This window comes from Rhodococcus sp. NPDC019050, from assembly GCF_055664235.1.
The window spans coordinates 56433-112794 of the sequence record NZ_JBVOON010000008.1 but is presented as its reverse complement, the minus strand read 5'-3'; the positions used below and the strand labels follow the sequence as shown (position 1 = coordinate 112794).

The 56362-nt window shown below is 67.7% G+C and carries 56 protein-coding genes and 3 pseudogenes (2 of these 59 only partly in view); 26 read left to right on the top strand and 33 right to left on the bottom strand.

Going from position 1 to position 56362, the window contains the following annotated elements; genetic code table 11:
* From glf to AC0B44_RS11245, 3 genes are all read right to left on the bottom strand, one after another.
* Positions 1 to 1203, bottom strand: partial view of a UDP-galactopyranose mutase gene (gene glf / locus AC0B44_RS11255; RefSeq protein ID WP_471902961.1) — the 5' portion only. It extends 21 nt beyond the left edge of the window; the window shows 1203 of its 1224 coding nt (coding positions 1-1203); the start codon lies at positions 1201 to 1203; the stop codon falls past the left edge of the window.
* A 73-nt stretch (positions 1204 to 1276) separates the two neighbouring features.
* Positions 1277 to 2032, bottom strand: coding sequence for a MerR family transcriptional regulator (locus tag AC0B44_RS11250; RefSeq protein ID WP_471902960.1), 756 nt, complete (start codon positions 2030 to 2032; stop codon positions 1277 to 1279).
* 134 nt (positions 2033 to 2166) lie between these two features.
* The gene (locus AC0B44_RS11245) at positions 2167 to 3729 is read right to left on the bottom strand and encodes a SpoIID/LytB domain-containing protein (protein ID WP_471902959.1); all 1563 of its coding nucleotides are present in this window, start codon (positions 3727 to 3729) and stop codon (positions 2167 to 2169) included.
* Positions 3730 to 4021: 292 nt separating this feature from the next.
* Here AC0B44_RS11245 and AC0B44_RS11240 point away from each other — a divergent pair, with 292 nt between their 5' ends.
* Complete coding sequence (locus AC0B44_RS11240) at positions 4022 to 6058, top strand: N-acetylmuramoyl-L-alanine amidase (protein WP_471902958.1); 2037 nt, start codon at positions 4022 to 4024, stop codon at positions 6056 to 6058.
* Between the two features lie 27 nt (positions 6059 to 6085).
* Here AC0B44_RS11240 and AC0B44_RS11235 read toward each other — a convergent pair whose 3' ends face one another.
* Complete coding sequence (locus AC0B44_RS11235) at positions 6086 to 6907, bottom strand: HAD family hydrolase (protein ID WP_471902957.1); 822 nt, start codon at positions 6905 to 6907, stop codon at positions 6086 to 6088.
* Between the two features lie 4 nt (positions 6908 to 6911).
* Positions 6912 to 7706: a lysophospholipid acyltransferase family protein gene (locus AC0B44_RS11230; protein WP_471902956.1), complete on the bottom strand. Its 795-nt coding sequence runs from the start codon at positions 7704 to 7706 to the stop codon at positions 6912 to 6914.
* A 125-nt stretch (positions 7707 to 7831) separates the two neighbouring features.
* Between AC0B44_RS11230 and AC0B44_RS11225 the strand changes: the two genes are divergently transcribed.
* Positions 7832 to 9415, top strand: coding sequence for a Rieske 2Fe-2S domain-containing protein (locus AC0B44_RS11225; protein WP_471902955.1), 1584 nt, complete (start codon positions 7832 to 7834; stop codon positions 9413 to 9415).
* A gap of 19 nt (positions 9416 to 9434) precedes the next feature.
* On the opposite strand, the gene AC0B44_RS11220 is transcribed toward AC0B44_RS11225, so the two are convergent.
* Positions 9435 to 10427, bottom strand: coding sequence for a hypothetical protein (locus AC0B44_RS11220; protein ID WP_471902954.1), 993 nt, complete (start codon positions 10425 to 10427; stop codon positions 9435 to 9437).
* Positions 10428 to 10451: 24 nt separating this feature from the next.
* Positions 10452 to 11648 carry an MFS transporter gene (locus AC0B44_RS11215; protein ID WP_471903010.1) on the bottom strand — a complete coding sequence of 399 codons (1197 nt, stop codon included), beginning with the start codon at positions 11646 to 11648 and terminating at the stop codon, positions 10452 to 10454.
* Positions 11649 to 11889: 241 nt separating this feature from the next.
* Between AC0B44_RS11215 and AC0B44_RS11210 the strand changes: the two genes are divergently transcribed.
* Positions 11890 to 12309 (top strand): PaaI family thioesterase, encoded by a 420-nt coding sequence (locus tag AC0B44_RS11210; protein WP_471903009.1) that lies wholly within the window; start codon positions 11890 to 11892, stop codon positions 12307 to 12309.
* 25 nt (positions 12310 to 12334) lie between these two features.
* Here the strand turns inward: AC0B44_RS11210 and AC0B44_RS11205 are convergent, their stop codons facing one another.
* The 3 genes and pseudogenes from AC0B44_RS11205 to AC0B44_RS11195 form a co-directional block, all read right to left on the bottom strand.
* Positions 12335 to 13708, bottom strand: a complete 1374-nt coding sequence (locus AC0B44_RS11205; RefSeq protein WP_471902953.1) for a glutamate-1-semialdehyde 2,1-aminomutase — start codon at positions 13706 to 13708, stop codon at positions 12335 to 12337.
* 766 nt (positions 13709 to 14474) lie between these two features.
* Positions 14475 to 15026, bottom strand: a pseudogene (locus AC0B44_RS11200) (GNAT family N-acetyltransferase); the annotation flags it as partial.
* Positions 15027 to 15028: 2 nt separating this feature from the next.
* Entirely contained in the window at positions 15029 to 16279 is a 1251-nt protein-coding gene (locus tag AC0B44_RS11195) for an oligosaccharide flippase family protein (protein WP_471902952.1), read from the bottom strand.
* A gap of 20 nt (positions 16280 to 16299) precedes the next feature.
* On the opposite strand from AC0B44_RS11195, the pseudogene AC0B44_RS11190 reads away from it, so the two are divergent.
* Together AC0B44_RS11190 and wecC are read left to right on the top strand one after the other, a co-directional pair.
* Positions 16300 to 16689, top strand: a pseudogene (locus AC0B44_RS11190) (WecB/TagA/CpsF family glycosyltransferase); the annotation flags it as partial.
* Positions 16682 to 17938: a UDP-N-acetyl-D-mannosamine dehydrogenase gene (wecC, locus tag AC0B44_RS11185; protein ID WP_471902951.1), complete on the top strand. Its 1257-nt coding sequence runs from the start codon at positions 16682 to 16684 to the stop codon at positions 17936 to 17938. The pseudogene AC0B44_RS11190 and the gene wecC, both read left to right, overlap by 8 nt.
* 43 nt (positions 17939 to 17981) lie before the next feature.
* Here wecC and wecB read toward each other — a convergent pair whose 3' ends face one another.
* From wecB to AC0B44_RS11170, 3 genes are all read right to left on the bottom strand, one after another.
* Complete coding sequence (gene wecB, locus AC0B44_RS11180) at positions 17982 to 19139, bottom strand: non-hydrolyzing UDP-N-acetylglucosamine 2-epimerase (RefSeq protein WP_471902950.1); 1158 nt, start codon at positions 19137 to 19139, stop codon at positions 17982 to 17984.
* A 90-nt stretch (positions 19140 to 19229) separates the two neighbouring features.
* Positions 19230 to 20489: a serine--tRNA ligase gene (serS, locus tag AC0B44_RS11175; protein WP_471902949.1), complete on the bottom strand. Its 1260-nt coding sequence runs from the start codon at positions 20487 to 20489 to the stop codon at positions 19230 to 19232.
* Positions 20490 to 20499: 10 nt separating this feature from the next.
* Positions 20500 to 20892 carry an ankyrin repeat domain-containing protein gene (locus tag AC0B44_RS11170; protein WP_471902948.1) on the bottom strand — a complete coding sequence of 131 codons (393 nt, stop codon included), beginning with the start codon at positions 20890 to 20892 and terminating at the stop codon, positions 20500 to 20502.
* Between the two features lie 46 nt (positions 20893 to 20938).
* Here AC0B44_RS11170 and AC0B44_RS11165 point away from each other — a divergent pair, with 46 nt between their 5' ends.
* Together AC0B44_RS11165 and AC0B44_RS11160 are read left to right on the top strand one after the other, a co-directional pair.
* Positions 20939 to 21988, top strand: coding sequence for a septum formation family protein (locus tag AC0B44_RS11165; protein WP_471902947.1), 1050 nt, complete (start codon positions 20939 to 20941; stop codon positions 21986 to 21988).
* Positions 21989 to 21999: 11 nt separating this feature from the next.
* Positions 22000 to 22338 (top strand): metallopeptidase family protein, encoded by a 339-nt coding sequence (locus AC0B44_RS11160; RefSeq protein ID WP_471902946.1) that lies wholly within the window; start codon positions 22000 to 22002, stop codon positions 22336 to 22338.
* Positions 22339 to 22366: 28 nt separating this feature from the next.
* On the opposite strand, the gene AC0B44_RS11155 is transcribed toward AC0B44_RS11160, so the two are convergent.
* Positions 22367 to 22528 carry a hypothetical protein gene (locus tag AC0B44_RS11155; RefSeq protein WP_471902945.1) on the bottom strand — a complete coding sequence of 54 codons (162 nt, stop codon included), beginning with the start codon at positions 22526 to 22528 and terminating at the stop codon, positions 22367 to 22369.
* Positions 22529 to 22748: 220 nt separating this feature from the next.
* Between AC0B44_RS11155 and AC0B44_RS11150 the strand changes: the two genes are divergently transcribed.
* Both AC0B44_RS11150 and AC0B44_RS11145 read left to right on the top strand, forming a co-directional pair.
* Positions 22749 to 23150, top strand: a complete 402-nt coding sequence (locus AC0B44_RS11150) for a nuclear transport factor 2 family protein (protein WP_471902944.1) — start codon at positions 22749 to 22751, stop codon at positions 23148 to 23150.
* 28 nt (positions 23151 to 23178) lie between these two features.
* Positions 23179 to 24150: an NAD(P)H-dependent flavin oxidoreductase gene (locus tag AC0B44_RS11145; protein WP_471902943.1), complete on the top strand. Its 972-nt coding sequence runs from the start codon at positions 23179 to 23181 to the stop codon at positions 24148 to 24150.
* A 90-nt stretch (positions 24151 to 24240) separates the two neighbouring features.
* Here AC0B44_RS11145 and AC0B44_RS11140 read toward each other — a convergent pair whose 3' ends face one another.
* From AC0B44_RS11140 to AC0B44_RS11105, 8 genes and pseudogenes are all read right to left on the bottom strand, one after another.
* A complete protein-coding gene (locus AC0B44_RS11140; protein WP_471902942.1) occupies positions 24241 to 24528 on the bottom strand; it encodes a putative quinol monooxygenase in 288 nt (95 codons plus the stop codon).
* A 114-nt stretch (positions 24529 to 24642) separates the two neighbouring features.
* Positions 24643 to 25053 (bottom strand): NUDIX hydrolase, encoded by a 411-nt coding sequence (locus tag AC0B44_RS11135; RefSeq protein ID WP_471902941.1) that lies wholly within the window; start codon positions 25051 to 25053, stop codon positions 24643 to 24645.
* Positions 25054 to 25117: 64 nt separating this feature from the next.
* Positions 25118 to 25528: a TIGR03668 family PPOX class F420-dependent oxidoreductase gene (locus AC0B44_RS11130; protein ID WP_471902940.1), complete on the bottom strand. Its 411-nt coding sequence runs from the start codon at positions 25526 to 25528 to the stop codon at positions 25118 to 25120.
* Positions 25529 to 25572: 44 nt separating this feature from the next.
* On the bottom strand, positions 25573 to 26331 hold the full coding sequence (locus AC0B44_RS11125; RefSeq protein WP_471902939.1) for an SDR family NAD(P)-dependent oxidoreductase: 759 nt from the start codon (positions 26329 to 26331) through the stop codon (positions 25573 to 25575).
* A gap of 40 nt (positions 26332 to 26371) precedes the next feature.
* Positions 26372 to 27481: pseudogene (locus AC0B44_RS11120) on the bottom strand (acyl-CoA dehydrogenase family protein).
* Positions 27482 to 27525: 44 nt separating this feature from the next.
* Positions 27526 to 28194 (bottom strand): TetR/AcrR family transcriptional regulator, encoded by a 669-nt coding sequence (locus AC0B44_RS11115; RefSeq protein WP_471902938.1) that lies wholly within the window; start codon positions 28192 to 28194, stop codon positions 27526 to 27528.
* A 61-nt stretch (positions 28195 to 28255) separates the two neighbouring features.
* Positions 28256 to 29017, bottom strand: coding sequence for a 3-hydroxyacyl-CoA dehydrogenase (locus tag AC0B44_RS11110; RefSeq protein ID WP_471902937.1), 762 nt, complete (start codon positions 29015 to 29017; stop codon positions 28256 to 28258).
* A 52-nt stretch (positions 29018 to 29069) separates the two neighbouring features.
* Entirely contained in the window at positions 29070 to 30263 is a 1194-nt protein-coding gene (locus AC0B44_RS11105) for a thiolase family protein (protein ID WP_471902936.1), read from the bottom strand.
* Between the two features lie 242 nt (positions 30264 to 30505).
* Between AC0B44_RS11105 and AC0B44_RS11100 the strand changes: the two genes are divergently transcribed.
* A complete protein-coding gene (locus AC0B44_RS11100; protein WP_471902935.1) occupies positions 30506 to 31285 on the top strand; it encodes an enoyl-CoA hydratase in 780 nt (259 codons plus the stop codon).
* A gap of 63 nt (positions 31286 to 31348) precedes the next feature.
* Here AC0B44_RS11100 and AC0B44_RS11095 read toward each other — a convergent pair whose 3' ends face one another.
* From AC0B44_RS11095 to AC0B44_RS11080, 4 genes are all read right to left on the bottom strand, one after another.
* On the bottom strand, positions 31349 to 32023 hold the full coding sequence (locus tag AC0B44_RS11095; RefSeq protein ID WP_471902934.1) for a TetR/AcrR family transcriptional regulator: 675 nt from the start codon (positions 32021 to 32023) through the stop codon (positions 31349 to 31351).
* A gap of 160 nt (positions 32024 to 32183) precedes the next feature.
* The gene (locus tag AC0B44_RS11090; protein ID WP_471902933.1) at positions 32184 to 32846 is read right to left on the bottom strand and encodes a histidine phosphatase family protein; all 663 of its coding nucleotides are present in this window, start codon (positions 32844 to 32846) and stop codon (positions 32184 to 32186) included.
* A gap of 2 nt (positions 32847 to 32848) precedes the next feature.
* The gene (pheA, locus tag AC0B44_RS11085) at positions 32849 to 33757 is read right to left on the bottom strand and encodes a prephenate dehydratase (protein WP_471902932.1); all 909 of its coding nucleotides are present in this window, start codon (positions 33755 to 33757) and stop codon (positions 32849 to 32851) included.
* A 50-nt stretch (positions 33758 to 33807) separates the two neighbouring features.
* Positions 33808 to 34494, bottom strand: coding sequence for a hypothetical protein (locus AC0B44_RS11080; protein ID WP_471902931.1), 687 nt, complete (start codon positions 34492 to 34494; stop codon positions 33808 to 33810).
* A gap of 85 nt (positions 34495 to 34579) precedes the next feature.
* On the opposite strand from AC0B44_RS11080, the gene AC0B44_RS11075 reads away from it, so the two are divergent.
* From AC0B44_RS11075 to AC0B44_RS11040, 8 genes are all read left to right on the top strand, one after another.
* Entirely contained in the window at positions 34580 to 35350 is a 771-nt protein-coding gene (locus AC0B44_RS11075) for a DUF2470 domain-containing protein (RefSeq protein ID WP_471902930.1), read from the top strand.
* 138 nt (positions 35351 to 35488) lie between these two features.
* Positions 35489 to 36541: an ABC transporter substrate-binding protein gene (locus AC0B44_RS11070; RefSeq protein WP_471902929.1), complete on the top strand. Its 1053-nt coding sequence runs from the start codon at positions 35489 to 35491 to the stop codon at positions 36539 to 36541.
* A 19-nt stretch (positions 36542 to 36560) separates the two neighbouring features.
* Positions 36561 to 37913, top strand: coding sequence for an LLM class flavin-dependent oxidoreductase (locus AC0B44_RS11065; protein WP_471902928.1), 1353 nt, complete (start codon positions 36561 to 36563; stop codon positions 37911 to 37913).
* A 24-nt stretch (positions 37914 to 37937) separates the two neighbouring features.
* The gene (locus AC0B44_RS11060; RefSeq protein ID WP_471902927.1) at positions 37938 to 38828 is read left to right on the top strand and encodes an ABC transporter permease; all 891 of its coding nucleotides are present in this window, start codon (positions 37938 to 37940) and stop codon (positions 38826 to 38828) included.
* On the top strand, positions 38804 to 39526 hold the full coding sequence (locus AC0B44_RS11055) for an ABC transporter ATP-binding protein (protein WP_471902926.1): 723 nt from the start codon (positions 38804 to 38806) through the stop codon (positions 39524 to 39526). Before AC0B44_RS11060 ends, AC0B44_RS11055 begins: the two co-directional genes overlap by 25 nt.
* Before the next feature lie 75 nt (positions 39527 to 39601).
* Complete coding sequence (locus AC0B44_RS11050; RefSeq protein WP_471903008.1) at positions 39602 to 40402, top strand: CPBP family intramembrane glutamic endopeptidase; 801 nt, start codon at positions 39602 to 39604, stop codon at positions 40400 to 40402.
* A 145-nt stretch (positions 40403 to 40547) separates the two neighbouring features.
* A complete protein-coding gene (locus AC0B44_RS11045) occupies positions 40548 to 41783 on the top strand; it encodes an LCP family protein (protein ID WP_471902925.1) in 1236 nt (411 codons plus the stop codon).
* Positions 41784 to 41960: 177 nt separating this feature from the next.
* Positions 41961 to 42506 (top strand): ferritin, encoded by a 546-nt coding sequence (locus AC0B44_RS11040; RefSeq protein ID WP_471903007.1) that lies wholly within the window; start codon positions 41961 to 41963, stop codon positions 42504 to 42506.
* Positions 42507 to 42585: 79 nt separating this feature from the next.
* On the opposite strand, the gene AC0B44_RS11035 is transcribed toward AC0B44_RS11040, so the two are convergent.
* From AC0B44_RS11035 to AC0B44_RS11020, 4 genes are read right to left on the bottom strand one after another with little or no spacing between them, the layout of a single operon-like run.
* Positions 42586 to 43503, bottom strand: coding sequence for a DUF5926 family protein (locus AC0B44_RS11035; protein WP_471902924.1), 918 nt, complete (start codon positions 43501 to 43503; stop codon positions 42586 to 42588).
* 35 nt (positions 43504 to 43538) lie between these two features.
* Positions 43539 to 44312 (bottom strand): glycerophosphodiester phosphodiesterase family protein, encoded by a 774-nt coding sequence (locus tag AC0B44_RS11030; RefSeq protein WP_471902923.1) that lies wholly within the window; start codon positions 44310 to 44312, stop codon positions 43539 to 43541.
* Positions 44309 to 45373 (bottom strand): DUF4328 domain-containing protein, encoded by a 1065-nt coding sequence (locus tag AC0B44_RS11025; protein ID WP_471902922.1) that lies wholly within the window; start codon positions 45371 to 45373, stop codon positions 44309 to 44311. Before AC0B44_RS11025 ends, AC0B44_RS11030 begins: the two co-directional genes overlap by 4 nt.
* On the bottom strand, positions 45373 to 45714 hold the full coding sequence (locus tag AC0B44_RS11020) for a rhodanese-like domain-containing protein (protein WP_471902921.1): 342 nt from the start codon (positions 45712 to 45714) through the stop codon (positions 45373 to 45375). Before AC0B44_RS11020 ends, AC0B44_RS11025 begins: the two co-directional genes overlap by 1 nt.
* A 217-nt stretch (positions 45715 to 45931) precedes the next feature.
* Between AC0B44_RS11020 and AC0B44_RS11015 the strand changes: the two genes are divergently transcribed.
* The gene (locus AC0B44_RS11015; protein WP_471902920.1) at positions 45932 to 46867 is read left to right on the top strand and encodes an LLM class F420-dependent oxidoreductase; all 936 of its coding nucleotides are present in this window, start codon (positions 45932 to 45934) and stop codon (positions 46865 to 46867) included.
* A gap of 76 nt (positions 46868 to 46943) precedes the next feature.
* Here the strand turns inward: AC0B44_RS11015 and msrA are convergent, their stop codons facing one another.
* Together msrA and AC0B44_RS11005 are read right to left on the bottom strand one after the other, a co-directional pair.
* Positions 46944 to 47612, bottom strand: coding sequence for a peptide-methionine (S)-S-oxide reductase MsrA (gene msrA / locus AC0B44_RS11010; RefSeq protein WP_471902919.1), 669 nt, complete (start codon positions 47610 to 47612; stop codon positions 46944 to 46946).
* Positions 47613 to 47621: 9 nt separating this feature from the next.
* Positions 47622 to 48716 carry an acyltransferase family protein gene (locus tag AC0B44_RS11005; RefSeq protein WP_471903006.1) on the bottom strand — a complete coding sequence of 365 codons (1095 nt, stop codon included), beginning with the start codon at positions 48714 to 48716 and terminating at the stop codon, positions 47622 to 47624.
* Positions 48717 to 49052: 336 nt separating this feature from the next.
* Between AC0B44_RS11005 and AC0B44_RS11000 the strand changes: the two genes are divergently transcribed.
* From AC0B44_RS11000 to AC0B44_RS10975, 6 genes are all read left to right on the top strand, one after another.
* A complete protein-coding gene (locus tag AC0B44_RS11000) occupies positions 49053 to 49676 on the top strand; it encodes a superoxide dismutase (RefSeq protein WP_471902918.1) in 624 nt (207 codons plus the stop codon).
* Positions 49677 to 49899: 223 nt separating this feature from the next.
* Positions 49900 to 50433: a peptidase gene (locus AC0B44_RS10995; RefSeq protein ID WP_471902917.1), complete on the top strand. Its 534-nt coding sequence runs from the start codon at positions 49900 to 49902 to the stop codon at positions 50431 to 50433.
* 260 nt (positions 50434 to 50693) lie between these two features.
* Positions 50694 to 51392 carry a TMEM165/GDT1 family protein gene (locus tag AC0B44_RS10990; RefSeq protein ID WP_471903005.1) on the top strand — a complete coding sequence of 233 codons (699 nt, stop codon included), beginning with the start codon at positions 50694 to 50696 and terminating at the stop codon, positions 51390 to 51392.
* A gap of 95 nt (positions 51393 to 51487) precedes the next feature.
* Positions 51488 to 51958 carry a MarR family winged helix-turn-helix transcriptional regulator gene (locus AC0B44_RS10985; RefSeq protein ID WP_471902916.1) on the top strand — a complete coding sequence of 157 codons (471 nt, stop codon included), beginning with the start codon at positions 51488 to 51490 and terminating at the stop codon, positions 51956 to 51958.
* Positions 51955 to 53193, top strand: a complete 1239-nt coding sequence (locus tag AC0B44_RS10980) for an MFS transporter (protein ID WP_471902915.1) — start codon at positions 51955 to 51957, stop codon at positions 53191 to 53193. The genes AC0B44_RS10985 and AC0B44_RS10980 overlap by 4 nt, the downstream gene beginning before the upstream one ends.
* A 56-nt stretch (positions 53194 to 53249) precedes the next feature.
* Positions 53250 to 54017: an SDR family NAD(P)-dependent oxidoreductase gene (locus AC0B44_RS10975; protein WP_471902914.1), complete on the top strand. Its 768-nt coding sequence runs from the start codon at positions 53250 to 53252 to the stop codon at positions 54015 to 54017.
* 78 nt (positions 54018 to 54095) lie between these two features.
* On the opposite strand, the gene AC0B44_RS10970 is transcribed toward AC0B44_RS10975, so the two are convergent.
* Positions 54096 to 55688, bottom strand: a complete 1593-nt coding sequence (locus AC0B44_RS10970; RefSeq protein WP_471902913.1) for a TM0106 family RecB-like putative nuclease — start codon at positions 55686 to 55688, stop codon at positions 54096 to 54098.
* A gap of 110 nt (positions 55689 to 55798) precedes the next feature.
* On the opposite strand from AC0B44_RS10970, the gene AC0B44_RS10965 reads away from it, so the two are divergent.
* On the top strand, positions 55799 to 56362 hold the 5' portion of the coding sequence (locus tag AC0B44_RS10965) for a DUF6474 family protein (RefSeq protein ID WP_471902912.1). It continues 120 nt past the right edge of the window; 564 of the gene's 684 nt are visible here — the first part of the coding sequence; the start codon lies at positions 55799 to 55801; the stop codon falls past the right edge of the window.

Sequence of the window (56362 nt, the reverse complement as noted above, 5' to 3'; positions counted from 1 at the left end):
CGGGGCACCCGACTCGAAGTGCGGGGCGAGAACGTTGTCGAACATCGACAAGGCGCTGGCGATCGCCATGTGCATGTCGAGGTACTGGTAGGTGCCCAGCCGGCCACCGAACAGCACGTTGTTCTCGGCGGCTTCCTTCTTGGCGAGTTCGCGGTAGGCGGTGAGCTTCGCGCGATCCTCCGCGGTGTTGATCGGGTAGTACGGCTCGTCGTCGTCACCCGCGAACCGCGAGAACTCGCGCATGATGACCGTCTTGTCGGCCGGGTACGTGTCGCGTTCGGGGTGGAAGTGCCGGAACTCGTGGATGCGCGTGTAGGGCACGTCGGCGTCGTTGTAGTTCATCACCGGGGTGCCCTGGAAGTCACCGCAGTCGCGCAGTACCTCGGTCTCGAAGTCGAGGGTGCGCCAGCCGAGCTTGCCCTCGGTGTCGTCGAAGTACCGGTCGAGCGGGCCGGTGTAGACCACGGGTGCGTCGGGGCTCGCGGCGCGGATCTCGTCGCGGACGTCGAACCAGTCGGTGTCGAGCCGGACCTCGATGCGGTCGTCCTTCGCCATGTTCTCGAGCCACGCGGTGTAGCCGTCGACCGGCAGACCCTCGTAGGTGTCGTTGAAGTAGCGGTTGTCGAACGTGTACCGGACCGGGAGCCGGGTGATGTTGCCCGCCGGCAGTTCCTTCGGGTCGGTCTGCCACTGCTTGGCGGTGTAGTCGCGCACGAACGCCTCGTACAGGGGCCGGCCGATCAGGGAGATCGCCTTCTCCTCGAGGTTCTTCGCGTCGGCCGAGTCGATCTCCGCGGCCTGCTCCTTGATGAGCGCCCGCGCCTCCTCCGGCGAGAAGTAGCGGCCGAAGAACTGGGAGACGAGTCCGAGACCCATCGGGAACTGGTAGGCCTGGCCCTTGTGCATCGCGTACACGCGGTGCTGGTAGCCCGTGAAGTCGGTGAACTGGTTGACGTAGTCCCACACGCGCTTGTTCGACGTGTGGAAGAGGTGGGCACCGTACTTGTGGATTTCGATGCCCGTCTCGGGCTCGGGTTCCGAGTACGCATTGCCGCCGAGATGGTAGCGGCGCTCGACGACGAGGACTCGTTTGCCGAGCTGCGTGGCGGCCCGCTCGGCGATCGTCAGTCCGAAGAATCCGGAGCCGACGACGATCAGGTCGTACTCACCGGTGGAGGGCTGGGGCGCTGATGCAGCAGTCACGGAGAACCAGGGTAAGCGACCGGCCCGCGAACGTGCCGGTTCGGTCCGTCACCGGACCGACCGGACGCTCCGTTCACACGTATCGGTGCAGCGTGTCGCGGACGAACGCGGCACCTTCGGGGCCGCCGTAGTTCGCGGCGAACCGTTCGTCGGCCACATACATATCGGCGAGACCGAGCACGTACTCGCGGCTGATGCCCTCCGGCGTGCCGTATCCCGGAGTGCCGGGCACCGAGGACAGCCACTCGACATGACGGCGGGCGAGTTCCCGCGCTTCCGGGCTTGCCGGGTCGACTCCTGCCTCGGCCGCTGCGGTCCAGTCGGCGGACAGTTCCGCGGCACGGGTCTTCCAGTCGCCGCGCTCGCCCTCACCCATTCCGCGCCACCAGCGGTCACTGTCGTCGTACGCGTCCTTGCCCCATCGGTCGATCACCTCGTCGCGGTACTGCGTGTGATCGAAACCGTCGAACACCTCGTCTGCCATGAGTTCTTCTCCTTTTTCCGTCTTCGCGAGGGTGCTGCGCACCGCTTCGATGCGCCGCTCGAGTTGCCGCCGCTCGTGTTCGAGCAGATCCAGGTGGGTCCGAAGCGCTGCCGTCGTGTCGTCGTGCCCGTCCAGGACTTCCCGGATGGCCGGAAGTCCCAGACCGAGGTCACGCAGCAGGAGGATGCGCTGCAACCGGACGAGTGCGTCGGCGTCGTAGAACCGCATCCCGTTGCTGCCGGTGCGGCACGGCGTGAGCACTCCTACGTCGTCGTAGTGCCGCAGCGTGCGACTGGTGACGCCGGCGCTTCGCGCCAGTTCCTGGATCGACCATTCGCGTGGCATCGTCCACCTCCTTCGGCTTTCTCCAGCGTGCATCTTGACGTTGCGTCAATGTCAACCGTCCGTCGAACGAAGAATCGACACGAAGAAGGGGACGGACCTCGGCAGGTCCGTCCCCTTCTCGAATTCGCGTACGGCTACTCGGTGCTACCCGTGCTCGGCAGCCAGTCCTTCAGGAAACTCGCGTCGATCACCTGCGCGCCGAGTTCCGGTGTCCAGACGACCGCACCCCCGGTGAAGATCCGGAACTTGCCCAGTTCGTCGGGCAGCATCAACTCCGGACCGACGGGAGTGCCGAGGACGCCCTCCACGCCGCCGAGTTCGAAGAACTTCGCTTCGATGGGCGACGCGCCGTTCCCGCTGCCGAACGGATCGATCGCCACTTCGGGTCCCGGTTCGGCGGCCGGGGTGGTCGGCGGGGCGGGCAGATCCGCACCTTCGGCGATCGTGAACCAATCCGAACGCAGACCCAGCTTGGCGCGGGCCTCGGCACCGGTCGTCTCGATGGTGCGGTCGCTACCGACCACGCGAACGCGGGTCACCCGCCCACCGTCTGCGCCGAGGTTGTTGCGGGCGAGCACCTCGAACGCCTGGAGTTCACCCACACCGAACGCGGAGCCGATCTCACCCGCGGTGAGGGTCTTCGCCCACGCCCGGTTGGGTGCGACCTTGTCGCCGGCATCCTCGACGGGCGGGAACGTGCCACCGGCGCTGTAACCGCCGGTCGACGCGGAGAACTCGCTACGGACGACCGCGCCGTCCTTCATCAGCACCGTGCCGCGCGTGGTGCGGACGCCGTCGTCGGTGCGGGGGTCTTCGGCGGCCGACCCGGTGTACACCTGGCAATCGGTGGTGTCGCAGGTCTGCCAGAGTTCGTTCCGCTTCTCTGCGAGGGCGTAGGAGCGTGCCGCGATCGCCTGCGCGCGGAGCGCCTCCGCGCCGCCGCTGTCGGCCCAGCCGGGAAGCGCCTCCGCGGGGACGACGCTCCGCAGGTAGTCCTCGACGTGCAGGCGGTTCACCGTGCGCGCCGCCGCTCCGTCGAGCACCACGCCGAGGGCTCCGCGGTACGGGGTGTCGCTCCCGCACAACTTGAGGTGTTCGCCGGCGGGACGGTCTTCACCGAGGTCGACCGGATCGGCCCACGGAACGTCGGTCGAGCTCTGCCACAGCACTTCTCCGCTGCACCCCGCCGTGACGACGACGTTCGCACCGCCCCCCGGAATGGGAGTGAGGTGAGCAGCCTCGCCGGGCGCCAGTTGCTGCCCCGCGACACGCAGACCGGTGTCGGAGTACACGTCGAGCGAGCGGTCGTCCTGCCCGGTGATGCGCACCGCGATCATCGAGTCGTCGATCGTGCCGAGCGTCGTTCCGCCGTAGTAGTGGGCGATGATGCGTTCGGCCGTCCAGCCTTCCTGGGCGTATCCGTAGGCCCCCCACTGGCCCATGCCGCGACCGTGGCCGTGACCGAATCCCGAGAACGTGTACGGAGTGTCGGCCGAGACCGCCTCCACCACCCCGGGCGAATCGGTGCGGTTCTGCTGCACAACGGCACCGACTGCCGTGCCGACGACCAGGGCCGGAGCGAGCCCGACCACCGCGAGACGTGCCACGGAGGGCCGCCATCCGTTGCGCAGAGGCCGCCCGATGACGATGCGCCTCCGGCGAAACTTTCCTCTGCGACCGATGGATTGTGGTGCCATGGCGTTCCGCTCCCTCGTTTTCGCGCTTCGGACGACGCCCAACTCGTAGATCGCCGCTGATCGGACATTTCAGACCGATCCTCAAGCTCAGGTTGAGGCTTAAGGTTGCCTGGGTCTAGTGTGACAAGAGTGACGATCCAAAGCAACACATGTCACAACAGCCACAAGCACATCACCAGTTGCACCGATTCGCGGCCATTTCGCTCTCTGAAAGCGGTCCGCGATAGAGGATTCCGACCTACGGGATGCCGTCCGAAGTCCGCAGATCTACACGAACAGGGAGTTGCAAACAGTGCCGCATCGCCGCCCTAAGCCGTCGATCGTCCTGGGTGCCGTCGCCGCCCTGGCCGTCGCCACGCCCTTTGCCGTGTCCGGACTCGCCACGGGACCGACGGAGATTCGCGCCACCAGCGACTCCGTCGAATCCGTCAGTCCCAACATCGCGGAAGTCGTGCTCGCGTCCGTCCCCGACCTGATCATCCCGCTCGAGGAACTGACCGGGCTCAACCTGCCCGACGTCGGGCTCGCGGAGATCATCGACGGGCTTCCACAGATCACCACCGCTCCCGATCCCGACGGCGGTCCCATCGCTCGTGTCGGCGCCACGGTCAAGGAACTCACCCGTGAGACGCCGTTCAGCCTCGTCGCACTGGCCGCCGACGACATCGCCGCCACCGACGCGCTGATCCGGGCGCAGAACAACGACGGTTCGTGGGGACCGTGGTCGGCGACCGAACCGCTCGAGTCGAGCCGCAACGACACCGCCGGCGACGCGCGTCGTGGCACCGAACCGATCTTCGTGGGGGCCACCCGCGCGGTGCAGGTCCTGCTCACCCCGCGCCCCGGTCCCGAACCCGCCCTCGCCGGTGCGGAAGCACCGCCGGCCGAGGCACCCGTGCCGCCGGCACCCGAAGCACCTGCGCCCGAAGCACCCGCGCCCGTGGGCGAGGCACCGGTGCCGGTCGCCGAGAATACCGGGACCGCACCGGAACTCGGCTACGTGCCTGCTTCCTCGTCGAAGCCGTTGCGCAGCCAGGATCCCGTCGCCGCAGCCATCGAGAGCGTCAGCGCAGTGCTGATCGACCCGGGCACCGGCGAGGCCGACGGCCGGCTCGACGACATCGCCGCACCGCTCGGCACCTCGGGACTGAAGGTCGTCAGCAGGTCGCAGTGGGGTGCCGACGAATCGCTGCGCTGCCAGAGCACGACGTACGACGACTCCCTCGGCGGTGCCACTGTGCACCACACCGCGGGGAGCAACAACTACTCGAAGGCGGAGTCTGCGGGGATCGTCCGGGCCATCTACGCGTACCACGCGCAGACACTCGGCTGGTGCGACATCGGATACAACGTGCTCGTCGACAAGTACGGGCAGGTCTTCGAAGGTCGTGCGGGCGGTCTCGACCGCAACGTGCAGGGCGCCCACGCCGGCGGTTTCAACGAGAACACCGTGGGCATCGCGATGATGGGCGACTACTCCACGGCAGCACCGCCGGACGTCACCGTGCAGAACGTGGGCAACTACCTCGGGTGGCGCCTCGCCGCGGCCGGTCTCGATCCGAAGGGCCGCACCACGATGTACTCAGAGGGCACGTCGTTCACGCCGTACCCGCGTGGCGCAGCCGTGGATCTGCCGATCATCTTCGCGCACCGCGACGTCGGCAACACCACCTGTCCCGGCGACGGCGGTTATGCCCAGATGAACAAGATTCGCGACATCGCCGCAGCCGCCGCCAAGGGCAGCCCGTCCGCACCGGCACCTATCGTCGTGAACAATCCTCCGGTCGACGCGGCCCCCGGCACCGGCGCGCTGCCGGCCGGTTCCACCGAGGGAACGGTCGAGAACGTGCAGGCGCTGGTCGCCGAGCTGACGCGGCTCGCGGAGAACAATCCGCTCGCCCGCAAGTGGGTCGCGGAGGGCGGCGAGGCCGGTCGCCTCGGCACGGCCGTGTCGTCGATCGCGCCCGCGAAGAACGGATTCGAGCACGCCCGGTTCGTCAACGGCGCCATCTACTCCTCCCCCAACGGTGGGGTGTGGACGGTGCTCGGCGAGATCTACAAGGCGTGGCAGGAAAGCGGACTCGACACTGGTGAGCTGGGGTTGCCCACCAGTGACGAGTACCGGGTGCCGGACGGGTGGCGTTCGGACTTCGAGTTCGGTTCGCTGATCTTCAACGAGGCCACCGGGGTCGTCACCAAGGTGCTGCGCGCCTACAACGACGCCTACGAGCAGTCGATGCAGGGTCAGCCGGCCGACATCGCAGTGCCCGCACCCGAGGGTGCGGCGCCCGCGCCGGAACCGGCACCCGAACCGGTGCCCGTGGGCTGAGTCCCGCGGTCTACCGGTAGCAACGAATCACTGCCACCAGCGTTCGAGGATCCGAGCAACACCGTCCTCGTCGTTGGTGGCAGTGATTTCGTCTGCCACCGACTTGGCATCCGGATGCGCGTTCTCCATCGCGACACCGTGGCGGACCATCGACAGCATCGGAATGTCGTTGGGCATGTCTCCGAAGGCCACGATGCGGTCGTCGGGCACCTCGAGATGACGGGCGAGTTCACGCAGTCCCGACGCCTTCGTCACGCCGGCGGCGGAGATCTCGATCAGACCGTTCGTCGTCGAATAGGTGACGTCGACGAGCCCGTGGAGCTTGGGCGCAATCGCCTCGGCCATCTCGCGACTGCTCGCGTCGGCGAGCCGGATGAGCAGCTTGACGGCGGGCTCGGCGATCACCTCGTGCTCGGCGAGTTCGGTGTTGTCGGGGTTGAGCCAGGCATGTTCGTAACCCGGGGCACTGACGAATTGTGGCGTCGCGGCGTCGTGGGCGCTCTCCCCCACACGCTCGGCGGCGAGGCCGCAACCCGGGAGCACCGCGGCGGCCACCTCGGCGACCCAGGCGAGTTCGTCGGACCGGAGCACCGCAGCACTGAGCACACGATCGGTCGCACTGTCGTAGAGCACGGCGCCGTTCGCACACACGGCCAGCGGTGCGAACCCGAGTTGATCGACGACGGGTGCGATCCACCGCGGCGGACGCCCCGTCGCCAGCACGAAGGGCGTTCCGGAATCGACGACGGCCTGCACCGCGGCCCGCGTGCGACCGGATACCTGCTCGGACTTGTCGATCAGGGTCCCGTCGACATCGGTGGCGACAAGGCTGGGGCGCGGTGAACTCACTCCGTCATTGTGCCGAAACGCCGCGGTCGTCGCTGCCCGGCCCGTCGCGCCCGATCCGCTCGCGTTCCTTGCGGGCCCGGCGTTCGGCCGCGACACGCTCGTCCTCGGCGGTTGCTTCTTCGAGTGTGGGCGCCGATCCACCGAGGCGACGCGGCACCCAGTAGGCGCCGGGCTCGTGGTGATAGGAGTCCTGCACCTCGTGGAGCATCCGCTCCATCGTCGCGTGCAACTCGTCGGTCATGGCGGACGCGGGCAGATAGGGCTGGATCGGGGCGCCGACCTTGATCGTGATGGGTGTATTGGTGCGGCCCAGCCGCTTGGGATGGCCCTTGGTCCACACCCGCTGCGATCCCCACAGGATCATCGGGATGATGGGCACACCTGCCTCTTCGGCCATCCGCGCCGCGCCGGTCTTGAACTTCTTCAATTCGAAGCTGCGGCTGATGGTCTCTTCGGGGAACACGCCCACCAGTTCTCCCGCACGCAGCGCTTCGACTGCGAGGCGGTAGGAGTCGCCGGCGTCACCGCGATCGACCGGGATGTGCTTCATCGCGCGCATCATCGGCCCGGAGATCTTGTTGTCGAAGACCTCTTTCTTCGCCATGAAGCGCACGTAGCGCTTGGCAGGGCGGGCCGGCAGACCCGCGTACGTGAAGTCCATGTAGCCGGTGTGGTTGATCGCGATGACCGCACCTCCGGTCGCGGGGATGTGCTCCTCCCCGGTGACGGAGAATTTCAGTCCCTGGGCTGCGAACAGGGTGCGTGCGACGCCGATGATCGTCCGGTAGAAGGGTTCCACGTCGGCCAGCGTAGCCGGGCGGCCGATGCGATGCCGCGCCCGTGGCCCGGGCGGGCTGCCGCGCGTCTCCATCGCCTCTCCACTTACCCTGGAGGTACATAGGTCAGCACGTCAGGAGGCAACGAGTGCAGATCACCAGCGTGGGCCACGCCGGGTTCCACATCCGGACCGAGGCGGGCTCCATTCTCTGCGATCCGTGGGTCAATCCCGCTTACTTCGCGTCGTGGGTGCCGTTTCCCGACAACACGAGCCTCGACTGGGACGCCCTCGGCGACGTCGACTACCTCTACGTCTCGCATCTCCACAAGGATCACTTCGATCCCGGGACGCTGAGCGAGCACGTCCGCAAGGACGCCACCGTGCTGCTGCCCGATTACCCGGTGCCGGATCTGCGCCGCGAACTCGAGGCGCTCGGTTTCACGAAGTTCTACGAGACCACCGATTCGGTCAAGCACCGGATCAGCAACGAGGGCATCCGGGATGCGCCCGACGCTCCCCTCGCACCGGGCGAACTCGACATCATGATCATTGCGATGCGAGCGCCCGCGGACGGTCCCATCGGCGACTCCGGACTCGTCGTCTCGGACGGCGAGACCACCGTGTTCAACATGAACGACGCGCGGCCGATCGACATGGACCCGATGCACGACGCGTTCGGTCACATCGACATCCATCTGCTGCAGTACTCGGGCGCCATCTGGTATCCGATGGTCTACGACATCCCGAAGAAGACGAAGGCCAACTTCGGCAAGCAGAAGCGCCAGCGCGGCATGGACCGGTGCCGCAGCTACATCGAGCAGGTCGGCGCGACCTGGATCGTCCCGTCCGCCGGTCCGCCCGTCTTCCTCGACGACGAATTGCGTTACCTCAACGACGACCACGGCGACGAGGGCAACATCTTCCCCGACCAGAAGGTGTTCCTCGAGCAGTTGCGCATCAACGGCCGCGACGGTGGCCTGCTGATGATCCCGGGCTCGGTCGTCGACCTCGCCGGGAGCGAGAAGATGACGCTGGAACACCCGATCCCCGAGGACGACGTCGAGGCGATCTTCACGAACAAGGCCGCCTACATCGAGGAGATGGCACAGCGGTTCGCGCCGGTCATCGCCGCTGAGAAGGCCACGTGGGCACCCGCCGAAGGCGAGCCGCTGTTGCCGGCGCTCAAGGCCAAGTTCGAGCCGATCATGGCGCAGTCCGATCTCATCTGCGACGGGATCGGTTACCCGGTCGGCCTCGTGATGGGCGACGAGACCGTGGTGCTCGACTTCCCCAAGCGCATCGTGCGCGAGCCTGTCGAGGGAGAAGGCAAGTACCGCTACGGTTTCCGCATCGCGCCGGAGATCGTCCGCACGGTGCTGCGCGACGACGAGCCGGACTGGGTCAACACGATCTTCCTCTCGACACGCTTCACCACGTGGCGCGTCGGCGGGTACAACGAGTTCCTCTACACGTTCTTCAAGTGCCTGACCGACGAGCGGATCGCGTACGCGGACGGCTGGTTCGCCGAGGCGCACGACGACACCGCGTCGATCGAACTGGGCGGTTACGAGATCCAGCGCCGGTGCCCGCACCTCAAGGCGGATCTGACGAAGTTCGGTGTGGTGGACGGCACCACGCTCACCTGCAACCTCCACGGCTGGCAGTGGGATCTCGAGTCGGGGCGATGCAAGACGTCCAAGGGCCACGAACTGCGCAGCACCAAGATCTGACGGGCACCGCCCCGTCCGATCAGCGCACCGCCGCCCGTCGCGCTGCCGGCCGTACTCCGGCCGGCAGCAGCGCCGCGGCCGCGAGCGCGATGGCGCCCGCTCCGATCAGGGCGTAGGGCCACCAGCGCTTCTCGGCGACGCTGCTCTGTGCTCCTGCAACGGCTTGCTCGGAACCGGACGTCGACGCGCCCCCTGCCGGGAGCGCTCCCGTGGCATCGCGCACGTTGTCCGAGATCCCCCGCACGACGTTGCTCACCGGTTCGACACCGCCGACGAGCTGGCCGGTGCCGTCGACGAGCTGACGTCCGCCGTCGTCGAGCTGCGTCAGGCCGTCGCGCAACTGCCGGGAGCCTTCGGCTGCCTGGGACATACCGGCGACGAATTGTGCTTCGGGGTCGGTCAATTCGTACGACAGCTGGCGGGCACCGTCACGGAGCTGCCCGAGCTGGTCGAGAGTGTCGGGTCCCAGGCCCTGGCTGTTCAGCGTGTCGACGAGGGAGCGCAGTTCGCCGGCGGTACCCGCCGAGACCGGGTCGCCGCTCAACGCGAGGGTGTCGGCGACGACGGAGAGCCGCGCGGTCACCGATCCCTGCATCTCCCCGAAACCGGTGAGCCGGGTCACCACTTCGTCGACGCCCGTCGAGATCTGCGTGGCACCGTCCCCGAGTTGCCCGACTCCTCCTTCGAGCTGTCCGAGCCCGTCCGCGAGTTGCTGTCCGCCCTCCCGTGCCTGCGTGAGCCCGTCCGCGAGTTGTTGTGCGCCCGCGTCGAGTTGGCGACTTCCGTCCGTGAGTTGCCCCACTCCGCCGTTGAGCAGTGCGAGCGGGAGGCTGGCCTGCTGGAGGGTGCTGCGGGCATCGGCGACCGCAGCGGCATCCGGCGTATCGGTGCTGTCGGAGGTCTCGGCGACGACTGTGACCTGCGGGTCGTCGGTGTAGGCGAAGACGGAGCCACTGCCGATCAGGACGGTGCCGGCGGCAAGCAGGGAAACTGGGAGAAAACGGGCATACATGATCGGTAAATGTAGGTGGAGGAGTTAAGGGGTTCCTGAGGGGCCGTCCGTTGGTGGGTCGTCCACTGCGGAATCGTTCACTGGGGACTCGTCCACTGCGGCGGGAGGAAGAGCCCGGCCGGTCACCGCTCCCAGCACGACGAGAGGAAGCGTCGCCGCCGCGACGAGAACCGCAAACGGGAGCCACACCGCCCCGAGTGCGAACCCCGCGAATATCGCCACCGACAAGACCTCGCTAGTGAGACCCACGACCGACGAGACTGTCGCGCGCGCACGTCCCGACATCGTCTCCTGCAGTCGCGCCTCGGCCACGACCGCGGTGTGGTGCAACGCGCCGTAGCCGGCGCCGACGGCCACGAACCCGGCCACGCCGCCCACGAGCGCTCCCGCTGCGAGGACGAGGGCTCCGATCGTCACGAGCGCGCCCATGGTCCGGCCGCGCATCCGTGCGCCGAGGCCCGCCGTGGCGGAACCCACGACCTGTCCGACCACTGTGATCGCCACGAGCACCGGCACGAAGTCGGTGTCCGCGCCGTCCTCGCGGGCGAGCAGACCGAAGTACTCGTCGAACGCGAGGCACGCGAGCAGCACAGCCGCCAGGACGACCGCGCGACGCACCACGGCGTCGGTGCGGACTTCGGTGGTGCCGGCGCGCAGACTCGCGAGATAACGGGCGGCAAACGTGGTGCCCGGCCCTTCGACCTCGTCGGCGTCGACCGATTTCGGGGCTGCCGGAAAGGTGAACACCAGCAGGGTGCCGGCGACGGTGATCGCCACCGACACCCAGCCGACGAGCGCGTAACCACCGAGCGCGAACAGCGGAGCCGCCGACAGGGTCGCGACGAACACGCACACCATCTCACCGGCACCGGCATATCCCATCACCGCCGCGTAGCGGTGTTCGCCTCCGCGCGCGGCCAATTCGTCGTAGACGAGAGCTTCGAACGTGCCGGACTTCAACGACTCGCTGATGCCCCACAGCGCGAACCCGGCGGCGAACCCCCAGTACGTCGGCCACACGAGCCACATCGTGAACGCGGCGGTGAGCAGGACTCCGCTCCCGGCGAGGAGAGCTCGGCGCGACACCGTATCGGCCCAGGCACCGGACGGCACCTCCGAGACGAAGGTGACCACCGACCACAGGACGAACAGCGAGGAGATGCTGCCGGGGCTGAGCCCGTGGTCCTCGAAGAACAGGGCGTACAGGCCGTAGAACGGCATGAGGTCGCGTATCGAGGCGTACAGCACCGCACGGGCGGACACCGCCCGGCAGGACACGGAATCGTTCGGTTCGGATCAACGTCGTCGGCGCATGTTCCCAGGGTGCCACGGGGGTGCGGCGTGTGTCACTGCCCAATACGGCATCCGATACGGTCGGACGGTGACCGAGGACAACTCACCCGAGCGGACCCGCACCTACACCTGGGAAGATCCTGCGCCGACCTCCGCCGCGAACCGCGAGATGAACGGACTCGACTTCCTGCGCGGGATGATCGACGGTTCCGTCCCGCACCACCCGACGGCCCGAACTCTCGGCTTCACCGTCACGGATGCCCGCGAGGGGTTCGTCGAGGTGTGCATCGAACCTCGGGAATTCCACGCCAACGCCGTCGGCAGCGTCCACGGCGGCGTACTCGCGACGATGTTCGACACCGCGATGGGACTGAGCGTGTCGAGCACCCTCGAGGCCGGAGTCGGGTACACCACGCTCGACCTGCAGGTCCGGTACGTACGGCCGATCCAGCCCGGGCATTCCGCCGTCCGGGTCCACGGTTTCTGCGAGTACACCGGCCGCCGCACCGCCACCGCGCGTGGTGAGGCGCGCGACGCCGACGGGCGACTGCTCGCCACCGCGTCGTCGACCTGCCTGGTTCTGCGCTGAACCCCTCGGCTGCCGGGACCGCCGGTCAGAGTTCCAGTTGCCTCGGTTCGGCACGCCGCCGCAGCGCAGGCGCCACCGGACGTCCTCGCAACAATCCGTCGACGGTTCCCGCCTCGAGCGCACGGCGGTAGACACCGAGCGCACCCGCGACCGCCTCGGCGGTACGGGTGATGTCGTCGTCGGTGTGCGCTGCCGACACCACGAACGATTGCGCCAGCACGCCCCGGTCCAGCAGCTCCTGCAGGAACAAGGTGCGATACGGCTGGGAGGGCCGGCCTTCCCGGTCGCAGGTGGCGAACACCAGGCACGACGGCCTGCCGTGCACGCGGACGAACTCTCCCACTCCGTACTCTGCGGCAGCCGTGTTCACCGCGTCGGCGAGCATCCGGCCCGCCGCCTCCATCCGGCCGATCGGGTCGCCGGTGCGGTAGGCGCGCACCACCGCCCGGAACGCCGCCAGAGATGCCGTTTCCGGACCGTGCGTGGTGGACAGCAGGAAGACCCGGTCCGACGCGGTCCGGAGCCCGCCGAGTTCCATGTACTCGCGCTTTCCCGCCAGCGCCGAGATCGGGAACCCGTTGCCCATGGCCTTGCCCCAGCACGACAGGTCGGGGCGGACACCGTAGAGATTCTGCGCACCGTGCTCGGACCAGCGGAACCCGGTGATCATCTCGTCGAGGATCATCAGCGCGCCGTAGCGGTCGCACAGCGCGCGCACCCCTTCGAGGAAGCCGGGAGGAGGTTCCACGGTGGCGGTCGCGGCCTCGAGGACCACACCCGCGACGGGCCGTTCGGCCAGAACCTCCTCGAGCGACGCCAGGTCGCCGTATCGGAACCTTCCGGTGAGTTGCGCTGTGGCAGCAGGTATCCCCGCGTTCATCGCGGTGCCGCCGATGAACCAGTCGTCGACCGAGAAGAACGGGTGGTCGCACACCGCGATGTGGTCGCGTCCGGTGACCGCCCGGGCGAGGCGCACCGCCGCGGTCGTGGCATCCGACCCGTTCTTCGCGAACTTCACCATGTCCGCGCCGGGAACGAGTTCGAGGAAATCCTCGGCAGCGGAGAGTTCGAGTTCGGTGGGGCGGCTGAAGTTCGTTCCCCGCCGGATCGTATCGGCGACCGCCTCGACGACCGGTGGGTAACCGTGCCCGAGCGTGACCGCACGCAGTCCCATCCCGTACTCGACGTACTCGTTGCCGTCCACGTCCCACACGTGCGCACCGGCACCGTGCGTGAGGATCGGTGTCATGAACTCCGGATACTGGTCCGGTCCGCGTGCATAGGTGTGCGCGCCGCCGGGCACCACGTCGTGCAGGCGTCGCTGCATCCGCACCGAGCGCTCGAAGGTTCTGGCACCCGGTACCGATTCGACTTCCGGCGACGTCCTGCTCCCGGTCATCACACGACCCTTCCGTCGTACCGGTGCGGCACCGCACCGAGATGCCCTGTGTTTCTGCGGCCCCGGGAACCCACACCCGTCGTCCGAGTCGAGGTCCCCCGGTCTCCGTCCTGATCCCGGACATGCGCCCTTCGAATTCCAGACCGGCGGCGACGACGAACGACGCCGCGACCGAATCGTCGGGATCGATCTCCGTCTGGATCCTGCGCAGACCGAGATCGCGGAATCCGTGCAGCATCAGCGTCCTCGTCGCGGAGGCGAGGGCGGCGTGCGGTTCGTGCGTCTCCGATTCGACGCGGAGGGCGGCGTTGCCGCGCACGGCGTCGAGGCCTTCGAGAGCGACGTGGCCCACCGCGATGCCGTCGACGAGGACCCGGAATGCCAGTGCACGACCCGAGCGGAGGTCGGCCGGGGGGATGGCTCCGCCGCACCCTCGCCGCGCCAGAGAGCGACCACGCGAGGCCGACTGCCCGTTCCGGTGGTGCAGAGAGTCCCGCGGGGAGACCGGTGTCAGGGCGAATGTGCTGTCGTTGCCGAGACGTCCGACGCCGGACCCCGGCACACGGGCGGATGGACGCGAGCGCACCCGTCCCTTCACCGAACCGGCGAGGAAACGTGCGGTCGCGACGACCGCCGCGACCGAAGGCAGGCGGTCTTTCGCTGGCCGTGGCCGTCCCCGCGGTGCCGTGCCGGGCATCGACCAGGGGACCGCGAAGCCGCCGGGGGGCGCACTCGCCGCGGTCACGGCCCACAGGGCGTGGTCCTTGGGACTGCCACCCGCGTCGAAATACGCACGCATCGTCGCCTCGTGGGCGAGGCCGCACCGGCGCGCTGCCCGGGCTGCGGGTTCGTTGTCACTGCTGATCGGCGCGGTGATGCGGTGTAGGCCCAGCGCCCCGAAAGCGTGATCGAGGACCATCGCTCCGGCCAGGACACCGACATTCATGCCCGCGTAGGCGGAGTCGATCCAGATCCCCAATTCTGCCGAGCGCGCGTCGGGGTCCAGGTCTGTCAACGTGCACTGTCCCGAGAACAACCCGTCCACCTCGATGGCGAACCCGACACTGTGGGATGCCCGTCGCAGGTGCAGACACTCACGTACCCAAAGCTTTTCGGTGTGCCGCTGCTCCCACGGGACCGCGCTCGACGCCCAGAACGGTTCGATGTACTCCCGGTCGCGCAGGCGGATACTGCGCCACCGGCCGAAATCCGAGAACTGGAGAGGCCTCAACCGGACCACCGGCCCCGCCCGCGACACCGCAATCAGCGTCGGACAGCCGGGGCGGCGCTTCGGGCGAATTCCGCTGCGTGAAAACATGTTCACTCCTCGGGATCTCGGAACGGGACGGTGACGCTCGGCGACGGGACGGCGTCCGCGCGTCGCCGGGAGCGGACGATGCGCACGAGAAGGTCTGCCGCGTCGAACACCACGGGCCGCGCGAACACCGTCAGCAGGAGCACGTAGACAATTCCGAAGACCACCACGTCCACGACGAGACACGCCACGGCCACCAGGAGCGGACGCGAATCGGTGTGCATGACACCGGTTTCGAGAAACCAAAGTGCGAGCGTGGCCAGGGCGGCAGCGGGCAGCGGCGGAAGCACGGCCCCGCAGATCGCCCGAGCCGACACCGGGATCACGCGCATCGTCAACGCGAGGACGACGATCCCCACCAGAATCGAGGTGAGGGACACCGACAGTGCCGCGCCCACCAGACCGAAGGGGCCGACGAGTACCAACAGCAACCCGAGTCCCAGGCCTACTTCACTGACGGTGTACCAGTTGAGCAGACCGGTGCGGCCTCTCCCCTTGATGATCTCCTCGCTCACGCAGATGCACGCCCGGCCCAGGCTCAGGCCCGCCAACGCGACCACTGCGGGACCGACACCGCGCCACGGTTCACCGAGCACGACGACGACTGCGGGCGGACCGACGGCGATCATCAGGCCCGAGCACGCCGCGGCGAGAACGATCGCCCATTGCAATGCCCTCAGGTATGCGGGGACGAGCCTGTCGAGATGGCCGGCGATGCGCGAGAAGGCGGGAAACAGGGCGACCGAACCGACTTCGATGATCGCCATGGTGGGGATCCGCGCGATGCGCTGCCCGTACCGGAAGAGGCCCAGGTCGGTCGGGCTCAATCCGCGGCCCAGCACGACCGCTTCCGTCGCGTTCTGCACCCGCGATCCGATCATCCCGAATACGAGTGGTGCCCCGTAGCGGGCGAGCGTCCGCCACATCGCGATCGAGGCGCGTCCGGAACCCGGACGCCAACTCGAGATCAGCCACACCGAGACGACGGGCGCGACGTACGACGCGTAGGTGCCCATCACCATGCTCCACACACCCCAGCCCCGTGCGGCGAGTACCACCGCGACGACCGCGTAGGTCACGGCGACGAGCGGACCGACGAGGAGACGGCGGCGCACGCTGAACTCCCGTTGCAGCATCGCCTCGGGCACGTTGCTCAACGCGTGGAGCAGGAGGAGGCCAGATGTCGCCGCGGCGACGAGTCCCGCGGTTCTGCTGTCGAAGACCGAGGCGATGAGCGACGTCCAGGCGCAGCGCAAGGCACCACCACGGATACTTCGACATCCACGATTGCGCCCACATCGTCCGCGATATCCGTGAGTCGGGTGCGGACATGCTCTTCATCGGCATGCCCTCGCCTCACAAGGAGAACTTCCTCCGGTGCTGGGAAGCCGACCTCGGCGTTCCGCTGCGGCACGGAGTAGGTGGTTCGTTCGACGTGCTCGCCGGATTCACGAAACGCGCTCCCCGAGCGTGGCAGCGACTGGGCATGGAATGGGCCTACCGACTCCTCCAGGAACCCCGGCGCATGTGGCGTCGGTACCTGCATACGAACACCCGCTTCGTCGTTATGGCGCTCACGGAACTCGTGCGGCACACGCCGCCCTACGAACGCGCCCACGACGAAGAACCCCGGCATCTACCGATCGTGAGGGAACGCCATGGCTGAGTTGTTCACCGGAAGTGTCGCTGTCGTCGGACTCGGTTACATCGGCCTGCCCACCGCCGTGATGCTCGCGACCCGGGGTGTCGACGTGACGGGTGTCGACATCGATCCGCGCATCGTGCACGCGGTCTCGCAGGGCGAGGCTCCCTTCTCCGAACCCGACCTGGCAGCGGCGATGCGCGGTGCCGTCGCGTCGAACATGCTGCACACCAGCAGCACCGTGCCGCACGCCGACGCGTACATCATCGCGGTTCCCACGCCGTTCAACGCCGACCACACCGCAGACCTGTCGTACGTGCGGACGGCAGCCGAGCAGGTCGCGGAGCAGTTGCGCGGCGGCGAGATCGTGGTTCTCGAATCGACATCGCCGCCCGGCACCACCGAGCAGGTCAGCCGCTGGATCGCCGAGCGACGACCCGATCTGCACCTGCCACACGCCGACGAGGGATTGGCGGACGTGCATGTCGCGCACTGTCCCGAACGTGTGCTCCCCGGCCGGATCATGGTGGAAATGGTGACCAACGACCGAGTGGTCGGGGGAATCACCACCACCTGCGCCGAGCGCGCCGCGTCGATCTACCGGATCTTCTGTCAGGGAGAGATCTGCTTGACGGACGCCGCGAGCGCAGAGATGGCCAAGCTCGTCGAGAACGCCTACCGCGACGTCAACATCGCGTTCGCCAACGAATTGTCCTACGTGTCGGACGAACTCGAACTCGACGTGTGGGAGGTGATCCGGCTCGCGAACCGGCATCCCCGGGTGAACATCCTCAATCCCGGTCCCGGAGTGGGCGGTCACTGCATCGCGGTGGATCCGTGGTTCATCGTCGGTGCCGCACCGGAGGCGGCGAAGCTCATCCGGACTGCTCGCCAGGTCAACGATTCCAAGCCCAATTACGTTGCCCAGCAGGCGATCGACAAGTGTGCGCGGTTCCGCGATCCCACGATCGCCTGCCTGGGCCTGACGTTCAAGGCCAATGTGGACGACATCCGCGAGAGCCCGGCGCTGCAAGTCGTCGAGCTGATCGCGAAAGCGCTTCCGGACGTGGAGATCCTGCTCGTCGATCCGTTCGTGCCGGAAGTTCCCGACACCCTGCAGGGGTACGAGCGGGTCCGCATGTCACGGTGCCGGGAGGCGATCGCGGCCGCCGACATCGTCATCGAACTGGTCGATCACGATCAGTTCAAGTCGCTCTCGCGCAGTCTTCTCGCCGGCAAGGTCGTGTACGACACCAGGGGCCTGTGGCGCTGACATAGTGGCCGGGGTTCGTCACCTTCCGGCGAACCCGGCCTGCTCAGAAACTGCGAGCGACCGAGACCGGCACGAATTCGTCGGGGGGCGTGCCCTTTCCGAAGAAACTCTCGATCGCGTCGACGGATCGCGCTGCGGCACGTCCGTCACCGTAGGGATTGACCGCCCGGGCCATCTCGTCGTACGCGTCGGAATCGGTGAGCAGACGCGACACCGCGCGGACGATCCGGTGCTCGTCGGTACCGACGAGTTCCACGGTGCCCGCCGCGACGGCTTCGGGACGCTCGGTGGTCTCACGCATCACGACCACCGGCTTCCCGAGGCTGGGCGCTTCCTCCTGAACTCCTCCGCTGTCGGTGAGCACCACCCGGGCGCTGTCCATCGCACGTGCGAAGTCGCTGTAGCACAAGGGTTCTGTGACGACGACGTTCGGCAGGCCGGCCAACGGCGGGAGCAGCACTTCCCGGACCACCGGGTTGAGGTGTGCGGGAAGCAGGAACGTCGAGTGTGGGAATCGCCGCGCGAGGGTCGCGATCGCACGGGCGGAATTCGCCATGGGCTCACCCCACGATTCGCGACGATGCGCCGTGACGAGCACCAGGGGTTCTCCGAGTACCCGCGCGAGAGCCTCGTCGACGGGTGGGAGATCCTGCGAAATCACATGGTGCAGGGCGTCGATGACGGTGTTGCCGGTGACGACGACGCTCCCGCGGGATATGCCTTCGGCAAGGAGATTGGCACACGACGTCGGTGTCGGAGCCAGGTGCAGGGACGCGAGGTGCGACGTGAGCCGGCGGTTGATCTCCTCGGGGAACGGGTTCGTCGGGTCGCCCGTGCGCAGGTCGGCCTCGAGGTGCACGAGCGGCACCCGGCCGTAGAACGCGGCGAGGGCTGCCGCGAAACACGTGGTGGTGTCGCCCTGGACCAGGACGGCGGCGGGTTTCTCGTCCGCGAGGATGCGGGAGACCCCGCAGAGCACCCTCGACGTGACGTCCTCGAGGCGCTGGCGTGGTTCGAGGACGTCGAGGTCGTATCGGGGCCGGATCCCGAACAGGGCATTTACCTGGTCGAGCATCGCCCGGTGCTGTCCGGTGACGACCACGATCGGCTCGAGGGTCGCCGAGCGCTGCAACTGGGCGACCACCGGCGCCATCTTGATCGCCTCAGGACGAGTGCCGTACACGACCAACACTTTCTCCATTGGCCGATACTAAGCCGGTTTCGAAACTTCCGGCTTGTTTACGGGGATAAAACAAACTTCATCCCCGAAATGTGGAGGTGCGCTCCAAGCTCAGACGACGGGTTCGAGCACTTCCTTGCCGACGAACGGAACGAGCGCAGCGGGAACCTTGACCGACCCGTCGGCCTGCTGGTGGTTCTCGAGCAGCGCGACGAGCCACCGAGTGGTCGCGAGCGTCCCGTTGAGGGTCGCCGCGGTCTGGGGCTTGCCGTTCTCGTCGCGGTAACGGATGTTGAGGCGACGGGCCTGGAACGTCGTGCAGTTCGAGGTGGAGGTGAGCTCGCGGTAGCGCTCCTGGGTGGGAACCCACGCTTCGCAGTCGAACTTGCGTGCCGCCGACGAACCCAGGTCGCCACCGGCGATGTCGATGATCCGGTACGGCACTTCGATCGAGGCGAGCATCTCGCGCTCCCACGACAGCAGCCGCTGATGCTCGGCCACGGCGTCCTCGGGCTTGCAGTAGACGAACATCTCCACCTTGTCGAACTGGTGGACGCGGATGATGCCGCGGGTGTCTTTGCCGTAGCTGCCGGCCTCGCGGCGGAAGCACGAGGACCAGCCCGCGTACCGCTTCGGCCCCTTCTCCAGGTCGAGGATCTCGCCCGAGTGGTAGCCCGCCAGCGGCACCTCGGAGGTACCGACGAGGTACAGGTCGTCCTCTTCGAGGTGGTAGACCTCGTCGGCGTGCTGCCCGAGGAATCCGGTGCCCTGCATGACCTCGGGACGCACCAGCACCGGCGGGATCATCATGGTAAAGCCGTTCGCGGTGGCCTTCTGCGCGGCGAGTTGCAGCAGACCGAGCTGGAGCAGCGCACCGTAGCCGGTGAGGAAGTAGAACCGCGCGCCCGACACCTTGGCGCCGCGTTCCATGTCGATCAGCCCCAGCGACTCACCCAGCGCAAGGTGATCCTTGGGCTCGAAGTCGAAGGTGGGGAGATCGCCGACGGTTTCGACGGTGACGAAATCGTCCTCGCCACCGGCCGGTGCGCCCTCCACGACGTTGGAGATCGCGAGGTGTGCGCGCTCGAGCGTCTGTTCGGCCGCGTTCTGCTCGACTTCGAGTTCCTTGACCTTCGCGGCCAGTTCCTTCGCACCCTCGAGCAGCGCGGTCCGCTCCTCGGGAGAGGCCTGGCCGACCTTCTTGCCCAGCGCCTTCTGCTCGGCGCGGGCGTTGTCGCCGGCGAGCACCGCGGCGCGGCGGGCCGTATCGGCCTCGAGCAGGGTGTCGACGAGGCCGGGGTCTTCGCCGCGGGTGCGCTGCGATTCACGGACGACGTCGGGATTCTCGCGGAGGAACTTGAGGTCGATCACGGGGTGAAGCCTACCGCTGCCACAGGCCAAGGTATTCGTCGCGCCCGAACATCTTGGCCGTATCGATCGCAGTGGGATGCCCGAGGGCGGGATCTGCACCGGCCTCGGAAAGAACTCGGACGACCTCGTCGGAACCCTTGAACACAGCGCCGGCGAGCGGCGACTGACCCTTGTCGTTGAGCCGGTCGAGGTCGGCACCACGCTCGGCCAGGACCCGAACCGCATCCGCATGACCGTGGTACGCCGCGAGCATCACCAGCGTGTCGCCGGATTGATTCGTGAGATTCGCCGGCACACCCGCGTCGATGTACTCGGCGAGCGTGGCGGCGTCGCCGGCGCGCGCGGCGGCGAACATATGCTGGGCAATCTCGAGAATCTGCGGATCTATAGGCTGTTCGGTCATGATCCGACGCTACCGCCGGCCGCGCGAACGGGCATGATGGACCGTGATGGCCGAAGAACGTAAGCAGCAGCCCGAACGACGTCCGCCTTCCGCGAGGCTGACCCGACGCGCGCTGATATTCGTCGCGGTGGGCGCGGTGCTCGCGGCAGTCGCGAGCTTCGTCGTGGCCGGTTTCGAGGGCTCGAGCGACGGAACCGGTGACAGCGGACGCAAGGTCGCGACCACCGGAGCGGTGGCGGGAGAAGCGTTCGGAACAGCGGCGACGGGTGACTGCCTCACCTGGACCGCCCTCGACGCCGGTGATCTCACCAAGGTCGACTGCGAGCAGACGCACCTGTTCGAGGTGGTCGCCGACATCGACCTGAGCAACTACCCGGGTGCCGAGTGGGGACCGGGCTCGCGGTTCCCGTCGGTGATGCGGTTCACCGCCCTGCGCGACGAACTCTGCGTCCCGGCGGCCATGGACTACCTCGAGGACCGATTCGACCCGGTGGGCAAGTTCAGCGTCGGGCTGATCAATCCCGGCGAGGCCGGCTGGGCCGCGGGAGAACGAACGCTGCGGTGTGGCCTGCAGTTCTCGTCGACGACCGGCAATCTCCTCCCCGTCCAGGGACGGGTGGCCGATCAGGACCAGTCGCGCGCGTGGGACGTCGGAGTCTGCATCGGCATCAACAACGGCATCCCGGCCGACCCGGTCGACTGCGCGAAACCGCACGCATTCGAAGTGGTCGCCACCGTCGATCTGTCGTCGCAATTCCCCGAGGGTCTTCCGAGCATCGAAGATCAGGACCGATACCTCGAGGAAACGTGCACGCGGCTGGTCGGTGAGTACCTGGGCAATCCCGATGCGCTCCGCAACAAGACGCTCACGTTGTTCTGGGACAACCTGGGATACGACAGCTGGATCGCCGGAAGCCGCAAGGTCAACTGTTCGATCGGCAAGCAGGTCGAGGGCGGCGGCTTCGCGTCCATCACCGGCAGCGCGAAGGGCGACATCCTCATCGACGGCCAGCCGCCGGTGGCGCCCGAGCCGTTGCCGGACGGCAGGTCGCTGCCGAACCCGCTGCCCGGCGCCTTCCCCCTGCCGGGGCGGTAATGGGCGTCCGGATGAGCGACGAGCATTTCGAAGAGCTCGTCTCGGAGGCACTCGACGAGATCCCGGTCGAACTGGCACGCGCCATCGACAACGTGGTGGTGCTCGTCGAGCCGAGGCACGACGAGGAACCGGAACTGCTGGGGCTGTATCAGGGGATTGCGCTCACCGAGCGCGACAGTCACTACGCCGGGTCGCTACCGGACACGATCTCGATCTACCGGGACGCGATTCTCGACATCTGCGACACGGACGACGACGTGGTGCACGAGGTGCTGGTCACGGTGGTCCACGAGATCGCCCACTACTTCGGAATCGAAGAAGAGCGCCTCCACCAGCTGGGCTGGGGGTAGGCGCTCTCCGGCCGGTCTCCCGGGGTGGTTACTCGGCCCGGCGCGCGTCGGCCTCGACCAGGCTCGCGTTCTTGGCCTTGCGCTGCATGAAATGCGGGTTGATCGTCGAGATCACGAGCAGGATCAGGGTGCCGACGGACACGACAGCGATCGTAAGCACGACGACGATCATGCCGAAGAGTTCAAACATCCCGGTTACCTCCACTTTCGATGTCACGACGAGGCACGCGACACGCGCCGCCCCGTCGTACCTTAGCCTCCGCGACCGCACCGGACGGGACCGGCACCCGGATGACACCCTTTCCGCAACGCCCGAGACTTCCGCGACGACGGCGACGAACAGTCACTCTTGACCGTTTAGCGTGCCGGACCTACGCTCGGACCCGACCCCCACCGAGAGGCGAACCGACGTGACGCATCCCGCCTGCCCTGCCGTGATCGCCGGTTGGCATCGGCTGATCGAGACGAACGACCTCGAGGCACTGGACACTCTCGTCGCCGACGACGCCGTCTTCCTCTCCCCCGCGGTGTTCACTCCGCAGGAGGGCAAGGCGAAGACGATCGCCTACCTCCGCGCCGCGCTGACCGTATTCGGTGACGACACCGGATTCCGCTACGTCGGCGAGTGGTACGGCCCGAATTCGGCAGTGCTCGAGTTCGTCGCCGATCTCGACGGCGTCCACGTCAACGGTGTGGACCTGATCGAATGGGACGACCGGGACCGGATCGTCCGCTTCAAAGTCATGATCCGCCCCGTGAAGGGCCTGCAAGCACTGATCCCCCGCATGGCGGCACAACTAGAACAAGCCTGAATCCACCCACACACAGGAGTTTTCGTATATGAGTCTGCCGTCGATCCTGGAGGATCGTCTGCGTCTGCCCGTCGTGGCGTCGCCGATGTTCATCGTCTCCAACCCCGATCTCGTCATCGCGCAGTGCACCGCGGGTGTCGTCGGGTCGTTCCCGTCGCTCAATGCCCGTCCGCAGTCGCAACTGCGTGAGTGGCTCACCCGGATCACCGAGGCACTCGCCGAGTACGACGCCGCCAACCCCGAGACGCCGTCCGCTCCGTACGCGGTGAACCTCATCGTGCACCGGTCCAACGACCGCCTCGAAGAAGACCTCGCGACGATCGTCGAGTTCAAGGTGCCGCTCGTCATCACCTCGCTCGGCGCGCGTACCGACGTCAACGACGCGATCCATTCGTACGGTGGCATCGTCCTGCACGACGTCATCGACAACCGGTACGCGAAGAAGGCGATCGAGAAGGGCGCCGACGGTCTGATCGCCGTCGCCGCAGGCGCCGGTGGACACGCCGGAACGCAGTCGCCGTTCGCTCTCGTGCAGGAGATCCGCACCTGGTTCGACGGACCGCTGCTGCTGTCGGGCGCCATCGCGCACGGCAACTCGATCCTCGCGGCGCAGGCGGCCGGCGCGGACCTCGCCTACATCGGGTCGGCGTTCATCGCGACGACGGAAGCGCACGCCCAGGACGAGTACAAGCAGATGCTCGTGGACTCGTCGGCCTCCGACATCGTCTACACCAACCTGTTCAGCGGGGTGCACGCCAACTACCTGCGCGGCAGCATCAGCCGTGCGGGCATGGACCCCGACAACCTCGCCACCTCGGATCCGTCCGCGATGAACCTCGGTGACGACAAGAGCGAACCCGGTGGCACCGCCAAGGCGTGGCGCGACATCTGGGGAGCCGGGCAGGGCATCGCCGTCATCGGCGAGGTCGCCCCCACCGCCCGGGTCGTCGAGCGTCTCGCCGACGAATACGCCGCGGCCCGCAAGCGCCTGGCGCTCTAGCCGCCCACGGAGCGGCGACCGGTCCCCGGTCCGAAACGACGACAGCGTGGCACGCCCGGGCGTGCCACGCTGTTCTCGTTGCGGGATGTATCAGAGGGTCGTGAACTGCGTGAGCTTCGGCGCTCCCGCCAGCAACGGACCCAGATCGGTGATGGCACCCTCGCCCGCGCGGAACTTGCGGTAGGCGGCGTCGTGCTCGGCCGAACGCCACTTCTCGACGACGACCCAATGCGCCTCGTTCGCCTGGTCCACCAGGATTTCGATGCCTTCGCAACCGTCGAACGCGCGGGTCTCGCCGAGCACACGGTCCATGACCGTCTTCGCGTCGTCGAGTGCGTCGTCCTTGAATTCGAGTTCGAGCAGAGCGGTGAGCGCCATGAAAAGTCCTTTGCTACGAGCGTGCATGCAATTCCTGTGCCGCCCACATTCCCCGAATCGCGAGAACCGCGCAATACCGAACCGGTAATGCGACTTCCGCTGCCTGAAGGAACGTCAGCGCGCGATCGCCGGAAGAACGAAGTGCTCGAGCAGCGGCGCCAGATCGCCGGGCAGCGGCAGACGCGCGGGATCGAGCCACCGCATCTCCTCGATCTCCGACGCGATCCCCACGACGCCGACGAAGGGGTGCTCGAACACCGTCCCCTCGATCTTCCAGCCCGGTTCGTTCGCCGCGTCCGCCAGGAAGACCCCGATCGGCCGGAGCGCAGCCGGGTCGAGCGTCGCCCCGACCTCTTCGGCGCATTCACGCACCGCAGCCTCGGCTGCCGACTCACCGGGTTCGGGCTTACCCCCGGGAAGCATGAACCTGGACGTGTTGCGCTTCCGCACCGTCAGCACCTGCCCGTCGGCATCGCGGAGCACGACCGCGCTGACACGGATGAGTTTCTCGGGGGAATCGGACATCGACCCATCGTAGGACTCGGGCTACGGACGGCCGGCGGCCCGCACCATCGACTACCGGCCGGTGTCACGCCGACCAGGCTCGCCAACGCAGTCGATCGATGGTGATCACCGGTCCCGGTGGGCGTTTCGCCCGGTACTGCGGATACTTGCGTACCAGTGCGTCGAGGCCGATGGCGCCCGCGTCGGTATCCGCGGAGTGGACCGTGGCGATGCCGTCGATGCGAATCCACCACAACTGCGACCAGTCGTCGCTGTAGTGGTCGACGAGCACGCTCACGCGGGGGTTCGCTGCGATGTCGGCGAGGCGCCGTAGTTGCCGGGTGGTCTTCGGCTTGTCGTCGACGCAGGTGTGGATCGCATCGCCGTCGAGGGCGAACACGATCGGGACCAGGTGGGGTTCGCCGGACCCGTCTGCGGTGGCCAAACGGGCCACCCGGGCTTCGGTGACGCGGCGGCGGACGTCCATGCGCCTCACCGTAGCCTGATCGGCCCGCCGCCTCGTTCCTTCGATCGAAGCGATCAGAACATGCTGTAGCCGCCGTCGATGACCGTGGCACTGCCCGTCTGGAACGAGGATGCGTCGCTCGCGAGATACACGGCGATTCCCTCGAAATCCTCCGGCCGGCCCCAACGTCCGAGCGGCACGCGGGAAATGACGTTGCTGTTGAACACATCCGATTCCTGCAGCGGCCCGGTCATGTCGGTCGCGATCCAGCCCGGCAGCACACTGTTGACCCGGATCCCGTAGCGCGCGAGTTCGACGGCGCACCCGTTGGCGAGAGCGAGCACCGCGGCCTTGCTCGCGCCGTACGCCTGGTTGCGTCCCGCCCCTTGCACCGCTCCGAGACTCGACGTCACGATCACCGACCCGCCGGTGCCTTGATCGACCAGCACCTTCGACGTCTCACGCAACGTGAAGTACGCACCCTCGGCATTGGTGCCCATGACCTTCCGGTACTGCTCCGTCGACGACTCGTGGAACTTCTGCAGCGTCGCACCGATTCCCGCGTTCACGACCACCGTGTCCAGCCCGCCGAGTTCGTCGACCACCGCCGCGACACCGACCACCACGGCCTGCTCGTCCGACACGTCGACCGAGCGCGTCGTCACCCGGACGCCGAGACCGGTCAACTCGTCGGCCGCCCGCGCGAGTTTGGCTGTGTCGCGACCCCAGAGCGCCACGTCGGCACCGGCCCGGGCGAGACCCCGCGCCATCCCGAGACCGAGTCCGGCCGAACCGCCGGTCACCAGCGCACGTGTACCTGTCAGATCGAACATGGAGATCCTCCCCCGTCGTGGGATGACGCGAAGCTGTGGATTACGTGAATCGGGCCGCGATGTCACGGCCGATGATCTCCTTCATGACCTCGGTCGTGCCGCCGTAGATGGTCTGGATCCGGGCGTCCACATAGGCGCGGCCGATCGGATACTCCATCATGTAGCCGTAACCGCCGTGCAGTTGAACACTCCGATCGACGACGCGTTTCTGCAGTTCGGTGGCCCACCACTTGGCTTTCGACGCGTCGACCGGGGTCAGTTCCCCGGCGTTGAGCGCGAGGACGCATCGATCCACATGCGATTCGGTGATCTCGATTTCGGTGAGCATCTCGGCGAGTGCGAAACGTGTATTCTGCAGGTCGCCGATCGGCTTGCCGAATGCCTTGCGCTCGAACACATATTACGCGGTCCACTCGTAGGCTGCACGTGCGGCGGTGACCGCCGAGACCGCGATACCGATCCGCTCGAGCGGAAGATTCTCCATGAGGTGGACGAATCCGCGACCCTCCGTACCGAGCAGGTTCTCCGCCGGCACCCGAGCATCCTCGAATACCAGTTCCGCCGTGTCCTGCGCGGCGAGACCCACCTTGTGCAACTTGCGTCCCCTGCTGAAACCTGGAGTGTCCCGCTCGACGACGATCAGCGAGAACCCCCGCGACCCCGCGCCGGGATCCGTGCGGCACACCACGATCACCAGATCGGAGTGGATACCGTTGGTGATGAACGTCTTCTGGCCGTTGATGATCCACTCGTCGCCCTCGCGCACCGCCGTGGTCTTGACGCCCTGAAGATCGGAGCCTGCGCCGGGCTCGGTCATGGCGATCGCGCCGATCAGTTCGCCGGCGGCCATGCGCGGCAACCATCGGGCTTTCTGCTCCTCGTTCCCCAGATGCGCCACGTACGGGATCGCGATGTCGTCCTGGAGCGCCAGCGTCGCGCCGAACGAAGTGGTGTTGGTTCGGGCGATCTCCTCCTGCACGACATGGCGGAATCGGTAGTCGGTCACGCCCGACCCGCCGAATTCGTCCGGCACTCCGAGACCCAGGATTCCTGCCGCTCCCGCCGACGGGTACACGGCACGATCGATGAGCCGGTTTTCCTCCCACCGTTCGTATTTCGGTTCCACCTCGCGGGCGAGGAACTCACGCACCGTCCCCCGCTACGCCTCGTGATCGGCTTCGAACAAAGTGCGCTTCATCTGCGTTTGTCTCCCGGAGTCTCAGGGGCGTATCCCACGATGCGCAGTGCGAGCACCGTGTAACGACGGGCTACCTCGTCCGGCGTGAACGGGCCGTCGAGTCGGTACCAGCGGGCGACGGACTGACACATACCGAGAAGAGCCCGCACGGTCTCCTCGGTGTCGTCGACGTCGAACACCTGCGAATCCGCACCGTCGCGAACCAGACCGAGCATGATCGTTTCGAGGCGTTTGCGTGTCGCGGCGTAGGTCCGTCGATTGCCGGCGGAGATATGTCGCACCTCGGAATCGAGCGCCGATCGCTTGGCGCGGTGCGTCATGTTGAGCACGATCGCGTCGACCGCGTTGACGAAGCGGGCGGCCACATCGTCGCCGCCGTCGGCGACCGCGGCAGTCACGCGGTCGATGAGGTCGTGGACCGCGGCGTCGAGCAAGGTGACGAGAACGGCTTCCTTGCTCTCGTAGTGGTAGTACAGCGCCGGTACCGTCACGCCGACCCGGCCGGCGAGGTCGCGGACGGTGGTTCCGTGGAAACCGTTCTCGCTGAATGCTTCCAATGCGTGGGTGAGGATGGGGTCGAGTTCGAGCGGCCCGAAGATCCGCCAGTTCGCGGACTCCGGTGCTACCACCTCGGCGGGGACGAGCGCCCCGGACTTCGCGGCCATCGACCCCATCCTCCCGTCACGTTGCAGGCCGCACAGCGGCCGGCGGGTTCTCCCGCTCGGTTCAGCGAGGCGCCATGCGAATGGCACCGTCGAGACGGATGACCTCACCGTTGAGCATCGGGTTGGACACGATGTGCGCAGCGAGCGCGCCGTACTCGGAGGGATCGCCGAGACGCGCGGGATGCGGAACCTGCTGACCGAGCGAGGCCTGCGCCTCCTCGGGCAGAGAGCCGAGCAGCGGGGTCTTGAACAGGCCGGGTGCGATGGTGACGACGCGGATCAGCAGCGAGGCGAGGTCGCGGGCGATCGGCAGGGTCATGCCGACGACGCCACCCTTCGACGCCGAGTACGCGGCCTGGCCGATCTGTCCGTCGAACGCCGCGACCGACGCGGTGTTGATGATGACACCGCGCTCGCCCTCGATCGGTTCGGTCTTCGCGATGCGCTCGGCGGCGAGACGGATCACGTTGAACGTGCCGAAGAGGTTGACGTCGACGACCTTCTTGAAGGCGTCGAGCGGGAACGCACCCTTCTTGCTCACCGTCTTCATGGCGTTGCCGATGCCGGCGCAGTTCACGGCGACGCGCAGGGGGCCGAGCGATTCGGCGAGGTCGAGTGCCTCGGTGACCGCGGCCTCGTCGGTGACGTCCGCTGCCGCGAAGCGAACCCGGTCGCCGAGTTCCTTGGCAACGGTCTCGCCGTTGGAGGACGGCAGGTCGATGATGACGACCTGCGCGCCGTCGGCGAGCAGAGCCTTGACGGTGGCGAGGCCGAGGCCGGAGGCACCACCGGTGACGACGGCGACGCTGTCGTTGACGATCATGAAGAGCCTTTCACTGAGGGGATTCGGACGGGAAATTCGGTACGACGGTGGGTCAGAGACGTTCGATGACGGTGGCGTTCGCCATTCCCGCGCCTTCGCACATGGTCTGCAATCCGTAGCGGCCGCCGGTGGCTTCGAGCGTGCTCACCAGCGTGCTCAACAGGCGCGTCCCCGACGATCCGAGCGCGTGACCGAGGGCGATGGCGCCGCCCCACCGGTTCAGCTTCTCCTGGTCGGCCCCGAACTCGGCGGCCCACATCAGGGGCACCGGAGCGAACGCCTCGTTCACCTCGTAGGAGTCGATGTCGTCGATGGACAGCCCCGATTTGGCGAGCACCTTGTGCGTGGCCGGGATGGGTGCCGTGAGCATGTAGAGCGGGTCGTCGCCGGCGACAGCGAACGAGTGGAACCGCGCCCGCGGGGTGAGGCCCAACTTGGTCGCGGCTTCCTCGCTCATGATGAGGACGGCCGACGCGCCGTCCGTGAACGGCGACGAGTTGCCGGGGGTGATGAGCCACTGCGCCTCCGGGAAGCGTGCGGCGTATTCGTCGGTGCGGAAGGACGGACGAAGCCCGGCGAGTCCCTCGACGGTGGTCGACGCGCGGACGGTTTCGTCGACGCTGTGCACGATCTTCTCGCCGTCGGCGTTCGTGACGGTGATCGGGGCGATCTCCGCGTCGAAGTTTCCTGCCGCCGCAGCGGCCGCGGCGCGCTGGTGTGAGCGCGCGGAGTAGGAGTCGACGGCCTCGCGGTCGAAGCCCCACTTCGCGGCGATGAGTTCCGCCGAGATCCCCTGGTTGACAAGGCCTTCGGGGTAGCGGGCAGCGACGCCGGGGCCGAACGAGTCCTGGCCGATCGAGGATGTGCCCATCGGGAGGCGGCTCATCGACTCCACACCGCACGCGATGACGATGTCGTATGCGCCGGCGATGACGCCCTGCGCGGCGAAGTGCGCGGCCTGCTGACTCGATCCGCACTGCCGGTCGATCGTGGTGGCGGGCACGGAGTCAGGGAACCCGGCCGACAACAGCGCCGAACGCGAGATGTTGAGTGCCTGCTCGCCGACCTGCTGCACGCAACCGCCGATGACATCGTCGACGAGGGCGGGATCGAGGTTGTTGCGCTCGACGAGCGAACGCAGGACATGTGCCAGGAGTTCGACGGGATGCGTACCGGACAGTGCACCACCCGGCTTTCCTTTGCCGACGGCGGTGCGGACCACGTCGACGATGACGGCGTTTGCCATGACGTTCCTTTCGATCGGAATGAAGCAAGGTCGGCCGAGACTGCGGTGTGTGCGGCACGCTCGACGTCTTCGCCTACCCGCGTACCTATCGATCGCTAAAATGTCTATCACGGACTTAGCGCTCGGTCAATGAATCTGTATAGCTAGCGCACGATAAGTGGGTCTGATAGGGATGGAAGCGGAATTCGACCGTCGCGTCCCTCTCCGTTCGGCCCATCGGACCATCACTCGAGGAGAACCACATGACCACCGACCTACCGGGTGTCGAGTCGAGAATCGACCACGGCATCCTGCGCGTGACGATCGACCGCCCCGCCCGCATGAACGCGGTCGGAACCGAAACCCTGGTGGCCGTCGCCGAGGCGTTCGAGAAGGCCACCGACGACCCCGCCGTCCGCGCCGCCGTTCTCACGGGCACCGGACGGGCCTTCTGCGCGGGGGCCGACATCTCCGGACGCGACGTGACCGCGCCCCCCACGCCCGACACGATCGACGCCGCGAACCGGGTCGTCGCGACCATCCGTGACTTCCCGCGCCCCGTCGTCGGCGCGGTCAACGGCGCCGCGGCGGGAGTCGGTGTCTCGCTCGCGCTGGCGTGCGACCTCACCGTCGCGAAGAACTCGGCGTACTTCCTGCTCGCGTTCGCCAAGATCGGACTGATGCCGGACGGCGGCGCCACGGCGCTCGTCGCAGCGTCCGTCGGCCGGGCCCGTGCACTGCGGATGGCGATGCTCGCCGAACGACTCCCGGCCCCGGACGCACTCGCCTCCGGCCTGATCGCCGACGTCTATCCCGACGACGAATTCGGTACCGCCGTCGAAGACCTGCTCGAGCGACTCGCGGCCGGGCCGACGTCCGCGCTGACGTCGACGAAGCGGGCGATCAACGACGCCACGCTCACCGAACTCGGCCACGCGTTCGGCCGGGAACGTGCCGGTCAGCTCGATCTTCTCGCCGGCCCGGACTTCGCCGAAGGCGTCGCCGCGTTCCAGGAGAAGCGCACCGCGGACTTCCGGCGCTAGGGCGATCCGTCAGAGCGGGGCGATGCGTCAGAGCGGGGCGATGCGTCAGAGCGGGTCGCGCCGTCAGAGCGGGTCGCGCCGGGCCCCGACGGTTTTGAGTGCGATCGCGACGTACTTCTTCGCGACCGCTTCGGGACTGAGCGTGCCTTCCGCGTGGTACCAGCGGGGGATCGATTGGCACATGCCGAGCAGCGCCCGCGTGGTCTCGGCCGGATCGTCGACATCGAAGTCGCCCGTCGCGGCGCCCTGCTCGACGATCTCGCGCACCAACTGCTCGATGCCCTTGCGGACCGCGCGGTACCGCTGGCGGTTCTCGGGGCTGAGATAACGGGCCTCGCCCTCGAGCGCGGCGAGCGCCGAACGCATCGTCATCCGCAACACGATCGCCTCGATCACGTTCGCGAGTCGGCGCACCGGGTCGCCGGCCCCCTCGGCGTCGGCGGCGTGTGCGCGCGAGAGCACATCGCTGGTCGACAGTTCGAGCAGCGCGATGAGCAGGCCTTCTTTGTTCTCGTGGTGGTAGTACAGGGCGGGCACCGTCACGCCGACACGTCGCGCGATCTCCCGTACCGACGTGCCGTGGAAGCCCGTCTCGTAGAACGCGTCGAGCGCGGCCGACAGGATCGGGCTGAGGTCGAGAGGTTGCAGGGTCCGCCAATCGGTGTGGGTGCTCTCCCCATCCGGCGCGACACGACGGCCCTCGAGCGGGTCGACGGCGTCGTCGGTGGAACCATCCATGTAGCGCACCCAACCTACCGATCGTTACTTCATGCGGACGGCTCGACGATACCCGTCTGTTTCGGCCGCGAACGATCGACACCGCCGCACGTCACCCCTGCCTCGTGCACGGAACCGCGCAGGACGCGAGGGGCCGGGATCCGGACGCATCGACGCGATCTCAGCCCATCGGGTCGTCGGCACCGGCGCGATGGGTGTCGTGGAAGGGGCCGGCGAACGTCCCCCACCGCACGCACTCCCAGCCGCCCCCCGGCACCGGCACGAGTTCGACGATCTCGGTGTTGGCCAGATGGTTGCCGGTGGCGAATCCGCCCGGGACCTTGCCCAGATACGCCGCGACGAGGCGGATGGCCGCGCCGTGGCTGACGACGACCACATCCCCCGATCCCGCGTCGAGATGGTCGGAGCGCAGAGCCTCGACCACCGGCACGAAACGATCGAGCACGTCGAGCGCCGATTCCCCACCCGGCACCCGAGTGCGCAGGTCACCGCTGTGCCACTCCTCGTAGACCTTCATGAACAGGCGGTGCGACTCCTCGTCGCTGCGGTCCTCGAGGTCGCCGACCTGCACCTCGTGCAGTCCGTCGAGGACCCCGGTCTCGAGTCCGACCGCGGGAGCGACCTGCTCCGCGGTCTGCCGCGCGCGTATCGCCCGCGACGACACGAGCAGCGACGGGCCGCGCTCGACGAGGTTGCGTCCGAGGCTCCGCGCCTGCTCGATTCCCAGGTCGGTCAGTTCCGCCCCGGGCAATTTGGTGTCGAGGCGGCGGGCGACGTTCGCCACCGTCTGGCCGTGCCTCGCCAATATCAGCTTGCCGCTCACGGCTACTCCTCTCCGGAGCGCAGTCTTTCCAGCCACTGCGCATCGTCGTCGTCGGAGACGGGCGCGACCCCGTGCTCGGACACTGCCGGCCACGAACCGAGGAACCGTACCTGCGCGAAACGGTGCAGCGCCTTGAGTGCCTCCGCAACCAGCGCGTCGTCGATATGACCCACCCAGTCCAGATGGAAGAAATAGGTCCCGTAGTCCTTGCGGGTGGGACGAGATTCGATTCGCGTCAGATCGATGCCGCGGGTCGCCAGTTCGGTCATGGCCCGCACCAGCGAACCCGGGATGTTCGGGAGTTGCAGGATCACCGACGTCCGGTCGACTCCGGTGCGCTTGGGAATTGGGCCCGGGCGGGAGACGAGCACGAACCGGGTGCGTGCCCCGGCGAAGTCGGCCACGCCGTCGGCCAGGACCGCGAGGCCGAGCCGTTCACCGGCCAGCGCGGTGGCGACCGCGGCGTCGACCTTGCCGGATGCGACGTCCTCTGCCGCCCCCGCGTTGGACGACGCGGCGACGATCTCGGCGGCGGGCAGGGTGTCGGCGATCCACTGCCGCACCTGGGCGGCCGCGACGGGATACGCGCCGATGGTCGCGACGTCGTCGCGGGTCACACCGGGACGGGTGACCACGGTGAAGGCGATGTCGAGTTCGGTCTCGGCGACGATCTGCAGACGCGAACCCCGTGCGAGTGCGTCCATGGTCGGGGGGACCGAACCCTCCACCGAACTCTCGATCGGCACGACCGCACCGTCGACGTCGCCGTTGCGCAGCAACTCCAGGGCGGCGGGAGGGCTGGCCGCCGCGACTCGTTCGACGGGCGCGTCGAAGGCGCCGACGTTCTCGAAACGGTCGAGGGCCATCTCCGTGAACGTTCCCGACGGACCGAAATAGGCGATGCGTGGCACCCCTACGAGGTTACGCACCTCGCGTCCACGTACTGCGGGGAAGGCACCGTTCAGGCGGGCGACAATCCCAGGTCTGCGAGCTCACGCGCGACCTGCTCGGGATCGTCGACCTGGATCGTCAGGAGGATTTCCCGCAGCGCGGCGGCAGCTTCCGGGATGAGCCGTTGCAGCCGCGACACGTCGGGCGACGCGAGCGCGGCCCGGATGTCGAACCCGCTCAGGGCCGCCGCGGTCGCGTTGAGCAGTGCGACCACCTCCGCGGTGCCGGTCGCGCGGGCGGCATAGCCGGTGTCGGCGTGGGCGAGGACGGCAAGGAAGTCGGCGACCGCGCCCAGCCCGTGACCGGCGGGCAGACCCGGGATGTGACCGGCCTCGCTGAGCGCACGGGCGGTGTCGGCCAGTGTTTCGTCGGGTCCGTCCACGTAGACGATCAGCGGCGCGGGTGCGGTGAACTCGAGAACGTGGCTCAACTCGTCGGCCGAGCAGTCGATCTGGTAGCGAAGCGGTCGCCAGCCCGCCGGTGCAGGTCGCGGCCCGGACGTGTCGAGTTCGACGACGAGATCGCACGACGGGGGCGCGCTGACGCTCCGAGCCGGGACGATCGGCGCTCCGAGCAGGGGCCCGGTGACGCCCTGGGCGCTCTCCGGGGAGTCGTAACGCCCGGTCAGCAGCCCTTCCAGCAGTCCACGCGGCTCTTCGCGGGACGGCGGCGTTCCGAGAGGAAGGGGGATCGGCACGGATTCCAGATTAGACCCCGGACCCCTTGCGACCGCGATCTCCATGACTTAGGTTTGCCTCACCTATTCAGCCAGGAGGGTTGTCATGCACACCACCACGTCCACCGCCGTCCCCGCACCGACCACGGCCGAACGCGTGCGCACTGCCCTCATCCGCGCCGACACCACCCACCTCGCCGTCGACGGCTGCGAACCCGTCCCCACCACCGTCCACCACCTGCACGCCGACGACGACATCGCGATCGTGATTCCCGCGAACAGCACCGCCGTCGCGCTCGCACGACAGGCCGGGGCCGTGGGCCTGCCCGCCGTCCTCGAGCTCACCGACCACTCACCCTTGACCCTGCGCAACCCTGTGCGGTCGCTCATCTGGCTCAGCGGCATCCTGCATCCCGTCGCCGAACCCCGCCTGCTCGCCGCGGAAATCGCGGAAACCCTTCCGCATCCCGAACTCCTCGACATCGGGCACCGGTCCGAACTGCTCCGGCTGCGCCTCGGTTCCGTCGTCGCGGCCGACACCACCGGCGCCGAGGCCGTGAACGTCGTCGATGTGCTCGAAGCCGCGCCCGACCCGTTCGCCGCGCTCGAGACCGCCTGGCTCCAGCACCTCGAGGAAGACCACGCGGACCTGGTGATGCGCATCGCTCGCCGCATTCCGGAAGCCCAGCGCGGGGGTCGAATTCGCCCGCTCGGCATCGATCGTTACGGCGTGCGCCTGCGCATCGAATCGGGCCACGGAGATCACGATGTGCGGATCCCGTTCGACGAACCGGTCGACGACCCGACCGGACTGAGCCGGGCATTGCGCCTGCTCGTCGGATGCCCGTTCCGAAACGGATTGCGGCTGCGCTCTTGAGGGTGCCTCCTAGGCAGGACTTCCGATCACGCTGACGCAAACTGTGGTTACCCGCGCGCCCGAACTCAATGATGATCCACAGCCACCGGCACATGCCGGGCCGGCCTCACCATCGATTTTCGAGCCCGAGGGAAGTACATGTTCCGCCTACGTCACGCCGGATTCACCACCGCCGCCGCATTCGTCCTGACGGCGGTCGTTGCGTGTGGGTCGGGGTCCACGGGCGGCGGCCTCGCCGCCGAGAGCCCGCTTCCGACCGAGATCCCGGCCGGGACGAAGATCGTCATCGCCGACCAGAGCGAGCGACAGCAGGTCGCGCTGGCAGCGTCCGGCAACCTCGACTCACTTCCGTTCGACTACGAGTTCGCGACCTTCCAGGGTGCACCCTCGATTCTCGAGGCCTTTCGAGCCGACGCCGTCGACGTCGCCTGGGCCGGGGAGATCATGGCCATCCAATCGCTCGTCGCAGGAGACGACGTGCGGGTGATCGCCGCGATCCAGACCGACAACAGCCTCAACCTGGGTGTCGCGCCGGGTGCCGACATCGCGTCACTGGCAGACCTGGCCGGCAAGCGGATCGGTTACGCCGAGGGCACCTCCCAGCAGGCCTTCGTCCTGCGCGCACTCGACAAGGCCGGACTCGACGTCGACGACGTGAAACTCACACCGATGGCACTGCCCGACTTCCCGGACGCACTGCGATCCGACCAGATCGACGCCGCCCCGATGAGCGAACCGGTGTTCTCGCGATACATGCAGACCCCCGGTGCCACCGCTCTGCCCAAGGAAGAGATCACCGACCTCAGCGACGGCATCTCCTACCTGTATTCGAGCGCGAAGGCACTGTCCGATCCCGCCACGGCAGCAGCGATCCGCGCCTACGTCGGTGCCTACATCAAGTCGGTCGACTGGGCCAACGACAACCGCGACGCATGGATCGACGAGTACTTCGTCCGGAGCCAGGGCCTCACCGCCGAAGACGGGCGCCGGATTCTGGACGCCAACGGCCCGACCACCTTCCCGCGACTCGACGAGAACCTCGTCGCCACCCAGCAGCACACCGTCGACGTGATCGACGCCGCCGGCGAACTGCCACGGCCCGTCGAGGCCGCCGAAGCATTCGACCTGCGCTTCGACGAAGTGGTTCAGGCCGCGGTCGCCGAAGCCGGCGCCGGACACGTTCGCAACTGATCTCCGAGGGGACCTTCTCATGACGCACCGCCGGCTCAACCTGAACGCCTTCATCTACCCGACCGGCCACCACGAAGCCTCGTGGCGGCACCCCGACAGCGCCCCCGAGCGCATCTACGACGTGCACTACTTCCAGGAACTGGCACGCACCGCCGAAGCCGCGAAACTCGATGCGGTGTTCTTCGCCGACGGGCCCGCACTGCGCACCGAGGTGAGGTACCGGCCGGACTACGGCCTCGAACCGATCACCACGCTCGTCGCGATGGCCACGGTCACCACGCATCTCGGCCTGATCGCCACCGCCTCGACCACGTACTACGAGCCCTACAATCTCGCCCGGCTGTTCTCGTCGCTCGACCACATCTCCGGTGGCCGGGCGGGATGGAACATCGTGACCACCGCGACGGATGCCGCAGCGGCGAACTTCGGTCTCACCGACCATCCCGACGTACAGCAGCGGTACGCACGGGCACGCGAATTCGTCGACGCCACAGTGAAACTGTGGGATTCGTGGGAAGACGATGCCGTGGTCGCCGACAGGGCCGCGGGCGTGTACGCCGACCCGGACAAGATCCACCGCGTCGACGTGGACGGTGAGTACGTCAGAGTTCGCGGGCCCTTCAACTCCGCACGGTCCCCGCAGGGACGCCCGGTCCTGGTCCAGGCCGGGTCGTCGAACGACGGACGCGATTTCGCCGCGAACTACGCCGAGGCGATTTTCACCGCGCACCAGCAGATCTCGGATGCGCAGGCGTTCTACACCGATATCAAGTCCCGCGCCGCCGGCGCCGGCCGCAACCCCGATCACGTCAAGATCCTGCCCGGCCTGAGCCCGTTCATCGGAGCGACCGAAGCCGAAGCACGGGATCTGCAACGTAAATTCAACGAACTCACCATCGTCGAGTACGGGCTCGGCCAACTGCAGAAGATGGGCCGGATCGACGTGTCCGGACTCGAACTCGACGCCCTCGTGCCCGCCGAACTCTTCGCAGGTGCCGGGGATATCACCGACAACGACAACAGCCGACGTCTCGTGTTCGCCAAAATCGTCGAGCGGGAACAGCCGACACTGCGTCAACTGCTGCACAAGCTCGCCGGTGCGCGCGGGCACAACGTCGTCGCCGGGACGGCCGTGCAGATCGCGGACATCATCGAAGACTGGTTCACTCGCGGCGCCGCCGACGGGTTCAACATCATGCCCCCGCAGTACCCGCAGGGGCTCGAGGCGTTCACCACCACGGTCGTTCCGATCCTGCAGGAGCGGGGCCTGTTCCGCACCGAATACACCGGCACCACGTTGCGCGACCACTACGGTCTGCCCCGGCCGGAGAGCCAGTACGCGCGCACTCTCGCGACCGCCGGCAGGGCCTGACCCACCCGACGAAAGGACGAGCCCATGAGCGTGCCCACCGTCGACGCCCGGCGATTCGGAAGCGGCCTGGCCGGGGACGGCGCCACCGACCAGAAACCCGAACCGAAGGACGCGGTCGATCTGCCCGCGCGACGCGGTCGTAGTCGCCTCGCACCCGGACGGCCGATCAAGTTCGGCCTCGCCATCGGGCCGTCGATCCTGTTGGCCGTCTGGATCGTGGCGTCGGCGACCGGGCAACTCGACCCGAAGACACTGTCCGCGCCGTGGACCGTGGTGACCACCGCCTGGGATCTGATCGCCGACGGACGCCTGCAGAGCAACCTGCTCACCTCCGTGCAGCGCGCGGTGATCGGCGGGGTCCTCGGTGTCTTCTTCGGCTTGCTCCTCGCGGTGATCTCCGGTCTGTCCCGGATCGGCGAAGCGCTCGTCGACGGTCCGGTACAGATCAAGCGGTCGATCCCGACGCTCGCACTGATGCCGCTGGCGATCCTCTGGTTCGGTATCGGCGAAGAGATGAAGATCCTGCTCATCGCCCTGTCGGTGTTCGTTCCCGTCTACATCAACACCTATTCGGCGTTGCGCGGCATCGACTCCCGCTACGTAGAACTCGCCGAGACGCTGGATCTGTCTCGTGCGCAGTTCGTCCGGCGCGTGGCCCTGCCGGGCGCGCTCCCCGGATTCTTCACGGGCCTGCGCATGGCGGTGACGGTGGCATGGCTCGCCCTGGTCGTCGTGGAGCAGGTGAACGCGACCAGCGGGATCGGGTTCCTCATGTTCCAGGCCCGCACCTACGGGCTCACCGACATCATCATCGTCGGCCTCGTGGTCTACGCAATCCTCGGTTTCGGCAGCGATCTGCTGGTCCGTTCGGCGGAAAGGAAGGCGCTGTCATGGCGCAAGACGATCGGAAGCTGACCGTCCGAACCTCGGGGCTCAGCCGGGGATTCGACGGACGCGCGGTGCTGCGCGATGTGAACCTCGAAATCCGCGAAGGCGAGTTCGTCGCGTTGCTCGGCCGCAGCGGTTCCGGCAAGAGCACGTTGCTGCGCGCCCTCGCCGAACTCGATCACGGCGTACCCGGGTCGGGGGACATCGACGTGCCGCGGAAACGAGCCGTCGTCTTCCAGGATTCCCGGTTGCTGCCGTGGGCGCGGGTGCTCGACAACGTCGTCCTCGGACTCTCCGGCTCAGACGCCACGGAACGCGGCCGGAAGGCGCTCGCCGAAGTCGGGCTCGCAGGTCGCGAGTCGGCGTGGCCCAACGAACTGTCCGGCGGCGAGCAACAGCGGGTCTCGCTGGCACGGTCGCTCGTCCGGGAACCGGAGTTGCTCCTCGCCGACGAACCCTTCGGCGCGCTCGACGCCCTGACGAAGATCAAGATGCACGCACTGCTCCAGGAGTTGTGCGCCGTCCACCGGCCGGCGGTGCTGCTGGTCACCCACGACGTCGACGAAGCCATCGCCCTCGCCGACCGCGTGCTGGTGCTCGATCACGGCTCGCCGGCGGTGGAACTGACGATCGATCTGCCGCACCCTCGCGCAGCGCACCCCCTGCAGACGGCGGAGTACCGGAGGATCCTGCTCGAGGCGCTCGGAGTCGAGGTCGCCGCCTGACCTCAGGCAGGGGCACAGCCTGGGTCGGGCAGGAATGCCACAGCCCGAAGCTCAGGCAGAATGACACCGGTGACGATGCTTCGTTCCTGGCTGAGCCCGCCCGCGCAGAACCCCGCCACGCCTCTCGACGCTCCCGCGCGACGCGCACTGTGGATCGAGATCGCGATCGTTCTGCTCGTCACGTTCGGGCTGAGCGGGCTCTCGTCGATCCTGTCGCTGCTCGAGGCTGCGCTCGCGCCGGAACCGCTGGCAGAGCAGACGGTGGCGCTGAACGCCCCGCAGTCGTCGCAGCAGTTCATCGATCTCGCACGTCAGCTTCTGGGCATCCTCCGCCTGTCCGCGTGGGGCGCGCTCGGTCTGTACCTGCTGTGGCGCAGCGGGTTCGGCCCGAAGGTCGTGGGACTGGCCCGGCCGTATCTCCGCCGGGACGTACTGCCGGGTGTGGGGCTCGCCGCCCTGATCGGCATCCCGGGCCTGGTCTTCTATCTCGCGGCGCGCGCGGCGGGGCTGAATCTGACGGTCGCGGCGAGTGTGCTCGAGGACTATTGGTGGCGTGTGCCGACCGAGGTGCTGTGGGCGCTCGCGAACTCCGGCGCCGAGGAGATTCTCGTCGTCGCGTACCTCGTCACCCGTCTGCGGCAACTGGGCTGGTCGGAGAACGGTTCGCTGGTCGCATCCGCGCTGCTGCGTGGCAGTTATCACCTGTACCAGGGGGTCGGCGGCGGGGTCGGCAACGTCGTGATGGGCCTGGTCTTCGGGCGATACTGGCAGCGCACGGGCAGATTGTGGCCGCTCGTGATCGCGCATGCGCTCATCGATATCGTCGCATTCGTGGGATATCAGGCACTCCGAGGGCACGTGTCGTGGCTGCCGTGACCGTACAGTTGTGCGCGTGAACGGCGATCCTCGCGACCCTCGGAATCGGCCGCGGCCACCGCAGGGACCTCCCCCGCAACGGCCCGCGCCGATCCGCCGTCCCGCCCCACCGCCCCGGGCGACACCGCCGCCCGAGGGTACCCAGGTGATCCGCCGCGACGGGCGGGCCGCGCCGCCGCCGCAGGCCTGGTCGCAGGCTCCCACCCCCACATATCGTCCCCCGGCCGCGCCGCCCCCACCGCGGCGGCAGCCACCACCTCCGCGCCCGCCGCAGCAGGAGGCGTCCCGCAGCCGCGACTGGGCGCCCACGCAACGGCCCGAACGAATCGCCGACGAACGCTCGCGTGGCGGAACTCCGCCGCCCGTTGTTCCCCCGGTCCGGCGCAAGCCCGCCGCGCAACCGGAACCTCGACGGCCACGCCCCGGCGGCGGACGACGCACGATGCGGCGACTCGGCGCGGTGCTGGCCGTGCTCCTCGTCGCGGTGATCGGCGGAACGATCTACCTCGACGGCACGCTCGACCGGGTCGACGCGCTCGCCGCGTACGACGGCCGCGGGGGCGACACCCCCGGCACCAACTGGTTGCTGGTGGGGTCCGACAGTCGTGTCGGGCTCACCCCGGAACAGGAACAGGAACTCGCGACCGGCGGCGACGTGGGCACCGACCGGACCGACACCATCCTGCTCATCCACGTGCCCAGCGGCGGTGGCGAGACCACCATGGTGTCGCTGCCCCGCGATTCGTACGTGAACGTGCCCGGCTTCGGCCAGGACAAGCTCAACGCGTCGTTCGCGCTCGGCGGTCCGCAGTTGCTGGTGGAGACCGTGGAGGGTGCCACCGGCGTGCACATCGACCATTACGTGGAGATCGGTTTCGGCGGTTTCGCGTCGATCGTGGACGCGGTCGGCGGCGTCGACATCTGCATCCCGTACCCGATCGACGACCCCCTGGCCGGTCTGCGCCTCGAGGCGGGCTGCCAGGAATTGAGCGGGCCCGAGGCTCTCGGGTTCGTGCGCACCCGCGCGACGCCGATGGCGGACCTGGACCGGATGAACAATCAGCGGTTGTTCCTGTCTGCCCTGCTGGGCAAGGCGACCAGCCCGTCGACGTTCCTCAACCCCTTCCGCTCGGTGCCGCTCGCGACAGGCGCGGCCGGGTCGGTGCGGGTGGACGAGGACGATCACCTCTGGGATCTCGCGCGACTGGCGTGGGCGATGCGCGGCGAGACGTTGACGGCAACCGTGCCTGTCGGGGGCTTCGAAGATGTCTACGGCATCGGCAACGTGCTGTTGTGGGACCGCGCCCGCGCGGCACCGTTCTTCGAGGCGCTGGCACAGGACCAGCAGATTCCGCCGGAATTGCTGACGCCGGGCCCCTGAGAAATCGCCGGTCCGGTGCCCGGTTTTTCCACCGAACGAGTGCGGTGTGTATTCCGAATTTGTTCGGCGAGGCAACCCTGAATTGACCAAGGCAAGCCGAAGCTCGGAAGAGTCAGCCTAGCCAAAGCTTGGATGCTTAATCCTCTGACCTGCATTAACGTCTTGATCATGACGACAATGGGTGAAACGCACAAGACCAAATTCCATTCGCTGCTGCACGACCAGATCCGCAACGAATTCAATGCGTCGCACCAGTACATCGCCATTGCGGTTTTCTACGACAACACCGATCTTCCCCAGCTCGCGAAGCATTTCTATGCGCAGGCTGTCGAAGAGCGCAATCACGCCATGATGATCGTCCAGTACTTCCTGGACCGGGACATGGCCGTCGATCTGACCGGTGTCGACGCCGCCCAGTCGATGTTCGAGAATGCGCGCGAACCCATCGCGCTGGCTCTGCGTCAGGAGCGGGCGGTGACCGACCAGATCGTCGAACTGGCCCGCACCGCGCGCGAGGAGGGCGACTACCTCGGCGAGCAGTTCATGCACTGGTTCCTGCAGGAGCAGGTCGAGGAGGTCGCCACGATGACGACGCTGCTCACCGTCGCCGACCGCGCCGGGTCCAACCTGTTCAATCTCGAAGACTTCGTTGCACGCGAACTCAACTCGAAGAGCGGCGACCTGCGCGGCAACGCGCCGACCGTCGCCGGCGGCAGCATCTGACCTGCAGCCTTCAGCGGCCGAATGCCACAGCCGACCGGATCTCCGGCGGCTGTGGCATTCGACTTTTCGGGTAGGTGAATCAGCGCAACGTGATCTGACGGCTGCGGATACCGTCGCGCGAGCGGAGTTCGGCTCCGCTCAGCGGTTCGTCGACGGCGAGCGCTTCGTCGAGGCGCGCGCCCAGTTCGACGACCGGGGTCACCCATTCGTCGGGGTGCTTCTCGCGGTCGAGGTCGAACACCGGAACCAGCAGGCCGTGGGTGCGGAACGATCCGGCGAAGCGCGAACCTTCACCCAGGTGCAGGCCACCCGCTGCGTGCACCCGCGACAGCGCCGCCATCAGTGCGTCCTCGTCCTCCGGGCGAACCCACCGCAGGTGGGCCTTCTCGCCGGGGTCCACCCACCATGCGCCGACCAGGCCCTCGCCGTCGAGGCGGGCGGACGGGAGCACCGCGCTGTTGGCGTGCTGCACGGTGTGGGCGATGTCCTGGCTCGGCTCGACGCCGGCCGGAATCCACCAGTTGAAGTCCTGGTGCACGGTGATCGGCGGAACCACGTTCGCGTCGAGCAGGTCGTGCAGTCGCGGGGTGTCGTCGTCCACCGTTGCCGTCTGCAACGAGTTTCCGGGCTCGGCGGTGCGCGCCCACTCGATCGCGGCGGCGAGTTCCCCGGCCGGATCCGGGCCGTACCCGCTCGCGAGTTGCAGGCCGACATACGCGACGGTCTCGTCGCCCTCTTCACGAACCAGCGCAGCGACGCCACCCGGCAGGATCGTCGCGCCGACGATCTTGCGATCCGTATTCGTCAACGGGAGGTCGACCAGCGCGGACGGAACGAACTCGCGCAGCGCCACCAGGTCGCATTCGAATGCGAGGCCCTCGAACGGACGGGCGGACGCGGCAACGGCCGCTTCGCGCTCCAGACGCCGTGCTTCGAGCTTGGCGGCGCGGTTGGCGCCGGGCTTGGGTCCGCTGTTTCTCTTGCTCTTCTTGGCCACGGCGCCAAACTACACGCCCGGCAATTCCGCTCGGTCTATACGCCGTGAGCTGCGTCGAGTTGCAACCTCGTGCGACCCGGATGGTTGGTGGCCACCCAGCCCACGCCGAGTTCGCGGCACAGTTCGACGTCGGCAGGGTCGTCGACGGTCCAGCAATACGTCGCGCGACCGGACGCGGCCGCGCGGTCGACGAGATCGTGGTGTTCCCTCAGCGTCATGATCGACGGCCCGATCGCGGTGGCCCCCACGGTGGCGGCCGCGCTCCCCCGGAGGTACCGGGACGTCTCGCCGAGCAACACGGTCGGCAGCAACGGAGCGGAACGACGAACCCGCCACACCGCGCTCCCCGCGAAGGACATCACCACAACGCGGGAGAAGTCGGCCGAGGCGGGCGTCGCGAGCCCGAAACTCGCCAGGGCGTCGAGCAGTTTCGCCTCGACGAGCGCGCCGTACCGGACCGGATGCTTCGTCTCGACGAACAATTTGACCGGCACGCTGGTCCAGCTCATGACCAGTTCGAGCAAGCGGTGCAGGGTCAGCAGTTCGGCCGGTTCACCGGGCTTTCCGTAGTCGTACTCGGACAGCTCGGCGAGAGTCATCTCGCTCACGACGCCCGTACCGTTCGACGTGCGGTCGATCGTGCGGTCGTGGATGCACACGAGGTGCCCGTCGCTGGTGAGCCGCACGTCGCATTCGAGTCCGTCGGCGCCCTCCGCGAGCGCGAGTTCGTACGCGGCGAGGGTGTGCTCGGCCTTGGCTGCCGACGATCCGCGGTGTGCGACGACCCGGGGCCGGTCCACGGTGCTCATCTGCTCGGCACCGCTTCCGGTGCATCGGCGCGCTCGTCGTGGGAAGCGGTCGGAGAATCGGTGTCGTGCGGGGCTGCCACATCCTCGGCGTCGTCTGCCGGGGGGATCCCGGCGCGCGGCACGATCGGGGCGATGGGCGCGTACGCAGGTCCGGTGGCGGGCGTGAAGCGGCGATGACGCAGCGGGCGACCCCAGATGTCGGTTTCGTCGAACAACCGCACCACACGAAGCGTCGACAAGGCGACGACCGCAGCGAGCGCTGCAGCGCCCGCGGCCAGCAGCACGCCGTCGGCGCGCGCCTGCAGCGTGTCGAGCTGACGCCACAGCACGGTCACCACCAGCAGCACGGCGTCGAGGGTCCACAGCGACCACCAGATCCGGATCGCCCGCAACAACCGGGGGTCGCGCCCGGCGACCTCGGTGAGAAACACCCCCGGCATCGCGAGGTTGACCCCGGGCACGACGACGCCGAGCAGGAGCGTGAGCGGTGGACGGGGATCGGTTTCTCCCCGTTCGGCGAAGATCTGCCGGCGCAGTTCGAGCAATCGCAGAGCACAGGCGACGGCAGCGGCGAGTGCGATGAGCGGTGCACCCACCTGCGTCGCCCACACGGCGGCGTCGGACACCGCCAGAGCCAGGGGGTCGACGAGCCTGGTCCGGTTGAACACCAGCAACCCGTAGCGGAACGCTTCGGCGAGAGCCGCGAGCCCGAACACGACCGCCGCCCCGACGAGAAGTGTGGGCGCGAGATCGGCGATCGCCTCGCTACGGCTCGGCTCCTCGTCGACGTCGACGGGCACCGGATCGGTCAGTCCCCACCGCGGTATCTCGCGGTATGCGGGTGTGGGACCGGTCGGGCGGTCGCGGGCCTTACCTGGGGCGGAGGGGATCGGCTCGGCGGGTCGGGCGACCCAGCGGAAGTTGCGGCGCGACGGCGGAACCGGGGCATCCGCGGGAACGGGTGAGAGCAGAACACCGCGGCAGGACGGACACCACTGCCGGGGCTGGCAGGTCACCGGCCACCGGTTCTCACAGCGAACGCAGATCTGGTAGGCAGCCATCAATAGATCTTCGCGGGTTCATCACCGTCGGAAACCAGGGGCAGACCGTTCTTCTGCCACGCCACCATGCCGCCGCTCACCTGGATGGCGTCGTAGCCGATGCGGTTGAGGTACTCGACGGCGCCGAGCGAGCGTCCGCCCTGGCGGCAGATCACGTAGACCTCGGCGTCGATATCGATATCTTCGAGCCGGGCGGGAACGTCGGCCAGGGGAATGTGCACCGCACCCGGTGCGTGTCCGAGTGCCCATTCGTCGTCTTCGCGTACGTCGAGGAGGACGGTGCCGGCGCTCGTCTCGGGCACCTCGTCCACGGATACGGTGGGGACGTCGGAAAAGCTCACGTTTCCAATAGTGGCACGTGGCGTATGGCGATGCAGCCGAGGACACCACGCCGTGCAGTCCCGTCACTTTCCGATGCGGCATGCGCTGGAGTTATCCACAGTTTCCACAGGTTCATCCCCAGGCTGCACCGGGGGTGGGGATGCCGACTGGAGCCGGTCACAGAACTGCCCTCGATACCGAACCCGGACCGGGCGATGGACCTGAAATGATGGGTTCATGGAACTTCGAATCTTCACCGAACCTCAGCAGGGCGCCACGTACGACGATCTTCTCGCCGTCGCACAGACAGCCGAGCGACTCGGGTACGGCGCATTCTTCCGTTCCGACCACTACCTGGCCATGAACGCCGACGGGCTGCCGGGACCGACGGACGCGTGGATCACCCTGGCCGGTCTCGCGCGCGACACGTCGACGATCCGGCTCGGCACCCTCGTCACGTCGGCCACGTTCCGTTATCCCGGGCCGCTCGCCATCGCCGTTGCCCAGGTCGACGTCATGAGCGGTGGCCGCGTCGACTTCGGTTTCGGCGCAGGCTGGTTCGAGGAAGAGCACCTCGCCTACGGCATCCCGTTCCCGGCGCTGAAGGACCGCTTCGATCGCCTCGAGGAGTCGCTGGCCGTGATCACCGGCCTGTGGGACACCCCCGTCGGTGAGAAGTTCTCGTACGAAGGCAAGCACGTCCGGATCGAAAACTCGCCGGCGTTGCCGAAGCCGCGGCAGCGCCCCCATCCGCCGATCGTCATGGGAGGCGCGGGCAAGAAGCGCACCCCTGCCCTCGCCGCCCGGTACGCGGACGAATTCAACGTTCCGTTCATGTCGGTCGACGACACCGCCATGTTGTTCGAACGCGTGGCGGGTGCCTGCCGGGACGCGAACCGCGACCCGGCCGACCTGACGTACTCGAACGCGCTGGTGCTGTGCTGCGGGCGCGACGAAGCCGAGATCGCCCGCCGCGCCGGTCGGATCGGGCGCGAGGTCGACGAACTGCGGGAGAACGGTCTCGCCGGCACACCCGAAGAGATCGTCGAGAAGATCCGGACCTACGCGGCGGCCGGCTCGCAGCGGATCTACCTGCAGGTTCTCGATCTCGCCGATCTCGAGCACCTCGAACTCGTGGCGCAGGAAGTCATGCCGGCCGTGCGCGACCTGTAACCGTAAGTAATCGCTGGTGGAGCCGAGAGATTCGATCTCTCGGCTCCATTCGCGGCGACGGACGCGCGACGACGGGTCAGGCTCCGAGCCCCACCGGGCAGCTCACGCCGGTTGCGTGCACCGGGCAGTAACCGTTGGGATTCTTCGCGAGGTACTGCTGGTGGTAGTCCTCGGCGTAATAGAAGTCGGTCAGGGGCGCGATCTCGGTGGTGACCGCGCCGTAGCCGGCTGCCGCGAGCCGCTCGCCGTACGCTTCGGCCGTCGACTCGGCCAGCTCGATCTGGTTCTCGTCGTGCGTGTAGATCGCCGAGCGGTACTGGGTGCCTTGGTCGTTGCCCTGCCGCATGCCCTGCGTGGGGTCGTGGTTCTCCCAGAACTCCTGCAGGATGCGCGGGTAGCCGATCACCTTCGGATCGAAGACGACGAGAACGACCTCGGTGTGACCGGTCCGGCCGGAGCACACCTCTTCGTAGGTGGGGTTCGGGGTGTAGCCACCGGCGTAACCGGCGGCGGTGGAATAGACACCTTCGAGCTGCCAGAACTCTTTTTCGGCGCCCCAGAAGCAGCCCATACCGAGCACGGCGGTCTGCATCCCTTCGGGGAACGGCGGAACGATGCGGTTGCCGTTGACGTAGTGGGTCTCGGGAACGGCTACGGGCTCGGAACGCCCGGGCAGTGCGTCCTCACGGGCCACCATCTGCGACTTGGAACCTGCACGGGCCAGAATCTCGTCGAACCAGGACATGTCCCGATGCTACGCGCGAGGTCCCGTGGTGGCCGGTTCCGCGACGACGGTGCGCGTCGGGGTGAGCCACCGGGTGCTGATCCACCGGGCGGCAGGAACCTCGACCCACCTGTAAACCACCTCGGCCGCCAGCGCACAACCGAGCAGCAGACACACGATCGCGCCGGTCTGCCCCACTACTCCGACCGCGTTCTCGTAGATCCGGTACATCACGAGCGTGTGGGTGAGATAGATGGCGTAACTGCGCGTCGCGACCCAGTCGACGATCCGGAGGTGCGCGAAGCGGCCGTTGTAGCGGGAGACCAGCACGACGCAGGCGAACACCACCGTGATCGTCCACAGGTAGCGGGTTCCGGCCCAGTAGACCTGGGTGTCGGTGGCGAGCACGATCACGTGGACCTGCGCGAGCAGTGCCAGCACGAGCCCGCGACCGGAGATCAATCCCGCCCACCCGAGATACGCGATCTGTCCGAGGAACACCGTCGGGAGCGTCGCCGCGATCCTCGACAGGAACGGCACGGTGTACGGCTCGGGGATGTACAGGTTGTAGATGATCACCAGCATGCACAGCACCGCCCCGATCACGGGGATGGCGACCGGGTTGGTGCGCAGGATCGATCGGCCGGCGACGCAGTAGAGATAGAAGACGATCTGCACGGCGAGGGTCCACGCCACCCCGAGCACCGCGACCTGCGGTTTCAGGAAGAACGCACCCAGGAAGAAACTCAGCGCGGCCTCGGAGTTCGAGACCCCGGTGTGGCCGCTGAACATCCCGTTGATGCCGAGCCGGACCAGCACGATCGCGGCGAGGATGCACACCCAGAAGGCGGGCACCAGGCGCGCGGCGCGGGCCACGAGGAAACGCCGGGGCGATTGCCGCATCGCCGAGCGGGTGATGAGCAGACCGGTGAGCATCATGAATGCCGCAACCCCGACGAAGGACAGATGCTGATTGAGCCCGGCCCCGTCGACGAAGATCCGGTAAACCACGTCGATGCCCCACCACCCGGTGCCGAGGTCGTCGATCAGATAGAAGGAAATGTGTGAATACACGACCGCGAGGACGGCCGCGAAGCGCAGCAGATTGACCCCTGGCAGATCCACGCGGGGTGCGTCGACCCCGCTCGCGGGTTCGTTCAGGAAGGGCCGATACACCGCCCAATGTTAAGGTTCGGCCCACCGGCGTCAGCAATCGGTCCAGGTCGACCGATGTTTCTGCTGGTCGTAGAGCTCCTTCCGCCCGAAATCGCTGTTCGCGTCGCGCCGTTCAGGAGCCGCTTCCGCACGCGTCCGGGTGACACCCGATCTTGGACGAGGTGTACTTATGAGTTGGGGTGGAAACCCACACGGTGTTGGGAAACCACACAGTGCTGTGGTGACACCCGCAAGGCACGGAAACAACCGCACGGGCCCTACCGGGCTCGCAAAGAAGGGACCCTCGTGGCTGAGTACACACTTCCGGAACTGCCCTACGACTATGCAGCGCTCGAGCCGCACATCTCGGCGAAGATCATGGAGCTGCATCACGACAAGCACCACGCGACCTACGTCGCCGGTGCCAACACCGCCCTCGAGAAGCTGGCCGAGGCTCGCGAGAACGGCACCCTGGCAGCTCAGGCAACCAAGCTCGAGAAGGATCTCGCCTTCCACCTCGGTGGTCACACCAACCACTCGGTGTTCTGGCAGAACCTGTCGCCGGAGGGTGGCGACAAGCCGGAGGGTGAGCTGGCCGCGGCTATCGACGACGCGTTCGGTTCGTTCGACAAGTTCCGCGATCACTTCTCCGCGAACGCGAACTCCATCCAGGGCTCCGGCTGGTCCATCCTGGCCTGGGATTCCATCGGGCAGCGCCTGCTCATCGTCCAGCTGTACGACCAGCAGGGCAACATCCCGATCGGCCTGACCCCGCTGCTCATGCTCGACATGTGGGAGCACGCCTTCTACCTGCAGTACCAGAACGTGAAGGCCGATTACGTCAAGGCGTTCTGGAACATCGTCAACTGGGCGGACGTGCAGGCACGCTTCGACCGCGCACGCACCCAGACCGCCGGCCTGATCGTCTAGAGCCCGCAGGTCCGGACGGCACGAGCCCGAACGCTCTGCCGATACGAACGGAGGGACGCCGCGTCGCGGCGTCCCTCTTGTCGTATCCGGCCCCGACCGGCTGGCACTCTGCTCCTCTTGTGTGCCAGCACAGAAAGTCGGCATTCTTCGTCTACCGGCCAAAGTGCCGGACCCGGCTGCAGCGGCGCGACCGGACCAGCTCTACCGCGACGGGAGCGGTTCGATGACGGATTATGCAAGCGGCCATATCGGGCTTGCCGCTTTCCACACGGCAGGAGCGCTACGCGGATTCGTCGTGTCGGGCAGGTGGCCGGAAACGACGCGGGAATGGGCGCAGGTCCTCGCGCTCACGGTGAGGGTGGCGTCGCTGCCCGGGTTGCTGCCCACCTCGACCGTTTTCGGGGTCAAGGAGGAGTTGCCCGACGATCCGGAGCCCGGGACGGTCGGCCTGCTGGTCGCCGAAGGTCCTGTCATCGGGGCCGAGGCCGTGACGCCGGAGCGGTTCGCCCACCGGCAGCCGCCCGCGCTGATCGTGTTGCATCCGCCGTCCGAGACGACACCGACACTGCCCGAGAATTCGGGGGCCGCGTCGGGGTGTGTGCTGTTGCCGGGGCTGCCGCATCTGGGTCTCGATCACCGCGCCGCGTGGGTCGAGGCCGAACCGGACGGAACGGTAACGTCGCTGGTGAGTAAGGTCGGAGTGAATCCGAGCAGCGATCCCGACACCGCAATTCTGGCGATGCTGCTGGCCGCGTGAAGCCCCGCCGCACAGGAGAGTTCGGTTCTCCGAAACCAAGCATGCCCCTTTACCGATGCGGTTTGCGTCCGTATCGTTTGCCGTGCGAAGGGGAGTAGCCCCCAATCGCCGAGTCGACATACTGGTGGCCCGCTGAGCGGACCCCCCGGCGCGGTGAACCGGACGATCTTCCGGTGGGCGAGACCTTCGGCCGTCGGCGCACCCTGCGCGCGACGACCGGAGGAAGCCCCATTTCCTCCAGTGAGTGAGGAGGAATGCCGATGTGGTCCGCCGTCGTACTGAGCTTCGCGGTCATCTTCGTCGCCGAACTGGGCGACAAATCCCAGCTGATGGCGATGACGTTCGCCTTGCGCTACCGCTGGTGGATCGTGCTGTCCGGCATCCTGTTCGCAACCACCGCGGTACACCTCGTCTCGGTCGGGATCGGTCATTACCTCGGCGTCGCCATCCCTGCCGTCGCCATGTCGATCGTCGGCGGCATCGCGTTCCTGTTCTTCGGCCTGTGGACGTTGCGCGGGGATTCACTCGACGACGGTGAACAGTCCAAGGCCGGCCGGATCGTGCGTTCCGCCTTCCTCGCGGTGGTCTCCGCATTCTTCCTGGCCGAACTCGGCGACAAGACGATGCTGGCGACGATCACCCTCGCCGCCGACAACGACTGGGTGGGCGTCTGGATCGGGTCGACCGTCGGCATGGTCGCGGCGGACGCGCTCGCGATCGTCGCCGGGGCGGTGCTCGGCCGGCACCTGCCGGAGAACGCGATCCGGCTCGGGGCGTCCGCCTTGTTCTTCGGCTTCGGCGCGTGGATGCTCGGCGACGGACTCGCGCCGGATTCGCCTGCGGCTGGCCCGGTGGCCGGCGGCATCACGCTCGTAGTGGCGGCGGCGGTGGCGGTCGTCGTCGGGAGGCGAGCGGGTCGCCGTACGACCACCGACGCGCCTTCTCCCGTCGAACCCTGACTCCTGCTCCGGTACCCCGAACGGGCTCGACGCCGCATGCCAGGGTCGCCTCCGAAGAGTATGCTTGCCGATAGGCAAATACTTTGAGGAGCTGAATGACAACACCCACCGGAAGCGGCCGCTTCGACGACGAAGACCTCCACCGCCTCCGCATCGCCCTGGCCCGGATCTCCCGGAGCGTCGACCGTTCGGCGACCGACGAGGGACTCACCCGATCCCAGTCGCTGCTGCTCGCGACGGTGGCGAAGCACGAAACCATCGGAGTACGTGAGCTCGCGGAGCACGAGGGACTCAACCCCACGATGTGCTCGCGAATGGTCGGGAAGCTGGAAGAAGCAGGCCTGGTCACGCGGTTCTCCGACGCCGACGACAAGCGTGTCGTCCGCATTCACATCACCCCTGCCGGTACTCGACTCTCGGACCGGTTGCGCGCGCGACGGACAGCAATGTTCGCCCGGCACCTGGCGGAGTTGAACGGCGACCGGCTCGACGCACTCCACGACGCTCTGCCCGCACTCGAAGCGCTCGGCGATCGGATGTGCAGGAGCAGGGAGGTGCGTGAGTGACTGTCCTCGACGACATTCGCGGACAGACTTTCGCCGCGCTGCGCGGCCCCAACTTCCGTCGCTACATCAGTGGCCAGGCCGTGTCGCTCATCGGCACGTGGATGCAGACCATCGCCCAGTCCTGGCTCGTCCTCGAACTGACCGGCTCGGCGACGGCCATCGGCATCGTCCTCGCCCTGCAAACCGTGCCGATGCTGCTGCTCGGACCGTACGGCGGCGTCGTCGCCGACCGCACCGACAAGCGCCGGCTGATGATCGGGCTGCAGAGCCTCATGGGCGTCCAGGCACTCGTGCTGGGCCTGCTCGTCGTCACCGGCACCGTCGAGCTGTGGCACGTCTACATCCTCGCTGTACTGCTCGGACTCAATCAGTGCTTCGAGAACCCCGCGCGCCAGTCCTTCATGCTCGAGATGGTCGGGGCCGACGACCTGCGCAACGCCGTCAGCCTGCAATCGGTCCTCGCATCGTGTTCCCGCATGATCGGCCCGGCCGTCGCGGGTGTCGTGATCGCCGCCGGCGGTATCGGGCTGTGCTTCCTGCTCAACGCCGCGAGCTTCGTCGCCGTCGTGGCGTCGCTGCTCACCCTCGACGTGTCCAAACTGGTTCCGTCCCCTCCGGCCGCCAGGGCGCGGGGCCAGCTACGCGAAGGACTGGCGTACGTGCGCAGCACGCCCGACCTCGCCGTGCCGCTCCTGATGATGGCGCTGGTGGGCTGCCTCGCCTTCGAGTTCCAGGTGGTACTTCCGGTCCTCGCCGACCAGACCTTCGACGCGGGCGCCGGAGGCTACGGCCTGCTCACCGCAGCGATGGGTGCCGGCTCGGTGGTCGGCGGTCTCCTGGTCGCGACCTGGGGTCGCACCGGCACCAGGCCGCTCGTCTTCACCTCGCTCGCATTCGGTGTCGCGCTCGCCGTGGCCGCCGCATCCCCGACCATGCCCGTCCTGGTCGCGACGATGGTGGTCGTCGGTGCTCTGAGCGTGACGTTCACGTCCACCACCAACAGCTCGCTGCAGCTCACGGCGGCACCGACTATGCGCGGTCGTGTGATGGCACTCTGGTCGGTCGCCTTCCTCGGCTCCACCGCCATCGGCGGCCCGATCGCAGGCTGGGTGTCCGAGCAGGGCGGCGGGCGAGCGGGCCTGCTGCTGGGTGCGGCCGCGTGTCTCGTCGCCGCCGCGATGGGTGGCGTGGTGATGCGGCGACGGGCTGCGTCCGAACCGACGCCTGCACGCTAGGGTTCGTGACGGACCACACACGCGTGCCGCAAGGCCCGGAAGAGGAGTAACGAACAGTGGAAATTCAGGGATCTGCCGCACTGGTGACCGGCGCCGCATCCGGCCTCGGCGCAGCCACCGCCCGGCGCCTCACCGCGGCCGGGGCAACCGTCTTCGGACTCGATCTCGAGCAGTCCATCGAGCGCGTGGGCGATGCGGCTCCCGAAGGCGTCACCCTCATCCCGACCGACGTCACCAGCGGTGACGAGGTCCAGTCCGCCGTCGCCCGGATCGTCGAGTCGGGCCTGCCGCTGCGCACCGTCGTCAACTGCGCGGGTGTCGGCTGGGCCGGCCGGATCCTGTCGAAGAACGGGCCGCACGACCTCGAGCTGTTCCGCACGGTCATCACCGTGAACCTGCTCGGCACCTTCAACGTCATGCGTCTCGCCGCCGATGCGATCGCCAAGACCGAGCCGGTCGACGAGTCGGGCCAGCGCGGCGTCGTCATCAACACCGCGTCCGTCGCAGCGTTCGAGGGCCAGGTCGGGCAGATCGCCTACTCCGCGTCGAAGGGCGGCGTGCACGGCATGACCGTTCCCGCCGCGCGCGACCTCGCGCAGTTCGGCATCCGTGTCAACACCATCGCGCCGGGCATCGTCGACACCCCGATGCTCGCCGGTGTCACCGAGGAGTACCGCAAGGGTCTCGAGGCGGGCGTGCCGTTCCCGTCGCGCCTCGCGCAGCCGGCCGAGTACGCACAGCTCGTGCAGATGATCGTCGAGCACGACTACCTCAACGGCGAGACGATCCGCATGGACGGCGCACTGCGCATGGCGCCGCGCTGATCCCCTGCCCGGACCGTTCCGTTCACGACGACGCGGTGGCGTCACGTTCTGCGTGACCCACCGCGTCGTCGCGCCCGGTCAGAGATCGTCGATGTGCGGGATCTCGAGAACCGCGCGATCGGTCATCCACTCCCGCAGGATCTTGGTCGCGATCACGTCGTCCTCGTTGTACTCGAGCAGTCGCTTGCGCTGACTCGGGTCCGGTTCGCCGTCCAGCCCGACGGCCTCGCGATACCAGCTCATCGAGGCCTCTCCCCCGGCCTCGTCGTCGCGCCAGTGATGGCCGGCGATCGGGGCGATCTTCTTCAAGCCCTTCCCGTTCGGGCACACGAACTGGTCGGTGACAGCCTGATAGACGTCCACCCATTCGGGTGACCCGATGAACGCCTTGATCTCCGCTTCCGGGGGCACACCCGGGAAGCCGCGGAACCGCCGCGCCGACGACAGCAGCCACTTGTCCTCGGCCGACCTCGAATAGCAGTACGCGGCGAAGGTCTTCCCGCGACGTTCGGCGGTGCGCCGCTGATCCGACAACCAGGTCCAGAACTCGGCGAACGACCGCGCTTCGTCGTCGGTGGGGACCGGATCCCAGGTCGCGAACGGGCGGTATTCCGATTGCGATCCGGAGTTGAGCAGGGTCCCCCACAGGTATGCGCCGTGCTCGTGGAAGCTCTCCATGTCGACGTCGACCTCGATGTCGGCGCGGTGCACGGTGACATGCCGGTATCGGCGGACGAGCGGAGCGTCGGCGAGCCACGCCTTCGCGATCACCACGGCATCCTCGAACGGGCCCTGCGGCCAGACCTCCGGCGGTTCGCCCTCCCAGCCGGCGAGACCGTCGATGGTGTGGACCCCGAGTTCACGCAGCACCTCGGCGCGTTGTCCCGACGCCACCAGCGACACGTCCCGTTCCCGGGTGAGTTCGGCGTGGCATCGGTCCCACCAAGGGCAGGTCCGGCATTCCCCGATCTGCGACGGTTTCGTCGGCGTCCGGCCACGGGCGATCTCGACCCGGTCGGTCAATCGCGCGTCGTAGTCGTCGAGGACGGTGGTCAGGTCGTGCACCAGAATGCAGTCGCCGGCGTATCCGATCGCGCCCGCGACTCGCGCGGGGCTTGCGAGGCCGTGGCGCTCGAGCATCCGGTAGAGGTGGGCCACCCGCATCTGGTCGCGGACCTGGCTGCGCACTTTGCGGGTCTCGTCGACCGTGGGCTTCCACTCGAACAATCCGCTGGTCGTGGCGCCCTGGCCGGGATCGGTGACCTTGTGGTTCACGACGATCACCGGGATGTAGCCGCCGCGAACGGTGTCGCGCAGCAGAATCTCCGACCGGCCTCTGCGCCCGGTGTCGACCTCGATGGGCAGAACCGCACCCCAAATGCGGTCGGCGCCGGCGCGACATGCCGCGAGTGTCTGCTCCGCGCGCTGCGACATCGAGCCGTCGGGGCCGATGAGCACCCAGCCGTCCGGGTCGGCGTCGAACAACTTCTGGCGGATCGCTTCCCGGTGCGCGGTGGCCGCTTCCTGGCGTTGTCGCGCGCCCGCGTTTTCGGCAGCGCCGGCCAGTTCGTGGGGGTATGTCGCGTCCAGGTAGACCCGGTGTCGGCACCGCGTCAGCGCACTCGCCTCGACAGAAACGGGTGTTCGCCGCAATTCACCGGTTGGCTCCACAACGCTCCAGGGTATTCGCTGCGCACGGATCGCCTCGCACCAGCACCGTCACGTTAGGCTGACGCGGGGCGCCGGAGCGTCGTGTCGTACCGAATGGAGGGTGCTGTTCGATGGGGTTGTTCACACGGAAACGTCGCGCCACTCGCAAGGCGGAAGCCAAAGCTCTCAAGCACAGGGCGAAGCTCGAAGCGAAGCTGGTGGCGAAGAACCAGTTCAAGAACGACCGGCGGGCAGCGAAAGCGCAGCAGAAGCTGAGCAAGAAACTCGCGAAGTCGCAGGTCAAGCTCGATCAGGAACTGCTGCAATCGCAGGCGAAGATCGAGAAGGAACAGATCGCAACGCTCCGGGCGCAGAAGAAGGCCGCGGAGAATCAGGGCCTGAACGCGGCGAAGGTGCGGCGGTACCTCGGTATCGCGCGCCTGCTCGCACCGGTGCTCGTGCCCATCGTGTACCAGGCCGTCACGGTGGTGCGCGGTCAGCTCGATTCGCGGCGCGCCCAGCAACTGGGTGTCTCCATCGACGAGCTCGGCACGTACACGGGTCACGGTGCACGCCTGAGTGCGCGCATCGCCGGAGCCGAGCAGTCCCTCGCCAAGATCGAATCGCTGCATCAGAAGGACGCCGAGACGCAGAAGTTCGCCACGGCGATCCGCGGTCGTCTCACCGACCTGACG

Excerpts from the sequence above, each read along its gene's own strand:
- AC0B44_RS11100 (WP_471902935.1), top strand. The coding sequence starts at position 30,506 with ATGACCACCGACCTACCGGGTGTCGAGTCGAGAATCGACCACGGCATC.
- AC0B44_RS10985 (WP_471902916.1), top strand. The coding sequence starts at position 51,488 with ATGACAACACCCACCGGAAGCGGCCGCTTCGACGACGAAGACCTCCAC.
- AC0B44_RS11105 (WP_471902936.1), bottom strand. The coding sequence starts at position 30,263 with ATGGCAAACGCCGTCATCGTCGACGTGGTCCGCACCGCCGTCGGCAAA.
- AC0B44_RS11115 (WP_471902938.1), bottom strand. The coding sequence starts at position 28,194 with ATGGCCGCGAAGTCCGGGGCGCTCGTCCCCGCCGAGGTGGTAGCACCG.
- AC0B44_RS11015 (WP_471902920.1), top strand. The coding sequence starts at position 45,932 with ATGGAACTTCGAATCTTCACCGAACCTCAGCAGGGCGCCACGTACGAC.
- AC0B44_RS11095 (WP_471902934.1), bottom strand. The coding sequence starts at position 32,023 with ATGGATGGTTCCACCGACGACGCCGTCGACCCGCTCGAGGGCCGTCGT.
- AC0B44_RS11075 (WP_471902930.1), top strand. The coding sequence starts at position 34,580 with ATGCACACCACCACGTCCACCGCCGTCCCCGCACCGACCACGGCCGAA.
- AC0B44_RS10995 (WP_471902917.1), top strand. The coding sequence starts at position 49,900 with ATGACGGATTATGCAAGCGGCCATATCGGGCTTGCCGCTTTCCACACG.
- AC0B44_RS11125 (WP_471902939.1), bottom strand. The coding sequence starts at position 26,331 with ATGTTCGATCTGACAGGTACACGTGCGCTGGTGACCGGCGGTTCGGCC.
- msrA (WP_471902919.1), bottom strand. The coding sequence starts at position 47,612 with ATGTCCTGGTTCGACGAGATTCTGGCCCGTGCAGGTTCCAAGTCGCAG.
- AC0B44_RS11220 (WP_471902954.1), bottom strand. The coding sequence starts at position 10,427 with ATGTATGCCCGTTTTCTCCCAGTTTCCCTGCTTGCCGCCGGCACCGTC.
- AC0B44_RS11025 (WP_471902922.1), bottom strand. The coding sequence starts at position 45,373 with ATGGCTGCCTACCAGATCTGCGTTCGCTGTGAGAACCGGTGGCCGGTG.
- AC0B44_RS11140 (WP_471902942.1), bottom strand. The coding sequence starts at position 24,528 with ATGGCGCTCACCGCTCTGCTCGAACTCGAATTCAAGGACGACGCACTC.
- AC0B44_RS11160 (WP_471902946.1), top strand. The coding sequence starts at position 22,000 with ATGAGCGACGAGCATTTCGAAGAGCTCGTCTCGGAGGCACTCGACGAG.
- AC0B44_RS11135 (WP_471902941.1), bottom strand. The coding sequence starts at position 25,053 with ATGTCCGATTCCCCCGAGAAACTCATCCGTGTCAGCGCGGTCGTGCTC.
- AC0B44_RS11170 (WP_471902948.1), bottom strand. The coding sequence starts at position 20,892 with ATGACCGAACAGCCTATAGATCCGCAGATTCTCGAGATTGCCCAGCAT.
- AC0B44_RS11060 (WP_471902927.1), top strand. The coding sequence starts at position 37,938 with ATGAGCGTGCCCACCGTCGACGCCCGGCGATTCGGAAGCGGCCTGGCC.
- AC0B44_RS11205 (WP_471902953.1), bottom strand. The coding sequence starts at position 13,708 with ATGACCGGGAGCAGGACGTCGCCGGAAGTCGAATCGGTACCGGGTGCC.
- AC0B44_RS11050 (WP_471903008.1), top strand. The coding sequence starts at position 39,602 with ATGCTTCGTTCCTGGCTGAGCCCGCCCGCGCAGAACCCCGCCACGCCT.
- AC0B44_RS11155 (WP_471902945.1), bottom strand. The coding sequence starts at position 22,528 with ATGTTTGAACTCTTCGGCATGATCGTCGTCGTGCTTACGATCGCTGTC.
- AC0B44_RS11210 (WP_471903009.1), top strand. The coding sequence starts at position 11,890 with ATGAACGGACTCGACTTCCTGCGCGGGATGATCGACGGTTCCGTCCCG.
- AC0B44_RS11245 (WP_471902959.1), bottom strand. The coding sequence starts at position 3,729 with ATGGCACCACAATCCATCGGTCGCAGAGGAAAGTTTCGCCGGAGGCGC.
- AC0B44_RS11065 (WP_471902928.1), top strand. The coding sequence starts at position 36,561 with ATGACGCACCGCCGGCTCAACCTGAACGCCTTCATCTACCCGACCGGC.
- wecB (WP_471902950.1), bottom strand. The coding sequence starts at position 19,139 with ATGGAGAAAGTGTTGGTCGTGTACGGCACTCGTCCTGAGGCGATCAAG.
- AC0B44_RS11055 (WP_471902926.1), top strand. The coding sequence starts at position 38,804 with ATGGCGCAAGACGATCGGAAGCTGACCGTCCGAACCTCGGGGCTCAGC.
- AC0B44_RS11165 (WP_471902947.1), top strand. The coding sequence starts at position 20,939 with ATGGCCGAAGAACGTAAGCAGCAGCCCGAACGACGTCCGCCTTCCGCG.
- AC0B44_RS11070 (WP_471902929.1), top strand. The coding sequence starts at position 35,489 with ATGTTCCGCCTACGTCACGCCGGATTCACCACCGCCGCCGCATTCGTC.
- AC0B44_RS11110 (WP_471902937.1), bottom strand. The coding sequence starts at position 29,017 with ATGATCGTCAACGACAGCGTCGCCGTCGTCACCGGTGGTGCCTCCGGC.
- AC0B44_RS11040 (WP_471903007.1), top strand. The coding sequence starts at position 41,961 with ATGGGTGAAACGCACAAGACCAAATTCCATTCGCTGCTGCACGACCAG.
- AC0B44_RS10990 (WP_471903005.1), top strand. The coding sequence starts at position 50,694 with ATGTGGTCCGCCGTCGTACTGAGCTTCGCGGTCATCTTCGTCGCCGAA.
- wecC (WP_471902951.1), top strand. The coding sequence starts at position 16,682 with ATGGCTGAGTTGTTCACCGGAAGTGTCGCTGTCGTCGGACTCGGTTAC.
- AC0B44_RS11250 (WP_471902960.1), bottom strand. The coding sequence starts at position 2,032 with ATGCCACGCGAATGGTCGATCCAGGAACTGGCGCGAAGCGCCGGCGTC.
- AC0B44_RS11030 (WP_471902923.1), bottom strand. The coding sequence starts at position 44,312 with ATGAGCACCGTGGACCGGCCCCGGGTCGTCGCACACCGCGGATCGTCG.
- AC0B44_RS11215 (WP_471903010.1), bottom strand. The coding sequence starts at position 11,648 with ATGCCGTTCTACGGCCTGTACGCCCTGTTCTTCGAGGACCACGGGCTC.
- AC0B44_RS11145 (WP_471902943.1), top strand. The coding sequence starts at position 23,179 with ATGAGTCTGCCGTCGATCCTGGAGGATCGTCTGCGTCTGCCCGTCGTG.